General features: G+C 57.6%; 43 protein-coding genes. 31 read left to right on the top strand and 12 right to left on the bottom strand.

All coding sequences use genetic code 11. From position 1 onward, the window contains the following. Positions 1-68: 68 nt before the first annotated feature. Positions 69-1,877 (bottom strand): ABC transporter ATP-binding protein/permease, encoded by a 1,809-nt coding sequence (locus WD429_RS02350; protein ID WP_368420570.1) that lies wholly within the window; start codon positions 1,875-1,877, stop codon positions 69-71. 252 nt (positions 1,878-2,129) lie between these two features. Here WD429_RS02350 and WD429_RS02355 point away from each other — a divergent pair, with 252 nt between their 5' ends. The 14 genes from WD429_RS02355 (at position 2,130) to WD429_RS02420 (ending at position 16,623) form a co-directional block, all read left to right on the top strand. Further along, complete coding sequence (locus WD429_RS02355; RefSeq protein ID WP_368420610.1) at positions 2,130-3,860, top strand: ABC transporter transmembrane domain-containing protein; 1,731 nt, start codon at positions 2,130-2,132, stop codon at positions 3,858-3,860. 87 nt (positions 3,861-3,947) lie between these two features. Further along, positions 3,948-5,225 carry an aspartate aminotransferase family protein gene (locus WD429_RS02360; RefSeq protein WP_368420571.1) on the top strand — a complete coding sequence of 426 codons (1,278 nt, stop codon included), beginning with the start codon at positions 3,948-3,950 and terminating at the stop codon, positions 5,223-5,225. 101 nt (positions 5,226-5,326) lie between these two features. After that, complete coding sequence (locus WD429_RS02365; RefSeq protein WP_368420572.1) at positions 5,327-6,085, top strand: VC0807 family protein; 759 nt, start codon at positions 5,327-5,329, stop codon at positions 6,083-6,085. A 123-nt stretch (positions 6,086-6,208) separates the two neighbouring features. Further along, entirely contained in the window at positions 6,209-7,012 is an 804-nt protein-coding gene (locus WD429_RS02370; RefSeq protein ID WP_368420573.1) for an SDR family NAD(P)-dependent oxidoreductase, read from the top strand. Positions 7,013-7,022: 10 nt separating this feature from the next. Next, positions 7,023-8,231, top strand: a complete 1,209-nt coding sequence (locus tag WD429_RS02375; RefSeq protein WP_368420574.1) for an acyl-CoA dehydrogenase family protein — start codon at positions 7,023-7,025, stop codon at positions 8,229-8,231. Further along, on the top strand, positions 8,228-9,256 hold the full coding sequence (locus WD429_RS02380; protein ID WP_368420575.1) for a phosphotransferase family protein: 1,029 nt from the start codon (positions 8,228-8,230) through the stop codon (positions 9,254-9,256). The genes WD429_RS02375 and WD429_RS02380 overlap by 4 nt, the downstream gene beginning before the upstream one ends. Then, positions 9,253-9,603, top strand: coding sequence for a DUF6285 domain-containing protein (locus WD429_RS02385; RefSeq protein WP_368420576.1), 351 nt, complete (start codon positions 9,253-9,255; stop codon positions 9,601-9,603). The genes WD429_RS02380 and WD429_RS02385 overlap by 4 nt, the downstream gene beginning before the upstream one ends. Then, positions 9,600-11,237 carry an AMP-binding protein gene (locus tag WD429_RS02390; protein WP_368420577.1) on the top strand — a complete coding sequence of 546 codons (1,638 nt, stop codon included), beginning with the start codon at positions 9,600-9,602 and terminating at the stop codon, positions 11,235-11,237. Before WD429_RS02385 ends, WD429_RS02390 begins: the two co-directional genes overlap by 4 nt. Beyond that, positions 11,234-12,457: an ABC transporter substrate-binding protein gene (locus tag WD429_RS02395; RefSeq protein WP_368420578.1), complete on the top strand. Its 1,224-nt coding sequence runs from the start codon at positions 11,234-11,236 to the stop codon at positions 12,455-12,457. Before WD429_RS02390 ends, WD429_RS02395 begins: the two co-directional genes overlap by 4 nt. Before the next feature lie 83 nt (positions 12,458-12,540). Further along, on the top strand, positions 12,541-13,410 hold the full coding sequence (locus tag WD429_RS02400; RefSeq protein WP_368420579.1) for a branched-chain amino acid ABC transporter permease: 870 nt from the start codon (positions 12,541-12,543) through the stop codon (positions 13,408-13,410). Next, positions 13,407-14,354 (top strand): branched-chain amino acid ABC transporter permease, encoded by a 948-nt coding sequence (locus WD429_RS02405; protein ID WP_368420580.1) that lies wholly within the window; start codon positions 13,407-13,409, stop codon positions 14,352-14,354. The genes WD429_RS02400 and WD429_RS02405 overlap by 4 nt, the downstream gene beginning before the upstream one ends. Next, the gene (locus WD429_RS02410; RefSeq protein ID WP_368420581.1) at positions 14,351-15,130 is read left to right on the top strand and encodes an ABC transporter ATP-binding protein; all 780 of its coding nucleotides are present in this window, start codon (positions 14,351-14,353) and stop codon (positions 15,128-15,130) included. The genes WD429_RS02405 and WD429_RS02410 overlap by 4 nt, the downstream gene beginning before the upstream one ends. Continuing rightward, complete coding sequence (locus tag WD429_RS02415) at positions 15,127-15,831, top strand: ABC transporter ATP-binding protein (RefSeq protein WP_368420582.1); 705 nt, start codon at positions 15,127-15,129, stop codon at positions 15,829-15,831. Before WD429_RS02410 ends, WD429_RS02415 begins: the two co-directional genes overlap by 4 nt. 99 nt (positions 15,832-15,930) lie before the next feature. Further along, positions 15,931-16,623 carry a TetR/AcrR family transcriptional regulator gene (locus WD429_RS02420; RefSeq protein WP_368420583.1) on the top strand — a complete coding sequence of 231 codons (693 nt, stop codon included), beginning with the start codon at positions 15,931-15,933 and terminating at the stop codon, positions 16,621-16,623. Between the two features lie 59 nt (positions 16,624-16,682). Here WD429_RS02420 and gyrB read toward each other — a convergent pair whose 3' ends face one another. The 5 genes from gyrB to dnaA form a co-directional block, all read right to left on the bottom strand. After that, complete coding sequence (gene gyrB, locus WD429_RS02425) at positions 16,683-19,097, bottom strand: DNA topoisomerase (ATP-hydrolyzing) subunit B (protein ID WP_368420584.1); 2,415 nt, start codon at positions 19,095-19,097, stop codon at positions 16,683-16,685. 81 nt (positions 19,098-19,178) lie between these two features. Then, positions 19,179-20,309 carry a DNA replication/repair protein RecF gene (gene recF, locus WD429_RS02430; RefSeq protein WP_368420585.1) on the bottom strand — a complete coding sequence of 377 codons (1,131 nt, stop codon included), beginning with the start codon at positions 20,307-20,309 and terminating at the stop codon, positions 19,179-19,181. A 147-nt stretch (positions 20,310-20,456) separates the two neighbouring features. Further along, on the bottom strand, positions 20,457-21,734 hold the full coding sequence (locus WD429_RS02435; RefSeq protein WP_368420586.1) for an ABC1 kinase family protein: 1,278 nt from the start codon (positions 21,732-21,734) through the stop codon (positions 20,457-20,459). A 90-nt stretch (positions 21,735-21,824) separates the two neighbouring features. Continuing rightward, the gene (gene dnaN, locus WD429_RS02440; protein ID WP_368420587.1) at positions 21,825-22,925 is read right to left on the bottom strand and encodes a DNA polymerase III subunit beta; all 1,101 of its coding nucleotides are present in this window, start codon (positions 22,923-22,925) and stop codon (positions 21,825-21,827) included. A gap of 54 nt (positions 22,926-22,979) precedes the next feature. Continuing rightward, positions 22,980-24,431: a chromosomal replication initiator protein DnaA gene (gene dnaA, locus WD429_RS02445; RefSeq protein ID WP_368420588.1), complete on the bottom strand. Its 1,452-nt coding sequence runs from the start codon at positions 24,429-24,431 to the stop codon at positions 22,980-22,982. Between the two features lie 645 nt (positions 24,432-25,076). Here dnaA and rpmH point away from each other — a divergent pair. The 5 genes from rpmH (at position 25,077) to mnmE (ending at position 29,059) form a co-directional block, all read left to right on the top strand. Further along, positions 25,077-25,211 carry a 50S ribosomal protein L34 gene (gene rpmH, locus WD429_RS02450; RefSeq protein WP_008172542.1) on the top strand — a complete coding sequence of 45 codons (135 nt, stop codon included), beginning with the start codon at positions 25,077-25,079 and terminating at the stop codon, positions 25,209-25,211. Positions 25,212-25,226: 15 nt separating this feature from the next. After that, positions 25,227-25,631, top strand: coding sequence for a ribonuclease P protein component (rnpA, locus tag WD429_RS02455; protein ID WP_368420589.1), 405 nt, complete (start codon positions 25,227-25,229; stop codon positions 25,629-25,631). Next, positions 25,631-25,876, top strand: a complete 246-nt coding sequence (yidD, locus tag WD429_RS02460) for a membrane protein insertion efficiency factor YidD (RefSeq protein ID WP_368420590.1) — start codon at positions 25,631-25,633, stop codon at positions 25,874-25,876. The genes rnpA and yidD overlap by 1 nt, the downstream gene beginning before the upstream one ends. A gap of 4 nt (positions 25,877-25,880) precedes the next feature. Next, complete coding sequence (yidC, locus tag WD429_RS02465) at positions 25,881-27,605, top strand: membrane protein insertase YidC (protein ID WP_368420591.1); 1,725 nt, start codon at positions 25,881-25,883, stop codon at positions 27,603-27,605. Between the two features lie 83 nt (positions 27,606-27,688). Then, entirely contained in the window at positions 27,689-29,059 is a 1,371-nt protein-coding gene (gene mnmE / locus WD429_RS02470) for a tRNA uridine-5-carboxymethylaminomethyl(34) synthesis GTPase MnmE (RefSeq protein WP_368420592.1), read from the top strand. Between the two features lie 50 nt (positions 29,060-29,109). Here the strand turns inward: mnmE and WD429_RS02475 are convergent, their stop codons facing one another. The 6 genes from WD429_RS02475 to WD429_RS02500 all read right to left on the bottom strand — a co-directional run bounded on the left by WD429_RS02475 (position 29,110) and on the right by WD429_RS02500 (position 39,924). Then, positions 29,110-31,263, bottom strand: a complete 2,154-nt coding sequence (locus WD429_RS02475; RefSeq protein WP_368420593.1) for a TonB-dependent siderophore receptor — start codon at positions 31,261-31,263, stop codon at positions 29,110-29,112. A gap of 81 nt (positions 31,264-31,344) precedes the next feature. Continuing rightward, complete coding sequence (locus WD429_RS02480) at positions 31,345-33,789, bottom strand: GNAT family N-acetyltransferase (RefSeq protein WP_368420594.1); 2,445 nt, start codon at positions 33,787-33,789, stop codon at positions 31,345-31,347. A gap of 13 nt (positions 33,790-33,802) precedes the next feature. After that, entirely contained in the window at positions 33,803-34,981 is a 1,179-nt protein-coding gene (locus tag WD429_RS02485) for an MFS transporter (RefSeq protein WP_368420595.1), read from the bottom strand. Position 34,982: 1 nt separating this feature from the next. Next, positions 34,983-36,320 carry a lysine N(6)-hydroxylase/L-ornithine N(5)-oxygenase family protein gene (locus tag WD429_RS02490; protein WP_368420596.1) on the bottom strand — a complete coding sequence of 446 codons (1,338 nt, stop codon included), beginning with the start codon at positions 36,318-36,320 and terminating at the stop codon, positions 34,983-34,985. Continuing rightward, positions 36,310-37,887: an aspartate aminotransferase family protein gene (locus WD429_RS02495; RefSeq protein WP_368420597.1), complete on the bottom strand. Its 1,578-nt coding sequence runs from the start codon at positions 37,885-37,887 to the stop codon at positions 36,310-36,312. Before WD429_RS02495 ends, WD429_RS02490 begins: the two co-directional genes overlap by 11 nt. 216 nt (positions 37,888-38,103) lie before the next feature. Further along, positions 38,104-39,924 carry an acyl-CoA dehydrogenase C-terminal domain-containing protein gene (locus WD429_RS02500; RefSeq protein ID WP_368420598.1) on the bottom strand — a complete coding sequence of 607 codons (1,821 nt, stop codon included), beginning with the start codon at positions 39,922-39,924 and terminating at the stop codon, positions 38,104-38,106. 317 nt (positions 39,925-40,241) lie between these two features. On the opposite strand from WD429_RS02500, the gene WD429_RS02505 reads away from it, so the two are divergent. The 12 genes from WD429_RS02505 (at position 40,242) to WD429_RS02560 (ending at position 52,573) form a co-directional block, all read left to right on the top strand. Further along, entirely contained in the window at positions 40,242-40,754 is a 513-nt protein-coding gene (locus tag WD429_RS02505; RefSeq protein WP_368420599.1) for a DUF3833 domain-containing protein, read from the top strand. A 22-nt stretch (positions 40,755-40,776) separates the two neighbouring features. Then, a complete protein-coding gene (locus WD429_RS02510; RefSeq protein WP_368420600.1) occupies positions 40,777-41,871 on the top strand; it encodes an efflux RND transporter periplasmic adaptor subunit in 1,095 nt (364 codons plus the stop codon). 3 nt (positions 41,872-41,874) lie between these two features. Continuing rightward, complete coding sequence (locus tag WD429_RS02515) at positions 41,875-45,021, top strand: efflux RND transporter permease subunit (RefSeq protein ID WP_368420601.1); 3,147 nt, start codon at positions 41,875-41,877, stop codon at positions 45,019-45,021. A 353-nt stretch (positions 45,022-45,374) separates the two neighbouring features. Beyond that, positions 45,375-47,261, top strand: a complete 1,887-nt coding sequence (gene mnmG, locus WD429_RS02520; RefSeq protein WP_368420602.1) for a tRNA uridine-5-carboxymethylaminomethyl(34) synthesis enzyme MnmG — start codon at positions 45,375-45,377, stop codon at positions 47,259-47,261. A gap of 9 nt (positions 47,262-47,270) precedes the next feature. Beyond that, the gene (gene rsmG / locus WD429_RS02525) at positions 47,271-47,915 is read left to right on the top strand and encodes a 16S rRNA (guanine(527)-N(7))-methyltransferase RsmG (protein WP_368420603.1); all 645 of its coding nucleotides are present in this window, start codon (positions 47,271-47,273) and stop codon (positions 47,913-47,915) included. Positions 47,916-47,950: 35 nt separating this feature from the next. After that, positions 47,951-48,745: a ParA family protein gene (locus WD429_RS02530; protein WP_368420604.1), complete on the top strand. Its 795-nt coding sequence runs from the start codon at positions 47,951-47,953 to the stop codon at positions 48,743-48,745. A 50-nt stretch (positions 48,746-48,795) separates the two neighbouring features. After that, complete coding sequence (locus WD429_RS02535) at positions 48,796-49,668, top strand: ParB/RepB/Spo0J family partition protein (RefSeq protein WP_368420611.1); 873 nt, start codon at positions 48,796-48,798, stop codon at positions 49,666-49,668. Positions 49,669-49,876: 208 nt separating this feature from the next. After that, on the top strand, positions 49,877-50,269 hold the full coding sequence (locus tag WD429_RS02540) for an ATP synthase subunit I (RefSeq protein WP_368420605.1): 393 nt from the start codon (positions 49,877-49,879) through the stop codon (positions 50,267-50,269). Between the two features lie 18 nt (positions 50,270-50,287). Continuing rightward, positions 50,288-51,157: a F0F1 ATP synthase subunit A gene (atpB, locus tag WD429_RS02545; RefSeq protein WP_368420606.1), complete on the top strand. Its 870-nt coding sequence runs from the start codon at positions 50,288-50,290 to the stop codon at positions 51,155-51,157. A gap of 85 nt (positions 51,158-51,242) precedes the next feature. After that, positions 51,243-51,470: a F0F1 ATP synthase subunit C gene (gene atpE, locus WD429_RS02550; RefSeq protein ID WP_368420607.1), complete on the top strand. Its 228-nt coding sequence runs from the start codon at positions 51,243-51,245 to the stop codon at positions 51,468-51,470. A gap of 83 nt (positions 51,471-51,553) precedes the next feature. Continuing rightward, positions 51,554-52,024 (top strand): F0F1 ATP synthase subunit B, encoded by a 471-nt coding sequence (locus WD429_RS02555; protein WP_368420608.1) that lies wholly within the window; start codon positions 51,554-51,556, stop codon positions 52,022-52,024. A gap of 12 nt (positions 52,025-52,036) precedes the next feature. After that, entirely contained in the window at positions 52,037-52,573 is a 537-nt protein-coding gene (locus WD429_RS02560; RefSeq protein WP_368420609.1) for a F0F1 ATP synthase subunit delta, read from the top strand. The last annotated feature ends 102 nt before the right edge of the window (positions 52,574-52,675 follow it).

The following is a 52,675-nucleotide window of genomic DNA, read 5'->3' on the forward strand; positions in this document are numbered from 1 at the left end:
CGGCACATCCATGTGACGCTCGGGCTCCGCCATCCATGGCTCCGCACGGTTTTGGCAAGGCCCCCCGCTTACTGGCTCAGCTCGGCGTTATCACCACTGCGGTGCTGCTGCTCCCACAGGTGAGCATAGTGGCCATCGGCCGTCAGCAACTCGTTGTGGCTACCGCTTTCCACAATTTGGCCACCGTCCATCACCAGAATGGTGTTGGCGTCGCGAATCGTGGACAGGCGGTGGGCAATCACCAGAGTGGTGCGCTGTTGACTAACCTCTTTCAGAGCGCCAAGAATCGCCTGTTCCGATAGCGAATCCAGGGACGAAGTGGCTTCATCCAGAATCAGCAGCGGCGGGTTTTTCAGGATGACCCGGGCAATGGCCACCCGTTGTTTTTCGCCACCCGACAGCTTCAAACCACGCTCGCCCACTTTGGTGTCGTAACCGTCTGGCAGGCTGCGGATAAAGTCTTCCAGATGGGCCATCCTCGCTGCCCGGTACACCTGCTCCTCGCTGGCTGCCGGGTTTCCGTAAGCCAGGTTGCGGTACAGGGTGTCGTTGAACAGCACGGTATCCTGGGGCACCACGCCAATGGCCGAACGCAAACTGCGTTGGGTCACGCTGCGGATGTCCTGGCCATCGATGCGGATAGCTCCGTTGTCTGCGTCGTAGAAGCGGAACAGCAAGCGGGCGAGGGTAGACTTGCCGGCACCACTGGCACCGACGACCGCCACCGTATGGCCGGCGGGAATGGAGAAGTTCACATCCTGCAGAATGGGTCGGTCAGCACGGTAGGCAAAGTGGATGTGGTCAAAGCGTACTTCGGCGTTAGCCACCGCCAGGTCCCTGGCATCCGGTGCATCCTGAATGGCCGGCTCGTCCCCCAGCAGCTTGAACAGGCGCTCGACGTTCACCAGCGCCTGGCGAATTTCCCGATACACGAAGCCCAGGGCGTTCAGGGGGATGAACAGTTGCAGCAGGTAGGCATTGATCATGGTGAAGTCACCCAGGGTGATCTCACCGCTGGCAACTTCCTGCACCGCCATCGCCATGATCACAATCAGCGCCACCCCGATAATCAGGGCCTGCCCGCCATTCAGGGTGGCGAGTGACAGGCGGTTCTTCAGTCGTGCCTGTTCCCAGTCGTCCAGATTCTGGTCATACAGCTGCGATTCGTAACGCTCATTATTGAAGTATTTGACGGTTTCGTAGTTGAGCAGGCTGTCCACCGCCCGCGAGTTGGACTGGTTGTCGCGGGCGTTGGCTTCGCGCACAAACCGGGTACGCCACTCGGTGATCCTGATGGAAAAAACGACATACACCACCACCGCCACCAGAATCGCCAGTACATAACCGACGTTAAACACCACCAGCAGAATGCCGGCGACCAGCAGGATTTCCAGGATGGTGGGCACGATGTTGAACAGGGTGAAACGCAGCAAAAAACTGATGCCGGTGGTACCACGCTCGATATCCCGGGCCAGACCTCCGGTTTTGCGGTCCAGGTGAAACGCCAGCTCCCGGTTATGGAGATGTTCGAAAACCCGCAGGGAAACCCGCCGCATGGCCCGTTCCGCCACCCGGGCGAACACCGCATCCCGCAGTTCGCTGAACAGGGTCGCCCCAAAACGCAGCGACCCATAAGCCACCACCAGAACGACCGGAATCCACAACAGCATGTCCGCGCTTCGGGTCTGGTCCAGATAATCGACGATGTATTTCAGCGCCACCGGGGTGGCCACCGTTGCCAGTTTGGCCAGAACCAGAAGTGCCAAAGCCAAAACCACCCGCCCCCGGAACTCCGCCAGATAGGGCCAGAGGCCGGCGATCATTTTCCAGTCCGGCTTGTGGTCCGCGGGGTAATCGTTGTCGGCGTAGGCTCTCACTGTTGAGAATAACTCCAAGGTTGGGGAGCTCACGTGGGTGGTAGGGTCTTCCGGGACCGTCAAAAGCCATGGATGGCTTTTGCCGAGCGTACAGGGACGTATTTACAGCGTGTCCCGGAAGACCCTACCACCCACGTGAGCTCTACCCGGATGTATGATAGGTCTTGTTGCGAGTACAAATCGTATTGTTGCTGGAGTTTACAGCACCGCGTATTCAGGAGGCACATCATTAAAACCCGTCATCGCAAAGCCCTGAAACTGGTCATGGAATTTATCAGTCCCTACCGCCGTGCGGTGGCCGGTGCTCTGGTCGCGCTGATCTTTACCGCAGGCATTACGCTGGGTCTTGGCCAGGGCTTACGAATTCTGGTGGATCAGGGCCTGGCCACCGAATCTCCGGAAAATCTGGCAAAGGCCATCGGTCTGTTTTTCGTACTGGTGCTAGGGCTGGCGTTCGGCTCGTTTGCCCGTTTCTATCTGGTGTCCTGGATCGGCGAGCGGGTGGTCGCCGATATCCGCAAAAAAGTGTTTAACCACCTGATTGACCTGCATCCCGGCTTTTTCGAACAGAACCGGGCGCTGGAAATCCAGTCGCGGTTTACCGCTGATACCACGGTTCTGCAATCGGTGATTGGCTCTACCGTGTCCATTGCCCTGCGTAACGCGCTGATGCTCATCGGCGGTCTGCTGTTGCTGTTCATCACCAACGCCAAGCTGGCCAGCATTATCCTGCTGGGCTTTCCGCTGGTGATTGCGCCCATTCTGTTTTTCGGGCGGCGGGTGCGGCAGCTGTCGCGGCTGAGCCAGGACCGGGTGGCCGATGTGGGCAGCTACGTTGGCGAGAATCTGACCCAGATAAAGACCGTCCAGGCCTTCAATCACCAGCCCCATGACCGGCGCTTCTTTGCCGAGGTCTCAGAGAAAGCCTTCGACATTGCCCGTGCGCGTATCCGGCAACGGGCCTGGCTGACCACCCTGGCCATTACCCTGGTGATGGGCGCGGTGGGAATAGTGATTTGGATTGGCGGGCTGGATGTGATCCATGGCCGGATCAGCCCGGGCGAATTGGCGGCGTTTGTGTTTTACAGCCTGCTGGTCGGAGTCGCCGCAGGTGCCATCAGCGATGTCATTGGTGAGCTGCAGCGAGCCGCGGGTTCGGCGGCACGGCTGTTCGAGCTGCTGCAGACCGAACCGGCGTTTGTGCACGAGACGCCATCAAAAGCCCTTCCGGACCCGCTCAAAGGTGAGATCCGCATAGAGCATCTCGACTTCAGTTATCCCGGGCGCTCGAAGCAACCGGCGCTCTCTGACGTTACGCTGGCGGTGAGAGCCGGGGAAACTCTGGCGTTGGTGGGGCCGTCCGGCGCAGGAAAATCGACCCTGTTCGATCTGCTGCTGCATTTCTATCAGCCCAACCAGGGCCGGATTCTGATTGACGGGGTGAACACGGCAGAATTGTCTCTCGACGCTTTGCGCGGGTGCTTCGCATTGGTACCCCAGGACCCGGCGCTGTTTCACGGCACGGTGGCGGACAACATCCGCTATGCCCGTCCCGAGGCCAGCCTGGCCGATGTGGAGCAGGCCGCACGGGTCGCCCATGCCCATGAGTTCATTCAAAACCTGCCGCAAGGCTACGGGACGGTCCTGGGCGATGCCGGGCTCGGATTGTCCGGCGGGCAGAAGCAGCGCCTGGCCATTGCCCGGGCGTTGCTGGCCGATGCCCCGGTGCTGTTGCTGGATGAAGCCACCAGTGCGCTGGATGCGGAAAGCGAAAACCTCATTCAACAAGCCATGCCGGCACTCACCGCCGGGCGCACCACGCTGGTGATCGCCCACCGGCTGGCTACGGTCCGGGACGCTGACCGCATTGCGGTGCTGGACCAGGGCCGTCTGCTGGCGGTAGGTACCCACGACGAACTGATGCGGGACAACAGCCTTTACCAGCGGCTGGCAAAACTGCAATTCCGCGGTGAGGCGGCCTGACAGCGACAAACGTCGGTTTGTTTCCTGACACCGTACTACTTACACTGGTAATGAAACTTCCGAACCTGAACCGGGGAGAATGGCAAAGTGAGCAATAAAGAATTGCAGGCACTCAAAGAACGCTACGTGGCAGCGGGCGCAGCAAGTCCCAATGAGCAATTTGCCGACCACGCAACCAACGCGGAACTGTGGGATGCAGACGGCAAACGCATGATCGATTTTGCCGGCGGCATCGGTGTACTTAACATCGGCCACCGCCACCCGAAAGTGGTTGAGGCGGTCAAGGCCCAGCTCGACAAGCTGATGCACACCTGTCAGACGGTGATGCCCTATGAGGGCTACGTGAAGCTGGCGCAAAAGCTCAGCGAAGTGGTGCCGGTCAAGGGCCATGCCAAAGTAATGCTGGCCAACTCCGGTGCCGAAGCACTGGAAAATGCCATGAAGATCGCCCGGGCGGCTACCGGCAAAACCAATGTGATCTGCTTTGATGGCGGTTACCACGGCCGTACCTTCTACACCATGGCCATGAACGGCAAGGCGGCACCGTACCAGACGGATTTCGGCCCCATGCCCGGTACCGTCTTCCGCGCGCCTTATCCGGTGCCGTATCACGGTGTCAGCGAAGACGAAGCACTGCGCGGTTTGAAGATGACCATGAAAACCGATTCCCCGGCCAGCCATACCGCTGCGATCGTCATTGAACCGGTGTTGGGCGAGGGTGGTTTCTACGCGGCTCCGGCCAGCTTCTTGAAAGAAATCCGCAAAATCTGCGATGAAAACAACATCCTGATGATTGTGGACGAAGTTCAGAGCGGCTTTGGCCGGACCGGCAAGATGTTCGCCATTGAGCACAGCGGTATTGAACCGGACATGATGACCATGGCCAAGAGTATGGCTGATGGCATGCCGATTTCCGCCATCGTCGGTACCGACAAGCACATGGATGCCTCAGGCCCGAACTCCCTGGGTGGCACCTACACCGGCAGCCCGACCGCCTGCGCAGCCGCGTTGGCCGTGTTCGATGTGTTCAAGGAAGAAGACATCCTGGGCAAGTCGCTGGCACTGGGCGAGAAGCTGAACAAACGCTTCACTCAATGGCAGGGTCAATTCGAGCATGTGGATAACGTGCGCAATCTGGGGCCCATGGCCGCTTTCGAACTGGTCGAAAGCAAATCCAGCCGTACGCCCAAGCCGGAACTGGCGGCAGCGGTCACCAAGAAAGCCAAGGAAAAAGGGCTGATTCTGTTGAGCTGTGGGATGTACGGCAATACCCTGCGTTTCCTGATGCCGGTCACCATTGAAGATGCGGTGCTCGAGGAAGGACTCGCCATTGTTGAGGAATGCCTGAAGGAAGTGGGCGCGTAACGCGCGACGCTTACCTAACCTCTCAGATTAGTCGTATACTGCCGGAAAGTTCTCCGGCAGTGCCTTCCGGCTTGCCGCCGTTTCACCAATCAGGCAGCGCCATGACGTCCCCGAATTCCACCGACACTCCGGACCACAAGCCAAGGCCGTGGGTCGACCTGCTCGTCAGTATTATCATTCCCTCCGTCATTCTGATGAAGTTCAGCGGTGATGAGCATCTGGGCAGCGTGAATGCCCTGATCATCGGGCTGGCCTTCCCGTTGGGCTGGGGTCTGTTCGAATTGATCAAATACCGCAAAAAGAATTTTATTGCGGTGCTGGGTCTGATCAGCGTGGGCCTGACCGGGGGCATCGGCCTGCTGGAACTGGACGCTGGCTGGCTCGCCATCAAGGAAGCAGCGGTTCCTGCGGTTATTGGCCTGGCGGTGTTGATTTCCACCCGCACCCGATACCCGTTAGTGCGCACCGTGCTGTACAACCGGACAGTGCTTAACGTCGACAAGATCCAGGCCGCGCTAAAAGATCAGAATAACGAAGCCGAGTTCGACGCCAGATTGCTGAAGGCAACCTACCTGTTCAGCCTGACCTTCCTGTTTTCGTCGATTATGAACTACGTATTGGCCAGGTGGATTGTCGTCAGCCCCTCCGGCACCCAGGCCTTCAATGAGGAGCTGGGGCGGATGACGCTGGTCAGCTACCCAATGATCGCCATTCCTTCCATGATCATGATGATCGCCATTTTTTACTATCTGTGGCGCTCCATTCGCCGGCTCACCGGCTATACCCTCGAGGAAGTCATGGCTCCTCATCTCGCCGATAAGCACGAAAGTACTAAGTCTTCAGACTCCACCGGTAAATAACTCTTCGCGGCCCTGATCTGACCGGGTTATCCAGAAGCCCGGTCAGGCTTGTTACAAACTCTTGCTTGAATATTTCGAGCGCTCGCTCTATTTTTAAGAGAGAACGTAAGAGAAGGGCAAGAAATGACCAACACAACAACCGTTCCTGACCAGAAAGATCCTCATCCGTCGCTGCGGGTGGATGGCAAAGTCGCGCTGATTACCGGTGCTGCAGGCGGCCTGGGCAGTGCCTTTGCCGAAACCCTGCTGCGTGCCGGTGCCAGCGTCATTCTCAGCGGTCGACGCCGTGAACCCCTCGAGGCACTTAAGGCCCGCCTCAGCCACATCAGCGACCAGATTGACGTCATCACCATGGATGTGACCGACGAAGCCAGCGTCGCCGGCGCGTTCGATGCCATCGCTGACGCGGTCGGCATCGCCGATGTGGTGGTATCCAACGCCGGCGTTGCCAGCAGCGAGAAATCCCTCGACTTGACCAGTAACGACTGGGACCGCGTTATCAACACCAACCTCAAGGGCTGCTGGCTGGTCTGCAATGAGGCGGCCCGCCGTCTTTCCAGCGCCTCCCGGGGCGGCAGTCTGATCATGATTTCCTCGATTCTGGGCCAGCGGGTAGCTGGCAATGTGGCCCCTTACGCCGCTGCCAAGGCGGGCGTTGAGCAACTTACCCGGGCCCTGGCACTGGAATGGGCGCGATATGGTATCCGCGTGAATGCCCTTGCACCCGGCTACATCGAAACCGACCTCAACCGCGAATTTTTCGCCTCGGAGCCCGGGCAGAAAATGATTCGCCGGATTCCTCAGCGCCGGCTGGGGCACCCCGATGACCTGAGTGCACCTCTATTGCTATTGGCGTCCGGCAGTTCCGGCTATATGACCGGCAGCACCCTGGTGGTGGATGGCGGCCATCTTCAATCTTCCCTGTAAGGAGCCCCTTGTGGACTTTAATCTGGACCCGAAAAACGACGCTTTCCGGAAAAAAATCCGAGACTTTGTGGAACAGGAACTGATTCCCCTGGAACAGAACCCGGCGGCTTACGATGAACACGAAAACATCAGCCTTCATCACCTGGAACGCATGCGGGAAAAAGCGCGGAGCCAGGGCCTCTGGTGCCTGCAGATTCCCGAAGCCCTGGGAGGTCAGGGGCTGGATATTTCCGGTATGGCCGCGTGTTACGAAGAAATGAACCGCTCCATTTTCGGGCCCGTGGTGTTCAATTCAGCGGCTCCGGACGACGGCAACATGATGGTGCTGGCCAAGGTGGGTACCGAGGCCCAGAAGGAACGCTGGCTGGAACCGATCATCGACGGTCGTGTCAGTTCCTCCTTTGTGATGACCGAACCGCCCCCCGGTTGTGGCTCCGATCCCGGCATGATGCAAACCACGGCAACCCGCAAGGGCGACAAGTGGGTTATTCATGGGCATAAGCACTACATCACCGGGGCAGCGGCCGCCGAGCACTTCATTCTTATCGCCCGCACCTCGGACGACACCCGCAAGGGCCTGACGGCTTTTCTGTTTCACAAAGACGATCCGGGCTGGGAAATTGTCCGTCGCATTCCGATCATGGGGCCGGAAGAACACGGCGGGCATTGCGAACTGACCTTCAACGGCCTTGAAATCCCCGATGAAAACCGGCTGATGGAGGTCGGTGACGGCCTCAAGGTCACCCAGATCCGGCTGGGTACCGCACGGCTCACCCATTGCATGCGCTGGCTGGGCCTGGCACGACGGTCCCTGGAGATTGCCACCGACTATGTGGATAACCGCCAATCCTTCGGCCAGACCCTGGCCCAGCGGGAAGGCGTGCAGGGGATGCTGGGGCAGGCCGCCATGGACATCCAGGTCGGGCGTCTGTTGACCATGCACGCCGCCTGGATGCTGGATCAAGGGGACTTTGCCCGCAAGCAGGTGTCCATGGCCAAGGTGGCGGTTGCCGATACCCTCCACACGGCGGTTGATACCGCCATTCAGCTGTGCGGTGCCCGCGGGTATTCCAAGGATACCCCGCTGGAATGGATCTACCGCTACGCCCGCCAGGCCCGCCTGGTGGATGGGGCATCGGAAGTGCACAAGATGGTGTTCTCCAAGAACCTGCTGGCTGAACGCACCGATTTCTGGCACTGGGGGGTCGAGGCCTCATGAGTAACGGGCTGGCCGAGACCTTCGCAGACTTCATAGCGGACCGGACCGGTGCCCGTGAAGCGCGGGTGGTGGCGTTCAACAAACTTTCCGGTGGTGCCATTCAGGATAACTTCGGCCTGACCATTGCCCTGACCGGAGGCACTCATTCCAGCCAGCATCAACTCGTGGTCCGTCAGGATGCCCCCTCCGGAGTACCTGAGAGCCTCACCCGCCCGCAGGAGTTCGCCGTGCTCAAGGCGGCTTTCGAGGCCGGTGTCACAGCACCACAACCCTTGTGGTTGTGTGAAGATGAGCGGGTCAGCGGCCATATTTTTTACGTCATGACGCGGGCCGCAGGCACGGCTTCGCCCAAACAACTGGTGAAAACGGAACACAGCCCGCAAGCGCGCAGCAAACTCACCCGACGTTTCGGCGAAGAACTTGCCCGCCTCCACAGCATCCGGCCCCCAGCGGCAGGCCTCGATTTTCTGCCTTTACCCCAGTCACAACATCCCGCGCTCAGCCGGGTGAGCCTTTATCGCCGCTACCTGGCAGAAATCGCCGAGCCTCATCCGGTGCTGGAGTGGGCCTTGAACTGGCTTGAGGACCGGGCTCCCGAGCCAGGCCCGACCGTGCTGTGTCATTGCGATTTTCGCACCGGCAATTACATGATGGACGGCGATGAACTAACCGCCGTTCTGGACTGGGAATTCGCCACCTGGAGTGATCCCTGCGAAGACCTGGGCTGGCTGTGTTCGCGCAGCTGGCGCTTCGGACAGGACCTGCGGGAAGTGGGCGGCATGGGAGATAAAACCGACCTGCTCGCCGGTTACCAGGACATCAGCGGCACCGACATTGACCCCCGCCATGTCAGCTACTGGGAAGTGATGGCCCTGGTGCGCTGGGCGATGATTGCCCTGCAACAGGCCCGCCGCCACATGTCCGGGGAGCAGCGGTCGCTGGAGCTGGCGCTGACCGGGCGGATGGTGCCGCAAATGGAGCTCGATCTGCTGCAGCAGATTCGCCAACTGGAGGCCGCGCAATGATCAACCACCCAAACGCTACCGATCTTCTTCAACAGGCAAGGGCTGTGCTGCTCGAATCCATTACGCCCGAACTGAGTGGCGAGCAGCGCTACCAGGCATTGATGATTGCCAATGCCATCGGCATTTCCGCCCGCGAAGCCAGTGACCTGCACAACCATACAACCCGCTGTAACCAGGCTCTTCGCCATTACGGCGATTACGCCAGTGAACAGGAACTGGCCGAGACCATCGCAGCACGGAACCTCGAGGTGACGGATGAGGGTCTGCAGAACCTGCTGCTGACCCTGACCCTGGCCAAACTGGAGATCAACAACCCCGGTTATCTGCAGCAAAGGGAGGGGGCATGAGCAAGTACAACAATCTGGAGCAGACCGCCGCCAACCATTCCGCACTGACGCCGCTGACCCTTTTGGAGCGAGCTGCGGGGATTTACCCCGACAAGGCGGCAGTGATCGATGGTGACATCAGCCGCAGTTACCGGGACTTCTACCAGCGCTGCCGACAGATGGCCGATGCCTTGCGTCAACGCGGTATTGGCCGAGACGATACCGTCGCCATTCTGTGCCCCAATACCGGTGAAATGCTCGAATCCCACTATTCCGTTGCCATGGCCGGGGCGGTGCTCAACGCCATCAATATCCGCCTTGATGCCGCCACCATCCGCTTTATTCTCGACCACGGCGAAGCCCGGATTCTGTTCTACGATACCCGTTTCGAAAACGTGGTTCGTGCGGCCATTGCAGACCACGACAACCCGCCTGCACTGATCAGTATTGAGCGCGATGGCGGCCCCTCCGCTGGGCTGGCTGAGGGCGATTACGAACAGTTGCTCGGGGAGGGCGACGCTGCCACGGACTGGCTGCGACCCGCCGACGAGTGGGACGCCATCACCCTGAACTACACCTCCGGCACCACCGGCAATCCCAAAGGTGTGGTGTATCACCACCGGGGAGCCTTCCTGTCAGCCATGAGCAACGCCATGGTGTTTGATATGAATGCGGACACCGTCTACCTCTGGACCTTGCCCATGTTCCATTGCAACGGCTGGTGTTACACCTGGTCTATCACTGCGGTGGGCGGCACCCACGTCTGCCTGCCGGACATTGATACCCAGCGGATTTACCAGCTGATCGAACGCCACCGCGTGACTCACCTGTGTGGCGCACCGATTGTCATGAATCTGCTGTTGCAGGACCTGGGACGCAGCGGCCAGACCCTGACCCAACCGGCGCAGTTCGCCCTGGGCGGGGCGGCACCGCCGAGCAGCGTGATCCGCAAGGCTGAAGAAATCGGTTTTCGCATCACCCACCTGTATGGCCTGACCGAGTCTTACGGTCCGGCGACCCTTTGTGTCCCCCAACCGGCATGGCAGGACCTGCCAGCCGAAGAACGCGCAACCATGATGGCTCGGCAAGGAGTGGTCACTTACTCACTGGATGAGGTCGAGGTCAGGGATATTGCCACAGGTGTGCCGGTACCGGCGGATGGCAAGTCCATGGGTGAAATCTGCCTGCGGGGTAACGGCCTCATGAAAGGCTACCTCAAGAATCCCGAGGCGACGAACAAAGCCTTTGCCGGCGGCTGGTTCAACACCGGCGACCTGGCGGTGATGCATCCGGATCGCTACGTGGAAATCAAAGACCGCGCCAAAGACGTGATCATCTCTGGCGGCGAGAACATCTCCAGCCTGGAGGTCGAAGAAGTGCTCTATCGGCATCCGGGTGTTTCAGAGGCCGCCGTGGTGGCCATGGCTGATGACAAATGGGGGGAGGTGCCCTGCGCTTTCGTTAACCCGGTGGAGGACGACGGCCTCCTGGACGAACACACTGTTATCGAATTTTGCCGCCAGCACATGGCCCGTTTCAAGGTTCCCAGGAAGGTGGTGATTGGCGAACTGCCGAAAACCGCCACAGGAAAAATCCGCAAGAACGTGTTGCGGGATTCGCTCAACAAAGACAACAACTCAGGAGCAACATCATGAAACAGCCAAACCTCAGAAAACTGATGGTGTCGATGGTGACCGCCGCCACACTGACGGCCGGAACCAGCGCCCATGCCGAAGATCCGATCCGGATTGGCGGCCTCTACATTCTCTCCGGCAGCGCCGCCACCTACGGTGAATTCGCTCAGAAAGGCATCGACCTTGCGGTGAAGGAAATCAACGAATCCGGCGGTATTCTTGGCCGCGACATCGAAATGATCTATGAAGACAGCCAGGGCAAGGCCTCGGTGGCCATTCAGGCCGCCCGCAAACTGGTGTATTCGGAGGAAGCCGACGCCCTGGTGGGCCTGGACAGTTCCGGGGTGGCCCAGGGCATGGTGCCAACCATGCCTGAGCTGCAGAAGCCACTGATCATCACTCACGCTGCCACACCGGACGTCACGGGTGATTTGTGCAATCCGTTCACCTACCGTATCAGCGTCAACGTTGCCCAGAACATGAAGGCTGCGGCCATGGTGGCTTCGGAAACCGATGCCAGGAACTGGACCACCATCGGCCCGGACTATGCCTTCGGACACCAGTCCTGGGAATTCTTCGGGGACTACCTCAAAGAGATGAAGCCGGACGTGAACCTGATGTCCGAGACCAATTTTCCCCGCTTTGGCGCCGAGGATTTCTCACCGTTCATTGACCGGGTCATGGACTCGGACGCTGATGGCGTACTGATTTCGGTGTGGGGTGGCGACCTGGTCAATTTCATCCGCCAGGCCAATAACCGCGGGTTCTTCGAGGAAGACATGGAGCTGATGTTTACCGTCGGTGCAGCAACTGAAGTGCTGTCCGCCCTGGGGGATCGCATGCCAGAGGGGGTGCGCCTGTCGACCCGTTACTGGTACGAGGGGTATGACAACGACATCAACAAACGCTTCGTAAAAGCCTACATTGATGCCTACGGCAACCCACCAAGCTATAACGCCGAGGGGGCCTACGCCGCCATTTATGCCTACAAGCAAGCCATGGAAGCTGCCGGTACCACCGATGGCCCCGCCGTTGCCAAAGCCCTGCGTGGCATGAGCATGGAGGCACCCAACGGCACCGTGACCTTCCGGGAAGGCGATAACCAGGCCATGGTCAGCCCCAACTGGGGTGTGTCCGGCCCGATGCACGCCGAACACGGTATCCGCACTCTGACCGATCTGCAGATTTTCGATGGCGAGGAAGTGGCTCGCACCGTCGAAGAGACCGGCTGCAAGCTCTGACCCGGTCTTTCCATCCCATAGCTTGCGGGGGCCTGCGAATTGGCAGGCCCCCTGACCGGCTTAACCATGTTATGAGGTAACTCATGTCTGGCATCGGATCGGCGTTGCTCAACAGTCTCGATATCGGGCTGCTGCTGTTCATCATCGCGGTGGGCCTGAACATCGTCTTTGGTGTTCTGAACATCATCAATTTCGCCCACGGCGCACTCTACATGCTGGGGGCCTATCTTGCCTTTACCCTGATCAATATAGCCGGCATGCCGTTCTGGTCCGCCCTGATACTGGCCCCGATCGGTGTGGCCATTCTTGCGGTCATCATCGACCGGCTGCTTCTGCAGTTTATTTACAACCGGGACATCGCCGACAGCCTGCTACTGACTTTTGCCCTGCTACTGATCATTAACGAAAGCGTCCGCCTTATCTGGGGCAGCGGCATTGAAGTCGTTGAGCCGCCCTCGTTGCTGGCCGGCTCGATTGATCTCCTTGGCGGTTCGGTGGCCACTTACAGTGTATTTGTCATCGTGATCGGCCTGGTGATACTCGCGGGCCTCTGGTACCTGTTCAATCGCACTCGCATCGGCCGCATCATGCGGGCGGCTTCGCTGGACCGGGAAATGGCAGAGGCGTTGTGTATCAATACCCGCCTGGTGGTCACTGGCGTGTTTGCCTTTGGTGCCTGGCTGGCCGCCCTCGGTGGCGTCATCGCTGCACCCATGCGGGCGGTCGACCCCGGTATGGGTGACAAGATCATCATCGAGTCCTTCATAGTCGTTGTTATTGGCGGCCTCGGTAGCTTTCCCGGAGCACTGATCGGTGCTCTGATACTGGGGCTGATTCATGGCTTTGGCGGGCGCTACCTGCCCGAGGTGAATCTGTTGCTGCCGTTTGTTGGCATGGCCCTGGTACTGTTGTTCAAGCCCAACGGCATTATGGGTAAGGGAGCCAGTGTATGAAGTCCAGAATTCTCCTTGCCTGTCTGGTGCTTGCCATCGCGGCGCTCGTTGCCGTGCCCTGGCTGGCCTCCTATTTCTACATCTTCATCTTCACCGAAATACTGATCATGGGGTTGTTCGCTGCCAGCTTTAACCTGGTGTTCGGCTACACCGGCATGCTGAGTTTTGGTCATGCGGCGTTCTTCGGGGTGGGCTCCTACGCCACGGCCCTGGTGCTGATCCATTTGCAATGGCCCTTCCTGGCCTGCCTCGTGGTGTCCATGGGCGTGTCAGCGTTGCTGGCTCTGGTGATTGGCTTCCTCAGCGTCCGGCTCAACGAAGTGTATTTTGCCATGCTGACACTCGCCTTTGGCATGATGGTGTTTGCCATCGCATACCAGTGGCGCTCAGTGACCGGCGGCAGCGACGGCCTGGCCGGCTTTACCCTCGGCTCCTTTGGGTTGGGCATTGACCTGACACTGGCGAACCCGACGGTTTACTACCACGTGGTGCTCGCCATTGTCGGTATTGCCGCCCTGGTGCTGTACATAATATGCCGCAGCTCGTTTGGGATGATCCTCAAGGCCATCCGTCAGAACCCTGAACGTGTGTCTTTCGCCGGCTTGAATGTTCGCACTTACCGGCTGGTTGCCTTTACCATCGCTGGCAGCTTTGCCGGGCTTGCCGGCGGGCTGATTGCCCCCTTCCTCCGGGTCGCCAGCCCGGAGCTGCTCCATTGGTCGACATCCGCCGAACCCGTGCTGATGTCCATCCTTGGCGGTACTGGTTATTTCCTTGGACCGTTTATCGGTTCCGCGGTGTTTGTCCTGCTGGAAACCTGGATTACCAGTTTCACCGAATCCTGGATGCTGGTTCTGGGTATTATCCTCGCACTGATGGTGGTGTTCTTCCGCAAAGGCTTACTGGGTACCGTGCTGGACTGGTGGATGGAGGTGAAAAAATGACCAATCCCATACTGACCATTCGCAATCTTACCAAACGGTTTGGCGGCAATACCGCCGTGTCGGCCATCGAACTCGATGTCATGCCGAAGGAAACGGTTGCCATTATCGGCCCCAACGGCGCGGGCAAAACCACGTTCTATAACATGGTGTCCGGGCGCATGCTGCCAACGGAAGGTCGCATCGCCCTTGATGGCACAGACATCACCGGGCTCCCTCCCCACAAGATCAGCCGACTGGGGGTATCCCGGTCGTTTCAGATCAACAATATTTTCCCGGAGATGACCGTTCAGGAGAATGTTGAGGTGGTGCTGTCCGCCTATCACGGCCACAGCCGCAGGTTATTCAATATCGCCTCCCGCAACACCGCTGTTCAACAGGAAGCAGGGGAGTTGCTTGACCGGCTGGCGATCAAGACGTTGGCGGATCAACGGGCAGAAGTGATCAGTTACGGCGACAAGCGCCTGCTTGAGATCGCCATGGTGCTGGCGACCCGTCCCAAACTGGTGCTGCTGGACGAGCCCACCGCCGGCATGACCCCGGATGAAACCCGCCGCACCACGGCGCTCATCCGGAAACTGGCGAGCAGCGGAGACTACACCTTTCTGATCACCGAACACGACATGGAAGTGGTGTTTAACCTGGCGGACCGGATACTGGTGATGCATCGGGGGGAAAAGCTGTTTGCCGGTACCCCGGAGGAGGTCAAACATCACCCGGACGTCCGCACCGCCTACCTCGGTGAGGAAGAAGACGAGGAACAGGAGGCAGAAGCATGATTCTTGACGTACAGAACATCCAGACCTTTTACGGTGAAAGTCAGGCATTGCAAGGGGTGACGCTCAATCTGGAGGAGGGCGAGACGGTGTGTTTGCTGGGCCGTAACGGCGCGGGTAAGAGCACCACCCTGAAGAGCATCATGGGGCTGACTCCGCCACGCAGTGGCCACATCCTGTTTGCTGGCCACACCATCAGTGGCTGGCCAGCCCACCGTATTGCCAGAGCCGGTATTGGCTACGTGCCCGAAGATCGGCGAATCTTTCCCGGCCTCAGCGTGCGGGAGAATCTGGATGTTGCCCGTTACCAACGCTCAGGACAAAGCAATCCCTGGACGGTGGCTGGCATCCTCGACAAATACCCCATGCTGGGGGAGTTGGCGGATCAGGACGGCGCAACCCTGTCCGGTGGTCAGCAGCAGATGCTGGCAGTGGCGCGCTCACTGATGATTCAACCCCGGCTGTTATTGCTGGATGAACCCAATGAAGGGCTGGCTCCGGTGATCGTCCAGCAGATCGGCGCGCTGATTGACGATCTCAGTGATACCACCACGATCCTGTTCACTGATCAGAGCGTACATTTTGCTCTGAAGCACGCCAAACGGGCCTACATTCTGGAGAAAGGGCAGGTGGTTCACGAATCGACCAGCGCACAACTGAAAAAGGACCAGGAGACCCAGGATCGGTTCCTGTCCGTAGCCTGACGCTCGAAGCGCCCGGCGGCAGGAAGCCTCGGGCGAGTTCAACCCGTTTTGCGGTTCACGTATACTTTGCGCCCCAACAAGGACTCTGGCATTCCCGATATGATCACCAACTACGAAATTTTCCGGTCCGAACTGTCTATGTCCAAGGAGGACGTGATTCGTGAGCTGTACCGGGAAAATACCGACCGCATCAGCATCAAGAAAGAAGCCACTGCCGTCAAAAATCTCACCAGGATCATCGACTCCACCCTTCGGCTGGCTAATTCCAAGGGCTTCCATGCCATGACCCTGCGGGATCTGTGTGCGGACTCAGGCATGAGCATGGGTGGGCTGTACGCCTACATCCGCAACAAAGATGACCTGATACACCTGATCCAGAGCCATGGGTTCATCATTACCCGGCGCACCCTGCAGCATCACACCGCCGGTGTGGCGGACACACGGGAACGCCTGTACGCCGCCATCAAGGCTCACCTGTATCTCAGCGAGCTGATGCGAGCCTGGTTTTACTTCTCGTACATGGAGGCGAAGAGCCTGCCGGCTCCGGAGAAACGTAACGCGATTGCCATAGAGCTGGAAATCGAATCGATTTTCCAAACGGTGATTGAAGACGGTATCCGGGAGAAGGTATTTACGGCCAGAAACGCCCGCTTAGTCTCCTCGCTGATCAAAGCAATGCTGCAGGACTGGTATCTCAAACGTCGCAAGTATCGGGAACAAGACATTTCCGTGGACGAATACGCCTCTGTGCTACGGGATGTCGTTGAAAGTTATTTGCAGACAACACACTGATATCCAACAAAAAAGGCGACCAAATGGTCGCCTTTTTTGTTGGCTTACGCCTTCCTTTATCAGACGTCCAGGTTCGTCACTTGCAACGCATTCGTCTGGATAAATAACCGGCGCGGTTCGACGTCATCACCCATCAGTGTGGTAAAGATCTGATCGGCCGCGATGGCGTCTTCGATGGTGACCTTCATCATGCGGCGGGTCTCCGGATCCATGGTGGTTTCCCACAGCTGCTCCGGGTTCATCTCACCAAGACCCTTGTAGCGCTGGATGGTGAGGCCGCGCTGGGCCTCTTTCATCAACCAGTCCAGCGCGCCTTCAAAGGACAACACCGCCTGCTTACGCTCGCCACGCTGGATATAGGCACCCTCTTCAACGAGGCCGTCCAGGGTTTCGCCCATACGCGCGATGGCGGCGTAGGAGGACGACTCGAAGAACTCATGGTTAAACACGTGGGTATAGGGAATGCCGTGAACGTAAATCACGACCTTCGGCAGGTAGAGATTGCGCTCGGGATCTTTTTCCACCGAGAAGGTGTATTTGGTGCCGGTGCGGGTATCCAGATCCAGGCCATCCCCCAGGCGTGCCACCCAGCGGGCGACCGCGGCTTCTTCCTTCAGGTCTTCCGACTTCAGGGTCACGTTTTGCAGCATCTGTTCCAGCACCTTGGCCGGATACGCCCGTGACAGCCGATCAATCATGGCCATCACCGCCTGGTAATCCTTCACCATGATTTCCAGCGCGGAATCCTTGATCGCGGGCGCGTCCGGATTCACAGACAGTTGGGCACCTTCCAGAGCGGTCTGGGTGAGATAGCTAATCTTGGCTTTTTCATCTTTCAGGTACTGCTCCTGCTTGCCTCGCTTGACCTTGTACAACGGTGGCATGGCGATAAACACATGCCCGCGCTCGATGATTTCCCGCATCTGGCGGAACAGGAAGGTAAGCAACAGGGTGCGGATGTGGGAGCCGTCAACGTCCGCGTCCGTCATGATGATGATGGAGTGATAACGGAGTTTATCCGGATTGAACTCTTCGCGACCAATGCCGCAGCCCAACGCCGTGATCAGCGTGCCCACTTCCACAGAGGAAAGCATTTTGTCGAAACGGGCTTTTTCGACGTTGAGGATCTTGCCCTTCAACGGAAGAATGGCCTGCGTCTTGCGGGCCCGGCCTTGCTTGGCGCTGCCGCCGGCAGAATCACCCTCCACGATGAACAGTTCGGAAAGGGCAGGATCTTTTTCCTGGCAGTCTGCCAGTTTGCCGGGTAACCCGGCGATATCGAGTGCGCCTTTACGTCGTGTCATGTCCCGGGCTTTACGGGCGGCCTCGCGGGCACGGGCCGCTTCAATCATCTTGTTGACGATCAGCCTGGCTTCGTTTGGCTGCTCTTGCAGAAAGTCTGCAAACGACTGGTAAAGTTCCTGCTCAACCGCGGTCTTCACTTCCGAGGACACCAGCTTGTCTTTGGTCTGGGAAGAGAATTTCGGATCTGGCACTTTCACGCTGACGATGGCCGTCAGACCCTCTCGGGCGTCGTCACCGGAGGTGCTGACTTTGGCTTTCTTGCCCAGCCCTTCGTGCTCGATATAGTTGTTGAGAGAGCGCGTCAGCGCGGCGCGGAAACCGGCCAGGTGCGTACCGCCATCCCGCTGCGGTATGTTGTTGGTGAAACAGTAGATGTTTTCCTGGAAGGCATCGTTCCACTGCATCGCCACTTCCACCACAATGCCATCTTCCCGCTCTTTGGTGAAATGGAAAACACGGTTAATGGGCGTCTTATTGCTGTTCAGGTGCTCCACAAAGGCGCGAAGGCCGCCTTCGTATTCGAACACTTCTTCCTTACCGGAGCGCTCATCGGTCAAACGAATGCGAACGCCACTGTTCAAAAAAGCCAGTTCGCGCAAACGCTTGGCAAGAATATCGTAGTGAAACTCGATGTGGGTAAAGGTTTCCGGCGACGGAATAAAGTGAACCTTGGTGCCACTGGCGTCGGTATCGCCCACCACCCCCAATGGCGCGTTGGGTACGCCATGGGTATAAGTTTGCTCATACACCTTGCCTTCACGGCGAATGGTGAGGGTCAGGGTTGAGGACAAAGCATTCACAACGGAAACGCCGACACCGTGCAAACCGCCGGACACCTTGTAGGAATTGTCATCAAACTTACCGCCGGCATGGAGTACCGTCATGATGACTTCGGCGGCGGATATCCCTTCTTCTTCGTGGATATCCGTCGGCACGCCCCGACCGTTATCCTTTACCGACACCGACTCGTCCGGATGGATAACAATGCCAATTTCCGAGCAGTATCCCGCCAAAGCTTCATCGATGGAGTTATCCACCAGCTCAAATACCATGTGATGCAGGCCAGTACCGTCATCGGTATCGCCGATATACATCCCGGGCCGCTTCCGAACCGCATCCAGTCCTTTCAAGACTTTGATACTGGAGGAATTGTAGTTCGATTCACTCATTGGGGAACTCCTGAAGGGTGATTACCGGGTTCGGCCTGACGCACTGCAATGGTAACAAATTCGCGCTCTGCCATCCGGGTTCTATTCTTCCGTCAATTTGCCATGTTCCACGTGGAACATTCGATAATCCGGCTTTGTGCCCTGCCAGAGCTCGTCCGGCCGGGGCGCTTCGATGGAGGTGATAAATACCTGACATCGCAATTCGTGTAACTTTCGTGCCAGCATGGAGCGATGACCCACATCCAGCTCGGCGTTAATATCATCCAGCAAAAACGTGACCTGTTTTCCCAGCCGACTTAACACCATCCCTTGGGCAATTTTCATCAAAATCACCAAGGTCTTTTGCTGACCTCTTGAAAATGTCTCTGCGACCGGCCGACCTTGAAATCGCAACTTGATATCCGCTCGATTGGGACCATACAGCGTGTGTCCCATACGAAGCTCCTGCTCCCGATGTGAGACCAGCACCTCTGCTAACGGCAAATTAGTATCCCAGCCTGGATAGAAGTCCATTTTCATGCCCTCTACCCAAGGTGCTTCCACCTCGGCAACCAAGCTGTTGAACGCTTCCTGAAACAGGCCGAAGGCTGCGGAGCGCGCTTCGGTCAGACGGTCGGCCAGCTGTGTGTACTGGTTGTCCCAGACACGTAGTAAACCGTCGTCTAGTCTACCATTTCTGAGCGTCTGATTCCGCTGTGACGTCACCCTTTGGCATTGTTGCCAGACACCCGCAAAGGAAGGTTCCACGTGGAACACTGACCAATCCAGAAACTGACGCCGCTTACCCGGACCACCCGCCACGATCTCAAATACCCCCGGATCAATAACCGATACCGGCAGGTGTCGCGCCAGGGCCGAAAGGTTTTTCACCGCTTCGCCATCAACCCTCAACAGGGTTTCCTTCTGGGTGGTATCCCGCGCAAATCCCAGGCGATGAACAAGCTGACCCGGCTCGGACACCAAGCGCGAATCCGCCGTCAGTCCCTGATCAAGCCCACCGAAGACGGTCAGCCGCTGCTGGGCGTGTGTGACCACCGCCTGATGACGACTGACCCGGAATGAACGACCAAGACCCAGATAGCCGATAGCCTCAAGCACACTGGTCTTGCCGCTGCCATTTTCACCAAACAACAAATTGAATGAGGGCGAAAAGGACACAGGCGCAGAAGAGAGGTTCCGGAAGTTTTCCGTTTGCAGTTTTACCAGCGCCATAGGGTCAGGGAACGTCCGCAGGTTGTATCAAAAACAAAAAAGCAGCGCCCGTGTTACGAGTGCTGCCTTAGTGTACAAGGCCCTCAGCATGAAGGCGATGCCCGTGATTTCACCAGCAAATAAGAACGCCTGATGAGGGCTTTTTCATTAATGCAGCATGTTCAACCGCTCGTCCATAAACACATCCATTTCGGGGGCGAGAATGTGAACATACCGGTCAAAATACAGGAACTGCTTCAGCAGCAGGGCAAACTCCCTGGGGAAATGCAGACCGTGGCTCTCACCGATTTTCACCATATCCATCAGAATGTGGTTAACGTCATCGTCGGCCTGATCCGCTTCGTAGGGCACCTGGTCCGGAACCATCTTGTCCATTTGCTGATAAAGCTTGCGCAAGTCGGCCGCCAGTGCCGACACCTCCACGTGTTCCCGGGTGATACCGATCCGGATCATGGCGTCGGCCATGCCATCAAAGTTGCCCACCATAATAGCGGAAATAAAATCACTCACCGCCTGCCAGGTGTCCGGACGAATTCTGCCCACGATACCGAAATCGATAAAGCCGACCCGACCGTCCTTTAACACCATCAGATTACCGGCGTGAACGTCCGCGTGAAAAAACTCGCACTGGGTCAGGCTGGAAAACCAGGTGTTCATTGCGGTTATTAACGTACGCTCGGGATCACGGGCATAACCACGAATGCTTTCAAGATCCGTCAGGGGCACACCGTGGAAGCGCTCCATGATCAGAATGCGCCGGCTGCTGCACTGCTCATACACCAAAGGCACGGCGGCCTCTTCGTTATCGGTGGTATGCAGGAATTCCCGAAACACCTTGAGGTTGTTGGCTTCTTTAATAAAGTCGCACTCTTCCATCATCGTGCGCTGGATTTCCTCAACGATCCCGGACAGGGACGTCCACGACAGCTTAGGTGCCAGGGTTTCCAGAATTTTTGCCGACAGATACAGGAAGTTGAGGTCGGTCAGCAGAATGTTCTCCACGCCTGGCTTCTGGACCTTGATAACCACATCTTCCCCGGTCACCAGTTTGGCCGCATGCACCTGGGCGATGGAGGCCGAAGCCAGTGCCACCGGGTCAATCTCGGAAAACACCTGATCGATAGGACGCCCCAGCTCATCCCGGATAATTTTGCGGATAACACTGAACGGCAGATTCGGGGTTTTGTCGAGACAGTACTGGAACTCCTCAACGTATTCTTTGGGGAAAAAAGTCGGGGAACTGGCAATAAACTGGCCCAGCTTGATGTACGTGGCTCCCAGAGACTCGAACGTCTGGCGAAGCAGTCGTGGTGTTGGCGGCCGGTCCCCGCGAACCCAGTTGAGCCCGGTTCGACCCAGCACAGACACTGTCTGGCCGATGCGAAAGGCCCCTTTAATACCGTTACTTACCCTTCCCAAAACCATGTCGTCATTACCTTTTTCAGAACTCGCTGTATTCCCCTCCTCAACACCACCGGAAGGTGGGCCACCGCCTGTGGCCAGGTCCCGCCGCCTTTACAGACGCATGGGCATGACCACGTACAGGCAACGGTTGTCGTTCGGGGCTTCGATCAACGCGCTGCTGTTCGGATTCGACAGGGTAATCTTCACCTGCTCTTCATCCAGCGCGTTCATGACATCCACCAGATAGCCTACATTAAAGCCAATCTGCAAGGATTCGCCCTGGTACTCCACCGGCAGCGCGTCTTCGGCCTGTTCCTGATCCGGGTTGTTGGCAAACACCTGCAACTCATTGGAGGCCAGGTTCAGCCGCACACCACGAATATTTTCATGAGAGAGAATGCCGGCACGCTGCAATGTATTTTTGAGCGTTGAGCGATCCGCTAACACCACTTTGTCACCGCCCCGGGGGATGACCCGGTTGTAGTCTGGAAACTTGCCTTCAATCAACTTGGACGTAAAGGTGTAGCTACCAACGGTGGCACGAAGGTGATTGTCGCCGATGACCAGCGTCACGGGGGTCTCCACATCATCCAGCAAGCGTGCCAGTTCAAGCACGCCCTTGCGAGGCACGATCACCTGCCGCAACTCACTGCCAGTCGGCAGATCCACATGCGCCATGGCCAGGCGATGGCCGTCAGTGGCCACTGTGCGTATGTGCTGCTGATCCACTTCCAGCAACAGCCCGTTCAGATAATAGCGAACGTCCTGCTGAGCCATCGCAAACGCTGTGGCATCCAGCATCCGGCCCAGTTCTTTCTGGGGCAGTTCCAGGCGGAAACTTTCCGCCTCGTCCTCAACATTGGGAAAATGCTCGGCCGGCAGGGTCGACAGGGTGAAATGGCTGGCACCGCACCGCAGGTGCAACCGATCACCTTCCAGAGCAAGCTCTATCGGCGACTCATCCCCCAGGGCCCGGCTGATGTCCGCCAGCTTCCTGGCCGGCACAGTAATTTTCCCGGGCTGATCCACATGCACCGGCGTAATCCGGCCGACCAGCTCAACTTCCATATTGGTGCCGGTCATGGTGAGGGTATTGTCCTCAGCCACCAGCAACACATTCGACAGCACTGGCATGGTCTGTTTTTTTTCAACAACCCCGGCGATTGACTGTAACGGGGTAAGCAACGATTCACGGCTGATTGTCAGTTTCATGGCACACAGCGTTCTTTTACTGGAAGGTGAATGTTATCCGCAGCCAACCCGTCATCAGGTGGTCAGCAGCCTCATAAAATTCTGATAGTCTTCACGGATGTTGGGATCCGTTTCCTGCAACTCCACAATCTTTTTGCAGGCATGCAACACGGTGGTGTGGTCACGACCGCCAAACGCATCTCCGATCTCAGGCAAGCTGTGATTCGTGAGCTCTTTCGACAGCGACATGGCAACCTGGCGTGGCCGCGTCACCACACGCGTGCGCCGTTTGGACAGCAGGTCCGCTACCTTGATTTTGTAATACTCTGCCACCGTGCGCTGAATATTGTCGATGCTGACCTGTTTTTCGTGCAGGGCCAACAGGTCTTTCAGGCTCTCGCGAATAAAGGGCGGGGTAATTTCTGACCCTGTGAAGTGAGCATTCGCTATCACCAAACGAAGTGCCCCCTCTAATTCCCGAACGTTAGAGCGTATTTTCTGAGCGATAAAGAACGCGGCTTCGCTGCTGAGTTTGACGTTTGTCTGCTCGGCTTTTTTCATCAGGATTGCCACCCGGGTTTCCAGCTCCGGGGGCTCCACCATCACGGTGAGACCCCAGCCAAACCGCGACTTGAGCCGTTCTTCCATATCCACAATTTCTTTCGGGAAACGGTCACAAGTAACAATCACTTGTTGGCCACCTTCCAGCAACGCATTGAAGGTGTGAAAAAACTCTTCCTGGGAACGCTCCTTTCGAGCAAAAAACTGAATATCGTCAATCAGCAGAGCATCGACAGAACGATAGTAACGTTTGAATTCATTGATGGCGTTTAATTGCAGCGCTTTGACCATATCGGCAACGAACCGTTCCGAACGCAAATAGGCCACCTTGGCCCTCGGATTCCGGCGCACAATATCATTACCGATCGCATGCATCAGGTGCGTTTTACCCAACCCAACGCCGCCGTACAGAAATAGTGGGTTGTACGCGCCTCCCGGGTTCTCTGCCACCTGCATAGAGGCGGCCCGCGCCAACTGGTTTGATTTACCCTCAACGAAGGTATCGAAGGTGAACCCCTCATTCAGAAAACTTTGATGCTTGATATCACCTTCAACCTGAACCGTTCGCCTTCCGCTGTCACTGTTTCGCCTCGACGTCGGCGAAGAGACAGTCGCGGCAACGCCACGCTCTTCCTCAGTTACCTGATTACCCGTTTCTTCATGGGCTGCCGACCCCGAACCATTACCCGCGTTGGATCGAACCACCAGATCGCCCGCCCGGGGCGCGGACCCGACTTTCATGTTCACCCTGGGTGCCTGACCACCATGAAGATCCTTGAGCACTTCTTCTATACGCCGAAGGTATTTTTCATTCACCCAGTCCATAACGAACCGATTTGGCGCGAACAGCATCAGCTGACCTTCCCGGTCGTCAGACTGCAGGGGCCTCAGCCAGGTATTAAACTGCTGCGCGGGAAACTCATCCCGGAGTACTTCTAGACACTGATGCCAGATGGTATTCGGCACGACAGCCTGCCTCCGATGCTTCAGGAATTTCTCAAAACGAATCAGCTGCAATCCGCTACCAGAGATGACCCGGAATTCTAACCCGAGCGCCTCCCAAGTAAAAGAGCGAAAACCAAACCATGAACAGCCTGTGGAAATTTAATTTCTTAGTATTCAGTTTTTTACAGACTTACCTACAGGGTTGTGTACAGAAAATAGCTGTAGACCCGGTTACCCACAACCCTGTGTGTATATCCTGCCCTGAGCCCTGTGCGCAGACCCAGGCATGACCCGTGGATAACTTCCTTCTGACACCCCATCCGAACTTACACACAATCCGTCCATGCCCTGTACACAGACCTCAGGGCCTTTATCAACCGCCTTATGATCTCTGTAGAAATATGATTTCAATGTGTATTATTCGGTTATCCACAGAAAAGTGGCTCAGTAATAACAGTAATAATTAGTCCTTAAGATATTTAAGAAAAGACTTACTACTATAATTATTCTCCGTCTTCGACCGCCCGATGATCATCAGCGTGTACCGCGCACCACATTACCCATTGAATTCATCCGCCAGTTTGCATAGAATGCCGCTCCTGTTTTGGTTGTTCATTTTCCAGCCAACCTAGAATTTTCCAATACCCGTAATGTGAGATCATCACCATGAAAAGAACGTTTCAACCAAGCGTACTGAAGCGTAAGCGCGTTCACGGTTTCCGTGCTCGTATGGCCACCGCTAACGGTCGTAAAGTGATTTCCCGTCGTCGTGCGAAAGGTCGTGCACGTCTGTCTGCGTAAGACAACGTTCGCTTCGTGAAGACTCTGGGGTTTCCAAAATTCCATCGGTTATTAACGCCACGGGATTACAGCCTGGTCTTCAACGACGTCCAAATCAGAGTTCCTCACCGGAATTTTCTGATCCTGGCGACGCCCAATACGTTGGGGCACGCCAGGGTCGGTCTGGTGTTCTCGAAGAAAAATCTGAAGCTTGCCGTACAACGCAACCGCGTCAAACGACGGGTGCGGGAAACCTTCAGACTGCAGCCCGATCTACCCGGGCTGGATATTATTGTTCTCGGCAGGCAAGGCTTAAGTCAGCTTGATAATCAGGTTTTGACGGCAACCTTGAACGATCTCTGGTTACGCCTGATCAGAAAAAGCCGTCACAATCTGGCGTCAACCCCCGACTCCTCACCGGTTGGTAAAGGAACGGATTAATGCGCAAACTTCTGCTTACACCAATCCGGTTTTACCAATACGCAATCAGTCCGATGATGGCCAGTCATTGCCGGCATTATCCAACCTGTTCCCAATACGCCGTTGAAGCCATTACCTACCACGGCGCGCTCAAAGGCCTTTTTCTTGCGACAGGACGATTGTTGAGGTGTCATCCATGGGCCGAAGGCGGTTATGATCCGGTACCGGGTACCCACTCCGATAACACGAACCAGACTGAACAGTAGGTTTATGGATATTCAACGCATTGTATTGTTTGCCGGTTTAGCAATTGTCAGTTACCTGATGGTACTTGCCTGGAATGACGACTATAACCAGCCCCAGACCCAACCACAGGTCACCGAACAGGCCAACGTGTCGGAGCGGAGTTCACAGAGCGGTCAGGGAGAAGACCTGCAAATTCCGGAGGGATCGGCCGGAAACAGCGGCAGTGAAGACAACGAAGAGTTCGCAACACCTGAGGGCGGCAGCCAAAGTGTCAGTGACAACACCGACACAATGGATACCAGCGACAAACTGATCACCGTTCGCACCGACGTTTTCGAACTGACCATTGACCGCATGGGTGGAAACCTGGTGGAAAGTTCGCTGCTCGATTACGATCAGGCCCTGGACAGCGAAGCGTCGCTCAACATCCTCACCCGTTCTGGTAACCGGACGTACGTGATGGAAAGTGGGTTGATCGGTCGTAACGGCATCGACAGCCGCCGTAACGGTTCGGCACCAGTCTTTGATGCCTCCGCCACCGAATACCAACTCTCCGAAGGCGCAGACGAACTGACCGTCGACCTCACCTACACCACGGACGCTGGCGTTGAAATCACCAAACGCTACCAGTTCGAACGTGACAGCTATGAGATTGATGTCCGTTATTTGATCAACAACCAGTCTTCAGAAAGCTGGCAGGCAAACCTGACCGGCAAGATCGTCCGTGATCAAGCCCCAGACCCCACCGCCCAGACCAGCCTCGGTATCAAGGCATTCCTCGGCATGGTTGTCAGCACTCCGGAAGATCCATACGAGAAGTACGATTTCAGTGACCTGTCTGAAAACCCGATCAATCAATCGGTCACCAACGGCTGGCTGGCCTTCCTGCAGCATTACTTCCTTGCAGCCTGGGTACCGGAACGGGATCAACCAGCCCAGTTCCAGACCACACAACGGGGAGCACTTCAGGTCATGGGGTTTGTTTACCCCGCGACCACCGTTGCCGCTGGCGAATCCGCTGAGGTTGGTGCACGTGCCTACGTTGGCCCGAAAATCATTGACCGCCTGGAAGCCACCGCACCGAACCTGGACCGCACCGTCGATTTCGGCTGGCTATTCTTTATCGCGCTGCCGTTGTTTATTGTGCTGGAATGGTTCTACGGCCTGGTCGGCAACTGGGGCGTGGCGATTATTCTGTTGACGGTTTTGGTCAAGGCGGTGTTCTTCCACCTGTCTGCCACCAGTTACCGCTCCATGGCCAGGATGCGGGCAGTTGCACCGCAGCTGACCCGTCTCAAAGAGCTGTATGGCGACGATCGCCAACGCATGTCCCAGGAAATGATGGCGCTGTACAAGCGGGAAAAAATCAATCCGCTCGGTGGCTGTCTGCCCATTCTGGTGCAAATGCCGGTGTTCATCTCCCTGTATTGGGTTCTGTTCGAAAGCGTGCAGCTACGCCACGCACCGTTCATGCTGTGGATTAACGACCTGTCGGTGATGGACCCCTACTTCATCTTGCCAATCCTGATGGGCATCAGCATGTTCCTGCAGATGAGCCTCAACCCGACGCCCCCGGACCCGATGCAGGCGAAGATCATGAAGGGGATGCCGCTGATCTTCACCGTCTTCTTCCTCTGGTTCCCGGCGGGTCTGGTACTGTACTGGCTGGTGAACAACATTCTGTCGATTTCCCAGCAGTGGTATATTACCCGCAAGATCGAAGCCGATGTTGCGGCAAAAAAGCACTGATCTGCGGATACCGTGTGTAACGCCATAATCTGACAAAGGCTCCTTCGTGGAGCCTTTGTTGGTTCAGGACGAGTGCAAAGCCCATGCAGTTTGTGACCGATACCATTGCCGCTATTGCTACCGCACCGGGTCAGGCCGGTGTGGGCATTGTCCGTGTATCCGGTCCTGGCGTACGGGAGATTGCCGGGCGGATGCTGGGGTATGAACCGCGGCCCCGCTACGCTCACTACGGACCCTTCTATGACCAGCACAACCAGTTGATCGATGAAGGGATCGGGCTGTTTTTCCCCAATCCCCACTCGTTTACCGGTGAAGATGTGTTTGAACTCCAGGGTCACGGCGGCACCGTTATCCTGGACCTTTTATTGCGAACCGCCTGTGAACTGGGGGCCCGCCTGGCACGACCGGGAGAGTTCTCCGAAAGGGCTTTTCTTAATGACAAGCTCGACCTGACCCAGGCCGAAGCCATTGCTGATCTGATCGAGAGCAATTCTGAACAGGCTGCGCGTTGCGCAGTCCGGTCGTTACAGGGCGTGTTTTCCCGCCGGATAGATGCCCTGGTAGAGGCCGTTACCCACCTGCGTATTTACGTTGAAGCCGCCATCGATTTTCCTGAAGAGGAAATCGATTTCCTCGCCGATGGCAAGGTTGCCAACGATCTTCAAGCCATCATTCGGGATCTTGGCATTATTTTGGCGGAAGCCCAGCAAGGAACCATACTCAGGGATGGTATGAAAGTGGTCATTGCCGGCCGCCCCAACGCCGGAAAATCCAGCCTGCTGAATGCGCTGGCAGGGCGAGAGGCTGCTATTGTAACGGCGGTTGAAGGCACAACCCGTGATGTTCTTCGGGAACACATTCATATTGACGGAATGCCTCTTCACATTATTGATACCGCTGGCCTGCGGGACAGCCCCGATGAAGTGGAACAGATCGGTATTGCCAGGGCCTGGGAGGAAATCCGCCAGGCCGACCGTATTCTACTGATGGTAGACGCCACCACCACGCCGGATACTGAGCCCCACCGATTATGGCCGGATTTTATTGATCAGCTACCGCAAGGTGCTCCCCTCACCGTGATCCGTAACAAGGTGGACCTGACCGGCGAACCCGTGGGTATCGAACAACCGGGCGCGGAGTTGGCACCGGTCATTCGTATTGCTGCCAGGTCTTCCGAGGGGCTTGAGGTTCTGCGGGATCACCTGAAACAGTGTATGGGATTTGCCAGTACTACGGAGGGTGGCTTTATTGCCCGAAGGCGTCACCTGGATGCCCTGGAACGGGCGCAGACATTGCTGCGACAGGGTGAAGAACAGCTGCAGGGCTTCGGCGCGGGCGAGCTGCTGGCAGAGGATCTGCGGACAGCCCAGGACGCCCTAGGAGAAATTACCGGTGCAATGACACCAGATGAGTTGCTTGGTAAGATCTTCAGCAGCTTTTGTATTGGTAAATAACCACCGGGGCGGATCGTCACGGAAGACGGCGATCCGCCCCGGTGGTCATATCAGAACCGGTAGGTCACCGAGCCTGTCACTTCGCGGCGATGGCCGTAGGTCGCTGAGCTGTCGAAGGCGGTGGCGACGTATTCCTTGTCCAGCAGGTTCTGGGCATGGAGCCCCAGGGATATCTGACCCAAGTCATAGGTCACGGCCGCATCCACCAGGGTGACACTGGGTACTTCAAGGGAATCGTTGGGGGCGTTAAAGGCTGCGCCGTAGCTATCCCCTATGTAGCGAACACCGGCACCGAGACCGAGGCCATGGAGTATGTTGCCGTGGAAGGTGTATTTACTCCACAGCGACGCTTCATGCTCTGGCGTGTACTCCAGGGGTTCGCCCTCTTCCACGGGATTGCTGGCTTCCGTGATTTCCGCATCTGTGTAGGCATAGCTGGCGATTAGCTCCAGTCCCATGTCCAGTCGAGTGCGGGCTTCGAGTTCTACCCCTTTGGAGCGCGCTTCGCCCTTTTGTTCACTGAGGAAGGAGACCGGATTGGTGGTCAGATAATCCTCCCGGGTCAGATCAAAATAGGCCAGGGTGATTAGTGTACGATCATTGGGCTGGTACTTGGTGCCTATTTCGTACTGATGCGCGGTTTCCGGTGCGAATGGATTTCCCATGGCATCGGTGCCGGTCGTGGGCAGGAAGGATTCCATGTAGCTGATGTAAGGTGCCAACCCATTATCGAAGCGATAGGTCACGCCGGCGCGGCCACTGAATTCTTCATCGTCGCGGCTGGCCGTGGTTCCCGAGAGATTGCTAAGGGTTTCGCTACGAGCCTTGTCGTAACGACCACCCAGGGACAGGGTCCAGCGATCCAGCCTGATCTGGTCCTGCAGATAGGCACCGGTCTGTTTCAGTTGCCCCTCGTCATCCTTGAAGATAGGTGCGTCGGTAACGGGTGCGCCATATTGCGGATCAAAGATATCGAGGTTGCTGGCTGCCCCGAAAAACTGTTGGGATCGGACATCGATATCCTGGTGGTCGAGCCCGACCAACAAGGTGTGGTCCGCAGCACCCGTGACAAAACCCACTTCCACCTGGTTGTCCAGATTGAGGCCATCGATTCGGCCAAAGCTGTCAAAACGCGAACGTGTGATGGTGCGCTGATCCGCCAGCAAACCTGTGGTGAAGATAGTTCGGTCATCCACATCATTGCGATAGTCCCGCAGGTTCTGACGCACGGTTACCTGGTCATTGATGATGTGCTCGAATTCATAGCCCAGTGCGCTTTCCCGACGTTCGTACTGATCATAACCGGGTTCACCGGTGAACCGGTTGTCGGGGATCTTGCCATTGGGGTTGGACTCCAGAGTGCCCTGCAAGGGGTAACGCTGGGACGGCTGGGTATCGTCGTACTGCCAGTGGGCCAAAACCGTGAACCGGGTGGCATCGGTGGGTTGCCAGGTGAGGCTGGGAGCCAGGTACTTGCGGTCGTCGTCGACGAAATCCACCTGACTCTCGCTGTCCCGCACCAGGCCAACCAGCCGCAGTGCCAGGGTGTCACTGTTGTTCACCGCACCGCTGATATCAAACTGGCCCTGGCGCAGCTCATTGGTACCGGCCTCTACCCGGACCTCGCGGCGGGTATCGAAGGTTGGACGCTTGGAAACGTAGTTTACCAGGCCACCAGGGCCGGCCTGACCATAGAGTACAGAGGATGGGCCCATCAGGACATCAATGCGCTCGGCACCGTAAGGCTCCAGGCTGTAGCCGGCGGCAAAGTTCGGGTTACTCAGTTTGAGGCTGTCGCGGAAGATACCACTGGTGGCCACATCGAAACCGCGGATTCTCAGGAAGGTGGTGCGCGGCTCGAAACCGAAGGTCTCGCCACGGGCACCGGCAGTATAACGCAGGACTTCCCCGAGGTTGGCTGCGTTCTGGTCCTCGATCTGGTCAGCCGTGACGGTGCTGATCGACTGGGGTGTCTCGGTGATCGCGGTGGCGGTCTTGGTGCCGGTTACAGTGGTGTCGGCTGCGTAGCCGTCTATCGGTGCCGTGGCGCTGCCTGATAAGGCGTCCGAGGATACCTCGATGGCGTCCAGCTCCTGTACGTCTTCCTCCTGCGCCTGCAGGATCGGACTCATCAGGCAGCCTGCGATGGCAAAGGCCAGTGTGGAAGGTTTAGAAAAAGGATCGCGGTTGGTTTTCGGGCTCACTTGTTAATACTCCTAATAATAAAACTAATGCGACGCATTCTCATTAAATAGAAAGTTAAAGTCAATTAATCTGTACATTATTCAGTCCGGTAACATCTCGCCTGCTGTCATGCGCTTTCGGGCATGGCAGGCAATAGGGTTGACCAGAGTGCCATGGAACTGGAGGTTGCCCGCCGGGTCCGCCAGATCAATCATCTGTTGATTGTTGGCCAGTTGCAGGCGATTCAGGCAGGAGCGGGTGAATTCCGGGGCAAACAGGTCGTGGCGGCGGAATTTATCGGCCAGCTGGGGATGGGCCGCCTGATAGTCGTGAACGCAGTCGGCCACCAACTGCCAGAACCTGGATTCAGAAAAATCACCCTGTTCATCCAGAATGGCGGCCATAAAGCGGAAAATGCAGTCAAACAGGTCGGTGAAGATCGACAGCACCTTGAGTTCCTCCGGTACGTCCACCTGCAACCTCCGGACGTCTTCCGAGAGCAGGATCTCGGTGTTCATGATGGCCGCTTCCTCGGCGATATCCTTCATGATGGCCCGCACCGGGACATGATTTTCCAGCACCAGGATCAGGTTCTCCCCATGGGGCATGAAGACCAGGTCGTGGGCATAGAAACAGTGCAGCAACGGGCTCATGTAGCCATGCAGGAAGCGCCGGATCCAGCTTTCGGTATCCAGGCCAGATGCGGCAATCAGCGCCGGTAACAGGGCGTTTCCCTCGGCATCCACATGTAACAGCCCGGCCATGGTCATCAGTTTCTGGTTTTCTTTCAGTTGCGGAATCGGGCTTTCCCGCCACAGCGCCGACAACATCTTGCGGTAGGGGCTGTACTTGTCCACGGCTTCCTCGAAATGGGCATTGGTGTAGCCGATACCGGCCACCTCGCGCAGCAAGCTGAAACCGGTACTGGCCAGATACGGATCCTGGCTCACCAGATCGTGGAGAAACTCATTAATCGCCGGTGTGGTGCTCATGTAGTAGGGCGACAAGCCCCGCATGAAGCCCATATTGAGAATGGAAAGCGCCGTTTTGACGTAGTGCCGCTGTGGCTGGTCGCTGTTGAAGAAGGTGCGGATGGATTGCTGGGCACGATAACGATCCTGCCCCTCACCGAGGTAAACCAGTTTTTCGGTGGCAATATCGGCGGCAAACACGTGGGCCAGTTTGTTGTACCACTGCCAGGGGTGGATCGGCAGCAGGTAATAATCCTCCGGGTTCAGGGATCGTTGCTTCAGCAATGTCATGAAGGATTCGAACTGATCATCTCCCAGTTCATTGCGTATCATTCCGTTGAACCCGTGATCTTCACTGCTGGCCACGGTGGTGTTGTCCTTGTGGGCGGCCACCCAGATCAGCCGGATCGGTGTGCCGGCTTCCGGCGCATAGGCCTGGTAGTCCCGGGCATCGAAGCCGATGCGGCCGTTGTTGGCAACGAAGCAGGGGTGACCTTCCATCATCGCGGTTTCCAGTTGCTGGAAATCCGCGTCCACCAGAGAGGTGACATCAAGCCCGGGACGGCGGTGTTTGAAGGCGCTGCCATAGAGCGTGCTGGCGATCTCCTCCAGATAGGTCGGCAGCATGGCGTCCTGGATACCCAGGGTTTTGCGGAACTCGATGATGAAGCGTATGGCATCCACATCCGTTTGCTCGCCGGCGACCGTTTTGCGGATGGACGACGGATCAATGTGCCAGTGTTCCAGGGCCAGCACCTTACCGAGGAAACGGTACTCGACGTCGGGTGTGTCGGCGACCACCCGATATTCCTGCCAGTCGTCCTGCTCTGACAGGGGTTCCGGTTGGAGAAGCTTTTCATGGGCAAATTCGCTCAGGGCTTTACGGACCAACAGCGCATTAACGTGTTGCCAAAGCTCCGGTTGCAGGTGGTCGCAGGCCAATGCGGGATTGTTGGTAAGGGATATAGTCCGGTCGGTTGTCATGCTGGATTCCTTGAGTAGGGAGTTGTGGGTCATGGCTTGCTGGAACTGCGCATAGTCACAGAACGCCAGATGGGCCTGTTTATCGGGTAGTGAGAGGATCCGGTCGTACTGGAAACCGGCAAAGTGGTTCAGGTCATGAATGCGGTCGTTGCTGATGTCTGGCTCGACAACGATGCGCCGGGCATCCAGGGCGTCGAACAGGAAACCCATGATTACGGTGAACACACCCCGGGTGAAGCCTTGAATGGCGTGATTGGTGGGGGCGATCAGAATGTGCATGCCCAGGTCACCGGCTTGTACCGGGTAGTGGTCCGCCAGTGACGAATGCTCCGGGTGATAGGTCTCCATCAGGAAACGGGGCTGGCCTTGGTGCAAGCCGATAAAGGCATCCCCTTCCCCGGACGACCTCAGGGTCCGGTAGAACTCGTCAAGCTGGTCCGGTGACATGTCCTGCATACCCCAGAAACGGGCATGGTCGTCACTGAGCCACTGATGGATCAGTGTCAGGTCGGCTGGTAAACGCAAAGGGCGAATGCTGAATTGGCCCAGCGAAGGCAGGCATTGTTCGTAGTGGTAGGTGACATCGTTCATGATCATTCCCTGGTCAGGTGGACGGTTGTAAGGCGTGCCGGGTGCGGTGAAACAGGACACCGTACAAGGCGGCGGTGGCTATCAGGCCGGCGGCGGCGACGGCGAAGGGCACCTGCAGCCCGAGCAGTGATACCAGCCCGCCGGCGGATGACGCCGCCGCCAGCACCCCCAGTTGCTGGAAGATATTGATCTTGCTGAAATCGGTGGCATAGGTGTCGGGGTGGCTCAGGGCAAACAGCAACTGATCCAGCTGAACGGTGGCCTGGAACAGGGCCCAGCCAAACAGGCAGCGCCCGGACAGGATCAGCCATTCCTGGTTCAGCCCCTGCAGGGCCAGACCAATGCTACCCAGAACCATGGCGGTTAACAGACCGTCCCCCGGCGACCGGGTACTGCCGCGGCGGAAGTTGAGCCACAATGCCAGCATGGCAATCCCGGCCGGAATAGCGAACACCAGCCCGGCGAGGATTTCTCCCTCGGTGCCGGTGACCGATTCCCAGTAGCGGACAAAGAACGGACGGGTGAGGTAGGCACTGAAATAGAACAGGAACATCACCAGTCCCAGTTTGTAAATCACCGCCGGAGTTACCCGGCTTTTGGCGGGGGCCGTGGTGGCAGGCTCGGGTGGTTCAGGTCGGGAATCGGGACGGCGAATGAGATAGAGACAGACCCCGGTCTGGAGAAAATCGCTCACTGCCATCACCAGGAACACCTGGCGAGGTTCGAACCATTGCAAGACCACACCACCGAGCACAGCGCCGGCAATACCGCCCATGTGCACCACCACCGACAACAGACCGATGGTATTGCCATGATTATCGCGGCGTTCGGCGGCCATGATCATCGGGTAGACCAGCAGGTAGCTGCCCTTGAACACCAGCATGACCAGCGACAGGATCCAGAAAGAGACGGGCGTCTCTGCCCAGTAGCAGAGGATGCTCAGCACACCCGCCGCCAGTTGCGTGGGAATCAGCAGCTGCAGTACCGGTATCCGCCGCGAGACCCGGGCCCACATCGGAAAGGCCAGCACGATGGTGAGACAGCAGGCACTGAGGTAGAGCCCGATATGGCCGGGGTCGGTGATTCCGAACACGCTGGCGAAGAAATGTGGATAAAACGGCAGCAGCATGGAATCGCTGACCACCGCTGCGATGGTGATGGCCACCAGCCAGTGTTTGACGGTCAGGGTCATATTACGCCGGCTCCGTGTGTGTACCGGCCTCTTGCCGGACACCGAGGGTTTCCGGCACGCCGAATTGCTGGAAGGCGATGGCCTGCTCGATGGCATAGGGTTCCCGTCCGGTCAGTTCCCGCAGTATCCAGGCATTGCGATAGCACGCCATGCCAAGATCGGGGGTGACAAAACCGTGGGTATGCAACTCTGCGTTCTGCACGAAAATTTCCTGGCCCCGGTGGTCAATGCTGTAGTTCCTTGCCACAGCAAATCGGCCCTGGTCATCGCGCCTGATGCGCTCTGCAATCCCTTGCAGGAAAGCGGGCTCCCGGTACTGGTAACCGGTGGCCAGGACCAGGCCAGCGGTGTTCATCGCGAAGGGTCTGTCCTGCTCCAGATGGCGGAACGCCAGTTCATGGTGACCGCTATCGCTACAGTAACGGGCCGATTCCAGCCTGGCGTTGGTAAGCAGGTTAACGGGGACATCGGCCACCAGGCGTTTGGTGTAGAGCAGATCGTGGATATCGTTGATAAGGTCGGTGTTAATGCCCTTGTAGAGATGCTTCTGATTGGTCACCAGGTCATCGCGGGTGTCTGACGGCAGGTCGTGAAAATAGTCCACGTATTCGGGAGAGGTCATCTCCAGGGTCAGCTTGCTGTACTCCAGTGGAAAGAATCGGGGTGAGCGGGTGGCCCAGTTCAACTGGTAGCCATAGCGGTCAACATCCTGCAGCAGATCATGGAATATCTCGGCGGCACTCTGGCCGCTACCGAGCACGGTAATGGACGGCTGGGCCTGCAGCTGGGATTTGTGGCTGAGGTAGGCGGATGAATGAATGGCGGATCCGTCCAGATGCTCGCAGCAAGGTGGCACCGCCGGGCGTGGCCCGGTTCCCAGTACCAGCCGGCGGGTTCGAAACAGCCGTTCATCACCGTTTTGGGTAGAGCGTGCCTGCACCAGGTAATGGCCTTCGACCTCATCGTAGTGAATGGCTTCCACCCGGGTGTTGAAGCGGACGTTGCTCAGCTGGTTGGCGGCCCACTGGCAGTATTGGTTGTACTCCCGGCGCAACAGGAAAAAGTTCTCGCGAATATAGAACGAGTAGATGCGGCCACTGGCCTTGATGTAATTGAGAAAACTGTAGGGGCTGGTGGGATCCGCCAGGGTCACCAGGTCGGACACGAACGGAGTTTGCAGCCGGGCATTCTCCAGCATCATGCCGGGATGCCAGTCGAACTGCGGATTTTCATCCAGTACCAGTCCGCTGAGGTCTTCCAGCGGCTCGGCCAGGCAGGCCAGGCTCAGGTTAAAAGGTCCCAGCCCGATGGCAATGAAATCCAGGGTGTTATCCGACATGGGCGACCTCCATCGGTTGTTGGGTGGAATCGGCTGTGTGGGCAGACAGGGCGTCCTCGCCGTGGCGTTTGATCAGGCGCAGGACGGCCTGAACATCCCGTATCCGGGTGTCGGGATTGAGCAGGGTGAACTTCAGATACTGGCGGCCGTGGACCCGGGTGGCAGCCACCAGGGCCTCCCCGGAACGCATCAGTGCCTTGCGGATGGACTGGTTGAGCTCGTCCAGTGCGGCGTCGCTCATGACCATGTCGGGGCGGTAGCGGAACACCAGGGTACTGAGCTGGGGCTGATGCAGGATCTCGATGTCGTTGTCGGATAACAGCAACAGGTAGGCCTGACGGGCCAGGTGGATGACCTGATCAAAGGCCGAGCCAAGGGCCTCGGGCCCGAGCGTGCGAAGGGTCAGCCAGAGCTTGAGAGCGTCGAAACGGCGCGTGGTCTGCAGGCTCTTGTCCACCAGATTGGGAGTGCCTTCCTGGCGCTGGCAGAGGGGGTTCAGGTATTCCGCGTGCCAGGTCACACATCCCAGGGTGTGTTTGTTACGTACCAGCAAGGCGCTGCAACTGACGGGCTGAAGGAAGGATTTGTGGTAGTCAACGGTGACCGAGTCCGCCTGCTCAATACCCTGCAACAAGTGGCGGTGGCGGGACGACGTCAGCAGGCCGCAGCCGTAGGCGGCATCCACATGAAGCCACAGCCCCTCGCGCTTGCACAGTTCCGCGGTCCCGGGGATCGGGTCAATGCTGCCGAAATCGGTGGTGCCGGCGGTGGCGACCACTGCCATTGGCACCAGGCCCTGTGCCCGGGTCTCTGCAATCGCCTGTGTCAGGGCGACCGGGTCCATGCGATAGTAACTGTCACAGGGTACCGGGACCACGGCGTTATAACCCAGTCCCAGCAGGGCGGCAGCCTTCTGAATACTGAAGTGGCTGACCTCGGAGCAGAAAATGCGGAACCGGTGGGCATCCGGATGCAGACCTTGTTCCCGGGTGCTGTGCTGCCAGAGACGTTGGGACAGGTTGTCCCGCGCCAGCAACATGGCCATCAGGTTGGACTGGGTACCACCGCTGGTGAATACGCCGTCGGCGCCGCTGTCGAACCCGATGCGGTTGGCCGTCCAGTCGATCAGCCGTTGCTCTATATAGGTGCCGCCGCCACTCTGGTCCCAGGTATCCACCGACGTGTTGAACGACGCCTGGATCAACTCCGCAGTGATCGCCGGAATGGTGACCGGGCAGTTGAGGTGAGCGGTATAGTGAGGGTGGTGGAAGTAGACGGCGTCTTCCAGGTAGAGCCGGTCAAGCTCCTCCAGTGCTTCGTCCATGCCGTCACAGGGCTGGTCCAGGTCCAGGTGTTCGAACTGTTTGGCCAGTTCCCGAGGCAGGATACCGCTGAATGGACGCTTGACCGTCTTCATCCGGCCCTCGATCAGATCCAGGCCCTGGAGCAGGCTGGCTCTGTAATGGGGCAGGTTGGCGGTGTTGAACAGACAATGATCCGTCGTCCGGGACCCGGCCGAGGACGGCGGTGTCAGTGCAGTGTTTGAAAATGCAGGTTGATCAGACATAGGCAGGGTGTCCGTTTGTTGATTTTTCTTACAGATGATTTATCAAACGATAAATAAGGTGCGAATGATTCTCAATACCTTATTGATGAATGTCAATGTTGCGAAATGCGACAGTTATCCTGTTGATCCTTGTAGGTTGACGGCGGCTTAAAATAAGGAGAGGTAAAAAAAAAGAGGAGCCGGGCGGCTCCTCTTTCGGGGCGGGATCTGCGGGGATCAGGCGGTAAAGCTCATGTCCTCGGCATCCAGCTGCATCAGGTTCTTGCTGGGGCTGAGCATGGTGGTGGCGTGGGCCTGAGCGCGGGGCAGCAGGCGTTCGTAGTAGAACTCCGCGGTGGCCAGTTTGGCCTTGTAGAACGCCTCGGACTCGTCACCGCCGCTATCCAGCTTGTCTGCGGCGACCGCCGCCTGACGTGCCCAGATGTAGGCCATGAACACATAACCGCTGTACATCAGGAAATCGTGGGCGGCGGCGCTGACCACATCGCGATCCTTGCGGGCCGCCAGCATCACTCTGACGGTCAGCATGTTCCACTGCGCGGAGAGTTTCAGCAGTTCCAGCGCCAAGGGGCGTAGCCGCTTATCGGTCAGGTTTTTACGGGCGAAGTTGGCCAGGACCAGGGTGAATTCGCGCACGGCCCCACCCCGGGTCATCAACAGTACCTTGCGGCCCAGCAGATCCAGCGCCTGGATGCCGGTGGTGCCTTCGTACAGGGTGGCGATGCGGGTATCGCGGGCAATCTGCTCCATGCCGTGTTCGCGGATGTAGCCGTGGCCGCCGAACACCTGCATACCGATATTGGCGGCTTCGTTACCCAGTTCGGTCAGAAAACCCTTGAGGATCGGCGTCAGGAAACCGAGCTTGTCGTCGTATTTCTCGGCTTTCTTGTCATCCCCTTCGGTATGACCTTCCACCATATGGTCCGCCACCCGGGCCGCGTAATACAGCATCCCGCGGCCGCCCTCGGCGATGGCTTTCTGGGTCAGCAACATGCGCCGCACATCGGCATGATGGATCAGTGCATCGGCAACGTGTTCCGGGTCTTTCTTGCCGGACACCGCGCGCATGGAACGCCGTTCTTTGGCGTATTCCAGTGCCCACTGATAGGACAACTCCGCCGGGCCAACGCCCTGTATGGCGGTACCGATACGGGCGGTGTTCATGAAGGTGAACATGCAGTTCAGCCCTTCGTTTTCCGGGCCGATCAGAAATCCGGCGGCGTCATCAAAGTTGATCACGCAGGTCGCCGATGCCTTGATGCCCATTTTCTTTTCCAGGCTGCCACAGGTGACGCCGTTGGTCTCCCCGACACCGCCGTTGTCACCCGGCAGACACTTGGGCACGATGAACAGGCTGATACCCTTGGTACCCTTGGGCGCGTCCGGCAACCGTGCCAGCACAATGTGGACAATATTCTCGGTCAGATCGTGGTCACCGGAGGAAATGAAGATCTTGGTGCCGGTGAGCTTGTAGCTGCCGTCCGCCTGGGGCTCGGCTTTGGTTTTTACCTGGCCCAGGTCGGTGCCACACTGGGGTTCAGTCAGGCACATAGTGCCACCCCACCGGCCTTCGGTCAGCGGTACCAGATAAGTCTGCTTCTGATCCTCGGAACCGTGCAGGAAAATGGTGTTCATGGCGCCCAGCGACAGGCCCGGGTACATCGAGAATGGCCAGTTCGCAGTGCCCATCATTTCCTGTTTTAACAGGCCCATGGACGCGGGCAGCCCCTGGCCGCCGTACTCCTCAGGCGCGGACAAGCCCTGCCAGCCGCCCATGGCGTACTGTTCATAGGCTTCTTTGTAGCCTTTCGGTGTAGTGACCACACCGTTTTCCAGCGTGCAGCCTTCTTCATCGCCAGGCTGATAGAGTGGGCTCAGCACTTCCTCACAAAATTTGCCACATTCGCTGAGTATCGCCTCTACGATGTCTGGCGTGGCATTCTCGCCACTTTTTAACGAGGCGTAGTGCGCCGGGTAATCGAACACGTCATTGAGCAGGAACTTCATGTCGCGTAGCGGCGCTTTGTAAACCGGCATAACGGTACCTCTGTCCGGGTGGGAAGTCGGGTGAAGGGGCGTTTGCTCCTTCGATAGGTAGCGTTTTACGGCATTCAAACGACCGTTCCATTGACGAAAACCGCTTTTGGCCCTGTCAAAAAAGACAATTGGCTGAAATGACGATGCAACTGAAAGGCTTTCGCAGTGCTGATCGAAAATACCCCAGCGGGCGTAAACCTTCCGACATCATTCGCGAATTCGTAGGCCAATCCATCTGCTTGGAGAGTGTAAAAGTCATGCAAATACCCGGACCTGAATCGAATCTTGCTGGTTCCAGATCGCCTGTGTGGTTATGGTTGACGGTACTCTTTCTGACGGGTTTTCTGTCGGGTTGTGCGGGGCCCTCCCTGGACGATTACCGTGATCGCGGGCCCGAACTGATACCCGAACGCTTTTTTCAGGGCGAACTTTCCGCCCGTGGTGTGGTCAAGGACTTCGCCGGTGAAGTCATCCGTACCTTCGACGCTGACATCGAAGCCCGTTGGGATGAAGACGGCGTTGGCACTCTGGATGAGGAGTTCCGCTTCGATGACGGCGAGGTCGAGACCCGGACCTGGACGTTGACACCGGGCGAAGACGGTTATCATGCCGACGCCGGCGATGTGGTAGAGCCTGGTACTCTGCGCTGGCAGGGCAATGCCATCCATATGAATTACGTATTACAGGTGTCATACGGCGATGGCACCCTGGACGTCCGGATGGACGACTGGATGTATCTGATTACACCAGACACGTTGATTAACCAGACCACCATGAGCAAATGGGGTGTCGATGTGGGCGAGGTGCTGCTGGTCATCACTAAAAAATGATAACGACTGAATCGAGAGACGTATGCTGAAGCAATGTTTGATTGCACTGGTACTGGTGGTTGTCGCGGTTGGCGGCGTGCTGGGCTATCACTATATAGACCGTGGATCAGACGACGGTGACCAGCGGGCCAGACCGGCCAGTGTGGTGAATGTTATGGCACCCACCCGCGAGATGATTCGTGATCGCGTCAACGCCGTTGGCAGTTTGAAGGCGTTGAACGCTGTTGAACTGACCACCGAGGTGAGCGGTCGGGTGGTGGAACGGAACCTGCGCAGTGGCCAGCGCGTGGATGAGGGCGACCTGTTACTGCGCCTCGATGATCGTCAGGCCCGGGCGGATGTTCGGGTAGCCGAAGCCCAGGTTGCAGACGCCCGCCGTCAGTTTGACCGGGCCCAGAGCCTGCGTTCGAACAACAGCATCTCTCAATCCCAGGTGGACGAATTGCGCACCACCTTGGATGTTGCACAGGCACAGCTTGAAGCCGCCAGAACCCGTCTGGACAATCATCGCATTACTGCGCCGTTCAGCGGTGTGGTGGGCCTCAATGACGTCAGCATGGGGGCGTACCTGAGCGCGGGGACTGTGGTTTCGACGCTGGACGCCACCGACCGCATGGAGCTGAGTTTTTCGATTCCGGAACGGTTTCTTGGCCAGGTCTCTCTGGGGCAGCAGGTCCAGGGCCGTTCACCGGCCTACCCCGAACAGGGATTCAATGGCGAACTGGTGGAACTGGGCACGCGTATCAGCGAGCTGAGCCGCACCCTGCCGGTACGGGCACTGATCGATAACCGGGACGGCAAACTGCGCCCGGGGCAATTCATGTCGGCCAGCCTGACCTTGCGTGAGCGCGAAGCGCTGGTCATACCGGAACAGGCGGTGCTGGTGCGCGGTGCGGACCAGTATGTGTTCATCGCCGAGGATGGCCAGGCCCGTCGTGTCGCGGTGACGCTGGGTTCCCGCAAACCGGGGCGGGTGGAGGTGGCGGACGGCCTGACCGTCGACGACTCGGTCATTATTACCGGTCAGGACAGACTCAGCAGCGGTGACCGCATCGAGGTGGTGGACGATGACAAGGCAATTCCGGACAACCGGTTTGCCAAGTCGCTGGAGTCCTGATCGATGATTCTTTCCGATATTTCCATCAAGCGACCGGTTTTCGCCACGGTACTGAGCCTGTTGATTCTGGTGTTCGGCCTGGCCGCGCTGTTTGGTTTGCCAGTGCGCGAGTACCCCGATATCGACCCGCCAGTGGTGTCTATCTCCACCGATTACACCGGTGCTGCAGCGGAAGTGGTTGATACCCAGATTACTCAGGTGATCGAAGGGGCCATCAGTGGTATCGAAGGCATCCGCTCTATCGAATCCTCCACTGAACAGGGCGAATCCCGCACCAGTATCGAATTCAATACCTCCCGCAATGTGGATATTGCCGCCAACGATGTGCGCGATGCGGTATCGCGGGTGAGTGATGAATTGCCCGAGGAAGCCGAAGCACCGGTCGTCAGCAAGGCCGACTCCGACGCCCGTCCGATGATGTGGGTCACTCTGAGTAGCGATGTCTGGGGCAGTGCCGAGATGAGTGATTTTGCCGAGCGGGTACTGGCGGACCGCCTGTCGGTACTCGATGGCGTCGCAGATGTGCGGATTGGTGGTGAGCGTCGTTACGCCATCCGGGTCTGGCTCGACCGGGAACGGCTGGCCGCCCGGGACATTACGGTTTCCGAGGTAGAGCGGGCATTGCGGGCCAATAACGTGGAGTTGCCGGCGGGCACAGTGGAATCCGCCACCCGGGACTTTACCGTGCGTGCCGAGGGGCGGTTGTCCTCCGTGGAAGAATTCCGTGAGTTGGTGATCCGCCGCGACGGCAACGACCTGTTGCGACTGGGCGAGGTTGCCAATGTCCAGATGGGCGTTGAATCCGACACCAGCCGACTGCGGGCCAATGGCCAAACCGCCATTGGCATGGGCATTATCCGGCAGTCCAAGGCCAACACCGTGGCGGTGTCCGACCTGGTGAGCGCGGAACTGGAGGAAATCCGGAAAACCCTGCCCCAGGAAGTGTCCATCGCCGAGAATTATGACGAATCCATTTTTATCCGCGCCTCCATCAAGGAGGTCATGATCACCCTGGCGATCTCCGTTTCCCTGGTGATCCTGGTTATTTTTGTGTTTCTGCGCTCCTGGCGGGCGACACTGATTCCCGCCGTCACCATACCGGTGGCCGTGATCGGGGCCTTCATCGGTCTCGGTGCCCTGGGTTTCTCCATCAACGTGCTGACCTTGCTGGCGGTTATTCTGGCCATCGGCCTGGTGGTGGACGACGCCATCGTTATGCTGGAAAACATTCAGCGCCGCATTGACGAAGGCGAACCGCCGCTGTTGGCGTCCTATCGTGGGGCCAAGCAGGTGGCCTTCGCCGTTATCGCAACAACGCTGACTCTGGTGGCGGTGTTCGTACCCATCTCCTTCATGGGCGGCAACATCGGCCGCCTGTTTGCCGAATTCGGTTTTACGTTGGCGGCAGCGGTGGTGTTTTCCAGCCTGGTGGCCCTGACCCTGGCTCCCATGCTGTGCTCCAAATGGCTGAAACACAGCCCTGAAACCGCAGAAGGCCATCGTGCCTGGACCTTCATCGAAAACGGTCTCAACGGCCTGACCCGGGGCTACCAGCGGATGCTGCGTTTCTCGTTGCGCCAGCCCGGCTTGTTGATCGGCCTGGGGCTGGTCGGCATGGTGCTTATTGCGGTGGTGTTTCCAAAATTGCCCCAGGAGCTGGCACCGATTGAAGACAGGGGTGTGATTATCATGCCAGCCAGTGCTCCCCGGGGGGCAACGGTTGAGTACACCGATCATCACGTCCGCAAGGCGGAAGAAAAACTGCTCCCCTACATGGAAGACGGCACCGCGAACCGTTTGCTGTCGATCGTCGGGTTTCGTAACGAAGCGGATAACGCGTTCATGATCATGGGTCTGGAGCCCTGGGAAGATCGCGACATCAAGCAGCAACAGGTGACCAGCGAGTTGCGCCAGAAACTGGCGGACATCCCCGGCATTCGCGCCGTAGCGATTAATCCGCCGGGACTGGGCCAGCGTGGTTTCAATCAGCCGGTGGAAATCGTGGTGGGTGGTCCGGATTACGAATCGGTGCAGGCCTGGAGTGAAGAGCTGCTGGAGCGGGCGAAGGAAAACCCGGATTTGCTGAATCTGGAAACGGATTTCGAACTCACCCGACCGGAGCTCCGGGTCAACATTGATCGGGAGCGCGCTGCGGATCTGGACATTACCATTGAAGATGTCGGGCTGACCCTGCAGACCATGCTGGCCTCAAGGCAGGTCACCACCTACGTGGATCGGGGCCGTGAATACGACGTCATTGTTCAGGCCACGGATGCGGACCGGGCAACGCCCGAAGATCTGGGACAGGTGTTCCTGCGGCCACGAGCGGGGGGAGATCTGATTCCACTGCAGGCCTTGGTGTCGGTGAACGAAATCGGGTCGAACCCGGATTTACGGCGAATCGACCGGTTACCAGCGGTGGTGATCAGCGGGTCCCTGGCTGATGGCTACGATCTGGGGTCAGCGCTGACGTACCTGAATAACCTGGCTGTGGACAACCTGCCGCCGGAGGCCCGAATCAGCTACAAAGGCCTGAGCCGCGAGTTCCAGGATTCGTCCGCTGCTATTTATCTCACCTTCGGGTTGGCGTTTGTCATCGTGTTCCTGGTGCTGGCGGCGCAGTTTGAAAGCTGGATTCACCCATTGATTATCATGTTGTCGGTGCCGCTGGCGATCACCGGGGCGTTGTTTGCCCTGTTCTGGTCGGGCATCAGTCTGAATATATACAGTCAGATCGGTATCGTCATGCTGCTGGGGCTGATGGCCAAGAACGGCATACTCATCGTGGAATTTGCCAACCAGTTGCGGGACAAGGGCTATGAAGTGCAGGACGCAATTCTGGAAGGGGCCATACTGCGTTTTCGCCCGGTGTTGATGACCACCATTTCCACGGTGTTTGGTGCGGTCCCGCTGGTCATTGCAACCGGGGCCGGTGCCGAAAGTCGTGCGTCGATTGGCGTGGTCATTCTCGGCGGGCTGGTGTTCGCGACAACTCTGACGTTGTTCATCATACCGGTGCTTTATAACCTGTTGGCGCGGTTTACCAAATCCGCCAACGCGGTGGAAGTGGAATTGGAAAAGCAGGCCACGGGATCGGCGGGCGGCCAGGGGCTGGCCGCCGCACCCCAGAAACGGGCCAACGATTTCTGACGGCCCGCCGCCTTCTTTAAAACGGCACCAGAAAAGTCAGCGTTATTGTGGATAAAGTGTTGAATAACACTCGGACAAGACTTGAATGCTTTAAATTAATACTTTGAAAAACATAGCGTTATCATTGATTTTATGTTGCATAATAAGTGTTCATAGGTGTGGATAACTTTCTTGAAAAGTTTTCTGAGGACTCTTATACAACCTACTGAAAACCTGATAGTTTCGGTTTTTACCTACTGTCGGTTCCCAGTGCCACCAATTCTGGTTAAAATTTGCACATTCTGACTGCATTTTTTTAGGCAAGGCGTTATACTCGCCGCCCTGTTTTTATCCCCCGAATTCCGAGGTGAACTGTGGATTTTCCGAGCCGTTTCGACGTGATAGTCATTGGTGGTGGTCATGCCGGCACCGAAGCCGCACTGGCGGCTGCGCGCATGGGTTCGCAAACCCTGCTGCTGACGCACAACATCGAAACCCTGGGCCAGATGTCCTGTAACCCCGCCATCGGTGGCATTGGCAAGAGCCACCTGGTCAAGGAAATTGACGCCCTGGGCGGTGCCATGGCCGCCGCGACAGACCGTGCTGGCATTCAGTTCCGGGTGCTCAACAGCCGCAAGGGGCCAGCCGTGCGCGCCACCCGAGCCCAGGCGGACCGGGTGTTGTACAAGGCGGCAATTCGTCACACCCTGGAAAACCAGCCGAATCTGACGCTGTTCCAACAGGCGGCGGACGACCTGATTGTGGAAAACGATCAGGTAACCGGCGTGGTCACCCAGACCGGTATCCGCTTCAACGCCAGAACCGTGGTGCTGACTACGGGCACCTTTCTCGGTGGCGTTATCCACATTGGCATGCAGGCCCATGCCGGTGGTCGCGCCGGTGATGCGCCGGCCAACGCCCTGGCCAAGCGCCTGCGGGAATTGCCGTTCAACGTCGGCCGTCTGAAGACCGGCACACCGCCGCGAATTGATGCCCGTTCAGTGGACTTTTCGGTCATGCAGGAGCAATGGGGCGATGCGCCGACCCCGGTGATGTCCTTTACCGGCAGCCGGGAGCAGCATCCGGAGCAGGTGTGCTGCCATGTGACCCGCACCACCGAGCAGACTCACGACATCATCCGCAGTGGTTTTGACCGCTCGCCGATGTTTGCCGGCAACATCGAAGGCATCGGCCCCCGCTATTGCCCGTCCATCGAGGACAAGGTCAACCGGTTTGCCGACAAGGACTCCCATCAGATTTTTGTCGAGCCCGAGGGCCTGACCACCCATGAGTTATACCCCAACGGCATTTCCACCAGCCTGCCGTTCGATATCCAGCTGGCGGCGGTGCGGTCGATTCCCGGGTTCGAAAACGCCCATATCACCCGGCCTGGGTACGCCATCGAATACGATTTCCTGAACCCGCAGGATCTGCGCCATACTCTGGAAACCAAGTTCATTCAGGGTCTCTATTTTGCCGGCCAGATCAACGGCACCACCGGGTACGAAGAAGCCGGTGCGCAGGGATTGCTGGCGGGCATCAACGCCGCCCTGAAAGCTCAGGAGAAAGAGGCGTGGTACCCGCGTAGGGATGAAGCCTACCTCGGGGTTCTGGTGGACGATCTGATCACCATGGGTACCTCCGAGCCCTACCGCATGTTTACCAGCCGTGCCGAATACCGGCTGATCCTGCGGGAAGACAACGCCGATCTGCGCCTGACCGAAACCGGTCGCAACCTCGGTCTGGTGGATGACCACCGCTGGCAGCAGTTCAACGAGAAACGGCAAGCGATCACAGCCGAGCGGAGCCGGCTCGAAGGCACCCGCATTCACCCCAACACCGACGCGGGTGAGCGCGCCAACGGTTTTCTCAAGCAGCCGATGACCCGGGATCAGACCCTGGCGGAGCTGCTTCGCCGTCCTGAGGTGGCTTACCAGCAAATAGCTGAAATCGGTGCCGCCCAGGCGGAAGACCCGGTGGTGGCCGATCAGGTGGAAATCGAGATCAAATACGAAGGCTACATTTCCCGCCAGACCGATGAGATCGAACGCCTGCGTCGTAACGAACACACCGCGCTGCCGGTGGATCTGGATTATGATGCCGTTGGTGGGTTGTCCAACGAGATCCGGCAGAAGCTCAAGGAAGTGCGGCCGGAAACCGTGGCTCAGGCCTCGCGCATACAGGGGGTGACTCCGGCAGCGGTGTCCCAGTTGCTGGTGCACCTGAAGAAGCGCGATCTGCTGCGCAAGCAAACGGCCTGATTCGCGTCTATGATTCATTCTCTCTGGCAAGGCCAGCTCCAGGACGGGCTGGCGGCGATGAAGCTACCCCTGAACAGCGACCAGCAGCAACGGCTGTTGGCGTTTCTCACTCTGCTCAACAAGTGGAACCGGGCTTATAACCTGACCGCTGTGCGGGATGAACGGGAAATGGTGTCACGGCAATTGCTGGACAGCCTGAGTATTCTGCCCTGGGTCACCACGGCGCAGTTGCTGGATGTCGGTGCCGGTGGCGGTCTTCCCGGTATCCCCCTGGCGATCGCACTGCCTGACACACGCTTTACCCTGCTTGACAGCAACGGCAAGAAAACCCGGTTCCTCCAACAGTGTGTGCTGGAGCTGGGCCTGAACAACGTCGAGGTGATTCACGGTCGTGCGGAAGACTGCACCCCCGACGAACCCTATACCCAGATCAGCAGCCGGGCGTTTACCGCGCTGGACAACCTGGTGAACTGGTGTGGCGGTTTACTGGCAAACTCGGGCGAGTTCCTTGCCATGAAAGGTCAGTATCCGGATGATGAAGTGGCTGCCTTACCAGCAGGCTGGCAGGTAACATTCAGTGAACGACTGGGCGTGCCCGGTGCAGATGGCGAACGCCATCTGTTGATGATCGCCCGGGCAGCGCATTCCCGGTAACACCCAACCGGGTAACCCAGAACAGGAGGCAAGACATGGCGCGTGTGATTGCAGTAACCAATCAGAAAGGCGGTGTGGGTAAAACCACCACCTGCGTCAATCTTGCCGCTTCGCTGGCGGCCACCAAGCGGCGGGTACTGCTGGTGGATATGGACCCTCAGGGCAACGCCACCATGGGCAGCGGTGTGGATAAAAACACGCTGGAACTGTCCGGCTACGACATGCTGACCAAACGCGCCCCGGCGGCCGAAGTCATTATGGCCGCTGAGGCGTCCGGGTTTGACCTGATGCCGGCCAACGGTGACCTGACCGCGGCGGAAGTCGAACTGATGAATGAAATTGGCCGGGAACACCGCCTGCGCCTGTCGCTCAACACCGTCCGTGACAACTACGACTACATCCTGATCGACTGCCCGCCGTCTCTCAGCCTGCTCACCGTCAATGCCCTGTCCGCCGCGGACACGGTGCTGATTCCGATGCAATGCGAGTATTACGCACTGGAAGGGCTGGCCGCGCTGATGAATACCGTGGAACAGATCCAGGAAACGGTGAATCCGAACCTGCAGGTGGAAGGCATCCTGCGCACCATGTACGACCCTCGCAACAGCCTGACCCTGGATGTGTCGGGCCAGCTCAGCGAATATTTTGGCGACAAGGTATACAAGGCCGTGATTCCCCGTAACGTGCGCCTTGCGGAGGCTCCAAGTTATGGTATGCCGGCGCTGAAATACGATCGGGTTTCCAAAGGGGCCGTGGCCTACCTGGCGTTGGCTGGGGAAATGGTCCGCCGGCATGGCTCGCAAAAGACATCCACGGCCGTTGCGGTGTAAACTACCGGCCCTTTGCACACTGAATTTCATCAGGAAGAATGACTGACACCATGGCGGCGAAGAAACGAGGATTGGGTGAACGCGGACTGGGAGCCCTGTTACAGGGCTCCCGAGTCAATCTGGATCAGGAACTGAAAGATCACGATGGCGAACTTCGTGAAATTCCGGTCGATCTGATTCAGCGTGGTCGCTACCAGCCCCGTCGTGACATGGACCCGGCGGCCTTGCAGGAATTGGCGGACTCCATCCGTCAGCAAGGGGTGATGCAGCCGGTGGTTGTGCGGCCAATCGCTGAGGGCCGCTACGAACTGATCGCCGGAGAGCGCCGCTGGCGGGCGACCCAGATGGCGGAGCTGGACAGCATTCCCGCGCTGATCCGTGACGTTCCCGATGATACCGCCATTGCGATGGCGCTGATCGAGAACATTCAGCGTGAGAACCTCAACCCCATTGAAGAAGCCTTCGCCCTGCAGCGCCTGCAGGACGAGTTCGGCCTGACTCAGGCCGAGGTAGCCGAAGCCGTTGGCAAGAACCGCACCACCATTACCAACCTATTGCGCCTGATCAGCCTGACCGAAGATGTTCGCCTGATGCTCGAGCATGGTGACCTGGAAATGGGCCACGGCCGCGCCATGCTCACCCTGCCGCCGGAGCAACAGATGCAGGTGGCCCGGCAGGTGGTCGCCAAATCCCTGTCGGTGCGTCAGACCGAAGCCCTGGTTCGCCGTGTTCAGCAGGAGGCCCCTGATCGCAAAAAGCGCTCCGGTGAGGTGGACCCGAACATCCGTGCCCTTCAGGACGACCTCGCCGACCGGTTGGGCGCGCGGGTGTCGATCGATCACGGCCAGCGCGGCAAGGGCAAACTGGTCATCGAATACAGTTCCCTCGACGAACTGGACGGCATACTGGGCCACATCCGATAAAAATTCCGGAAAATCATCCTACTGTCGTTTTTGAGGGTGAAACCACCACATATCGTGATAAATATGGTTAGAAAGCACAACTTGTGCAAAAGTGCTATGATCTGGCGGGAATATTGATTGTTTTTCCACCAAATTTTCACACTGACTCTGTTGAACACCTATCGGTTAACACATATAATTTCGCGCGCTTGGATTGACAGCAGGTGGTATGAACAACAGCCGGACACGAATCACCCGCTTGCCTCTGGCCCGCTGGTTGGCCATCGAGTTTTCAGTCATCGTCATTCTGAGCCTGTTATGGACCATTGAAAGTCGTTTGGCCGGGTATTCCGCCTTTGTGGGCGGTCTTATATTTATTATACCAAACGCGTATTTTGCTCACCGGATGTACCGGTACCAAGGTGCACGAAACGCACAGCTGATGGTGGGCAACATGTTCAGGGCCGAAGGCATCAAGCTGGCCCTTACCGCAGTGTTTTTTGCGGCCGTTTTCATCTTGATGGAGCCAGTACATGTGCCGGCTCTGTTATTCACTTTTGCTGTAGTGGTTGTCATCGGTGGCGTGCTGCGCTTCCTGATTCAACCTAAACAACAGCTATAGACTGGACGTGAGAGCAGTATGGCAGCTGATACCCCAGTAGAATATATTCAACACCACCTTCAGAATCTGACCTATGGCAAGCTTCCCGCTGGTTATGAACGGGTAGATCCTTACACCAACGATGTCAGCGTAATGCAGGAAGCGTCCTGGACGTTTGCCCGCACGTCCGCCGAAGCGACCGACATGGGGTTTATAGCGTTCCACGTTGACACCCTTGGCTGGTCGATCTTCATGGGTCTGCTGTTCCTCGGACTGTTCCGTATGGTGGCAAAGCGTGCGACCAGTGGTCAGCCTTCCGGCATCCAGAACATGGTCGAGATGACTGTCGAATTTGTTCAGACCATTGTCCGTGATGGTTTCCACGGCAAGAACCCGGTTATTGCGCCGCTGGCCCTGACCATGTTCGTGTGGATACTGCTGATGAACAGCCTCAAGCTGATTCCGGTGGATTTCATCCCACAAATTGCCACTCTCATGGGGCTGGAATACTTCAAGATTGTACCGACCACCGATCCGAATGGTACTTTCGGCATCTCTATCGGGGTCTTCCTGCTTATTATTTTCTACAGCATCAAGGTCAAGGGCGCTGGGGGCTTTGCGAAAGAGCTGTCGTTTACCCCGTTCAACCACTGGGCACTGATTCCTTTCAACCTGGTACTCGAGATTCTGGGCCTGCTGACCAAGCCGCTGAGCCTCGCGTTGCGGCTGTTTGGTAACATGTACGCTGGTGAGGTAGTGTTTATCCTGATCGCGATTCTGCCGTTCTGGGTACAGTGGACTCTCAACGTGCCATGGGCCATCTTCCACATTCTGGTTATTGTCCTGCAGGCCTTCATCTTCACAACCCTGGCGGTGGTGTACCTCAGTCAGGCCCACGAAGATCATTAAATAGACAATGTGAAACTGTTTTTGAAAAACCTGGATTGAAGAATCCCAATTAACCTTTAATAAACTGAAAGCTAAGGAGTTTTAAATGGAAATCGTATTCATCGCAGCAGCTATCATCCTGGGTTCTGGCGCACTGGCCACCGGTATCGGCTTTGCCCTGCTCGGCGGAAAATTGCTTGAGTCTTCCGCGCGTCAGCCGGAAATGGCGGCCCAACTGCAAACCAAGACCTTCATCATGGCTGGTCTGCTTGACGCTGTTCCCATGATCGGTGTTGGTATCGCGATGTACCTGATCTTCGTTGTAGCTGGTTAATTACGCCCGAAAAGCCCGGGCACTGATTCAGTGCCCGGTTTTCCGGAAACCAGGACGCAACGAATAGCAAGAGGTATATTGCCGTGAATATAAACCTTACGTTGATAGGGCAAGCGATTGCCTTCGCTATTTTCGTCTGGTTCTGCGTCAAATTTGTATGGCCGCCGATTATTGCGGCCATGGAAGCGCGCCAGAAGAAAATTGCGGACGGCCTTTCTGCCGCAGATCGAGCTTCTCTTGATCTGGAACTTGCGCAGGAAAAAGCCTCCAAAGAAATGCACAAGGCGAAACAAGAAGCTGCAGCCCTGATTGACCAGGCCAACAAGCGCGCCGCCCAGATTGTTGAGGCATCTAAAGACGATGCTCGCAAGGAAGGCGGCAAGCTTGTAGAACAGGCCAGGGCCGAAATTCAACAGGAGCGTGTTCAGGCTCGCGACGCACTGAGAGCAGAAGTGGCAGTTCTTGCCGTTGCCGGTGCCGAGAAGATTCTGGAAACCTCTGTAGACGCCAAAGCTCACAGCGAGATGCTGGACAAGCTGGCTGCAGAACTCTAAAAGAGGGTCACCATGGCAGAACTGACAACGTTAGCCCGACCCTACGCGAAAGCCGTATTTGGGGCAGCGCGAGACCAGGATGCTGTTGATCTCTGGGATCAGGCGCTGGCTTTCGCCGCCAAGGTTGCGGCTGACCAAGAGGTAAAGAACATTCTGGCCAATCCTGGCCTGTCTGAGCAACGCAAGGCGGAACTCTTCGCAGACTGTTTTGAAGAGCCGCTGCCTGAAGCACTCAGAAACTTCCTGTTGATTCTTGCTGAAAGCAAGCGTCTGGCCCTGCTGCCGGAGGTTTCAGCTCTGTATAGCCTGTACCGTGCGGATCTTGAGCGCACTGTGAACCTTCAGGTGAGCACGGCGTTTGAAATGACCGCAGAACAGCAGCAGCAACTGATAGACGCGCTGTCCAAAAAGCTGGAGCGCAAGGTGACTCTGGAAACCGCAGTGGATCAGTCCCTGATCGGCGGTGTGGTTGTCAACACGGGTGACCTGGTTATCGACGCTTCAGTCCGAGGCAAGCTGGCCAAAATGGCCAAGTCTCTGGGCTCCTGATTTCAGCACAAGGTTTGAGGACAAAGGCATGCAGCAACTGAATCCATCCGAGATCAGTGACATCATCAAGAAGAGAATCGAGAAACTCGATATCTCTTCCGA

This window comes from Marinobacter sp., from assembly GCF_040904845.1.
Classification (GTDB): domain Bacteria; phylum Pseudomonadota; class Gammaproteobacteria; order Pseudomonadales; family Oleiphilaceae; genus Marinobacter.

What these genes read in the sequence shown, in the direction of transcription:
- WD429_RS02365 (WP_368420572.1), top strand. Translation starts at nt 5,327, where the DNA reads ATGACGTCCCCGAATTCCACCGACACTCCGGACCACAAGCCAAGGCCG.
- WD429_RS02370 (WP_368420573.1), top strand. Translation starts at nt 6,209, where the DNA reads ATGACCAACACAACAACCGTTCCTGACCAGAAAGATCCTCATCCGTCG.
- WD429_RS02380 (WP_368420575.1), top strand. Translation starts at nt 8,228, where the DNA reads ATGAGTAACGGGCTGGCCGAGACCTTCGCAGACTTCATAGCGGACCGG.
- WD429_RS02385 (WP_368420576.1), top strand. Translation starts at nt 9,253, where the DNA reads ATGATCAACCACCCAAACGCTACCGATCTTCTTCAACAGGCAAGGGCT.
- WD429_RS02390 (WP_368420577.1), top strand. Translation starts at nt 9,600, where the DNA reads ATGAGCAAGTACAACAATCTGGAGCAGACCGCCGCCAACCATTCCGCA.
- WD429_RS02395 (WP_368420578.1), top strand. Translation starts at nt 11,234, where the DNA reads ATGAAACAGCCAAACCTCAGAAAACTGATGGTGTCGATGGTGACCGCC.
- WD429_RS02400 (WP_368420579.1), top strand. Translation starts at nt 12,541, where the DNA reads ATGTCTGGCATCGGATCGGCGTTGCTCAACAGTCTCGATATCGGGCTG.
- WD429_RS02405 (WP_368420580.1), top strand. Translation starts at nt 13,407, where the DNA reads ATGAAGTCCAGAATTCTCCTTGCCTGTCTGGTGCTTGCCATCGCGGCG.
- WD429_RS02410 (WP_368420581.1), top strand. Translation starts at nt 14,351, where the DNA reads ATGACCAATCCCATACTGACCATTCGCAATCTTACCAAACGGTTTGGC.
- WD429_RS02415 (WP_368420582.1), top strand. Translation starts at nt 15,127, where the DNA reads ATGATTCTTGACGTACAGAACATCCAGACCTTTTACGGTGAAAGTCAG.
- WD429_RS02420 (WP_368420583.1), top strand. Translation starts at nt 15,931, where the DNA reads ATGATCACCAACTACGAAATTTTCCGGTCCGAACTGTCTATGTCCAAG.
- gyrB (WP_368420584.1), bottom strand. Translation starts at nt 19,097, where the DNA reads ATGAGTGAATCGAACTACAATTCCTCCAGTATCAAAGTCTTGAAAGGA.
- recF (WP_368420585.1), bottom strand. Translation starts at nt 20,309, where the DNA reads ATGGCGCTGGTAAAACTGCAAACGGAAAACTTCCGGAACCTCTCTTCT.
- WD429_RS02435 (WP_368420586.1), bottom strand. Translation starts at nt 21,734, where the DNA reads ATGGTTTTGGGAAGGGTAAGTAACGGTATTAAAGGGGCCTTTCGCATC.
- dnaN (WP_368420587.1), bottom strand. Translation starts at nt 22,925, where the DNA reads ATGAAACTGACAATCAGCCGTGAATCGTTGCTTACCCCGTTACAGTCA.
- rpmH (WP_008172542.1), top strand. Translation starts at nt 25,077, where the DNA reads ATGAAAAGAACGTTTCAACCAAGCGTACTGAAGCGTAAGCGCGTTCAC.
- yidD (WP_368420590.1), top strand. Translation starts at nt 25,631, where the DNA reads ATGCGCAAACTTCTGCTTACACCAATCCGGTTTTACCAATACGCAATC.
- yidC (WP_368420591.1), top strand. Translation starts at nt 25,881, where the DNA reads ATGGATATTCAACGCATTGTATTGTTTGCCGGTTTAGCAATTGTCAGT.
- mnmE (WP_368420592.1), top strand. Translation starts at nt 27,689, where the DNA reads ATGCAGTTTGTGACCGATACCATTGCCGCTATTGCTACCGCACCGGGT.
- WD429_RS02480 (WP_368420594.1), bottom strand. Translation starts at nt 33,789, where the DNA reads ATGAACGATGTCACCTACCACTACGAACAATGCCTGCCTTCGCTGGGC.
- WD429_RS02485 (WP_368420595.1), bottom strand. Translation starts at nt 34,981, where the DNA reads ATGACCCTGACCGTCAAACACTGGCTGGTGGCCATCACCATCGCAGCG.
- WD429_RS02490 (WP_368420596.1), bottom strand. Translation starts at nt 36,320, where the DNA reads ATGTCGGATAACACCCTGGATTTCATTGCCATCGGGCTGGGACCTTTT.
- WD429_RS02495 (WP_368420597.1), bottom strand. Translation starts at nt 37,887, where the DNA reads ATGTCTGATCAACCTGCATTTTCAAACACTGCACTGACACCGCCGTCC.
- WD429_RS02500 (WP_368420598.1), bottom strand. Translation starts at nt 39,924, where the DNA reads ATGCCGGTTTACAAAGCGCCGCTACGCGACATGAAGTTCCTGCTCAAT.
- WD429_RS02510 (WP_368420600.1), top strand. Translation starts at nt 40,777, where the DNA reads ATGCTGAAGCAATGTTTGATTGCACTGGTACTGGTGGTTGTCGCGGTT.
- WD429_RS02515 (WP_368420601.1), top strand. Translation starts at nt 41,875, where the DNA reads ATGATTCTTTCCGATATTTCCATCAAGCGACCGGTTTTCGCCACGGTA.
- rsmG (WP_368420603.1), top strand. Translation starts at nt 47,271, where the DNA reads ATGATTCATTCTCTCTGGCAAGGCCAGCTCCAGGACGGGCTGGCGGCG.
- WD429_RS02530 (WP_368420604.1), top strand. Translation starts at nt 47,951, where the DNA reads ATGGCGCGTGTGATTGCAGTAACCAATCAGAAAGGCGGTGTGGGTAAA.
- WD429_RS02535 (WP_368420611.1), top strand. Translation starts at nt 48,796, where the DNA reads ATGGCGGCGAAGAAACGAGGATTGGGTGAACGCGGACTGGGAGCCCTG.
- WD429_RS02540 (WP_368420605.1), top strand. Translation starts at nt 49,877, where the DNA reads ATGAACAACAGCCGGACACGAATCACCCGCTTGCCTCTGGCCCGCTGG.
- atpB (WP_368420606.1), top strand. Translation starts at nt 50,288, where the DNA reads ATGGCAGCTGATACCCCAGTAGAATATATTCAACACCACCTTCAGAAT.
- atpE (WP_368420607.1), top strand. Translation starts at nt 51,243, where the DNA reads ATGGAAATCGTATTCATCGCAGCAGCTATCATCCTGGGTTCTGGCGCA.
- WD429_RS02560 (WP_368420609.1), top strand. Translation starts at nt 52,037, where the DNA reads ATGGCAGAACTGACAACGTTAGCCCGACCCTACGCGAAAGCCGTATTT.